Annotated in this window: 56 protein-coding genes, 1 tRNA gene and 1 riboswitch (2 of these 58 cut by a window edge); of the genes, 21 read left to right on the top strand and 36 right to left on the bottom strand. The window is 64.3% G+C overall.

Features of this window, described 5'->3' with window-relative positions:
- Nucleotides 1–70: transfer RNA gene (locus EQG66_RS07115), tRNA-Met, on the bottom strand; it reaches 7 nt to the left of the window's first position.
- A gap of 298 nt (nt 71–368) precedes the next feature.
- Between EQG66_RS07115 and EQG66_RS07110 the strand changes: the two genes are divergently transcribed.
- Genes EQG66_RS07110 through EQG66_RS07090 form a run of 5 tightly spaced genes read left to right on the top strand, consistent with a single transcriptional unit; the run spans nt 369 to nt 5,599 of the window.
- Nucleotides 369–2,153, top strand: a complete 1,785-nt coding sequence (locus tag EQG66_RS07110) for a DEAD/DEAH box helicase (protein WP_129403898.1) — start codon at nt 369–371, stop codon at nt 2,151–2,153.
- 3 nt (nt 2,154–2,156) lie between these two features.
- A complete protein-coding gene (locus EQG66_RS07105; protein ID WP_129403897.1) occupies nt 2,157–2,606 on the top strand; it encodes a YaiI/YqxD family protein in 450 nt (149 codons plus the stop codon).
- Nucleotides 2,607–2,616: 10 nt separating this feature from the next.
- Complete coding sequence (locus tag EQG66_RS07100; protein WP_129403896.1) at nt 2,617–2,796, top strand: hypothetical protein; 180 nt, start codon at nt 2,617–2,619, stop codon at nt 2,794–2,796.
- A complete protein-coding gene (locus EQG66_RS07095) occupies nt 2,796–4,424 on the top strand; it encodes an NAD(P)/FAD-dependent oxidoreductase (protein ID WP_129403895.1) in 1,629 nt (542 codons plus the stop codon). Before EQG66_RS07100 ends, EQG66_RS07095 begins: the two co-directional genes overlap by 1 nt.
- A complete protein-coding gene (locus tag EQG66_RS07090; RefSeq protein ID WP_129403894.1) occupies nt 4,421–5,599 on the top strand; it encodes a BaiN/RdsA family NAD(P)/FAD-dependent oxidoreductase in 1,179 nt (392 codons plus the stop codon). The genes EQG66_RS07095 and EQG66_RS07090 overlap by 4 nt, the downstream gene beginning before the upstream one ends.
- 3 nt (nt 5,600–5,602) lie before the next feature.
- Here the strand turns inward: EQG66_RS07090 and EQG66_RS07085 are convergent, their stop codons facing one another.
- Nucleotides 5,603–6,331 (bottom strand): ribonuclease T2 family protein, encoded by a 729-nt coding sequence (locus tag EQG66_RS07085; protein ID WP_129403893.1) that lies wholly within the window; start codon nt 6,329–6,331, stop codon nt 5,603–5,605.
- The gene (gene nadC, locus EQG66_RS07080; protein WP_129403892.1) at nt 6,318–7,178 is read right to left on the bottom strand and encodes a carboxylating nicotinate-nucleotide diphosphorylase; all 861 of its coding nucleotides are present in this window, start codon (nt 7,176–7,178) and stop codon (nt 6,318–6,320) included. Before nadC ends, EQG66_RS07085 begins: the two co-directional genes overlap by 14 nt.
- 64 nt (nt 7,179–7,242) lie before the next feature.
- On the opposite strand from nadC, the gene EQG66_RS07075 reads away from it, so the two are divergent.
- A complete protein-coding gene (locus EQG66_RS07075) occupies nt 7,243–7,518 on the top strand; it encodes a BrnT family toxin (RefSeq protein WP_129403891.1) in 276 nt (91 codons plus the stop codon).
- A complete protein-coding gene (locus EQG66_RS07070; protein WP_245987924.1) occupies nt 7,484–7,768 on the top strand; it encodes a helix-turn-helix domain-containing protein in 285 nt (94 codons plus the stop codon). The genes EQG66_RS07075 and EQG66_RS07070 overlap by 35 nt, the downstream gene beginning before the upstream one ends.
- 2 nt (nt 7,769–7,770) lie before the next feature.
- On the opposite strand, the gene nadA is transcribed toward EQG66_RS07070, so the two are convergent.
- Nucleotides 7,771–8,760: a quinolinate synthase NadA gene (gene nadA, locus EQG66_RS07065; protein ID WP_129403889.1), complete on the bottom strand. Its 990-nt coding sequence runs from the start codon at nt 8,758–8,760 to the stop codon at nt 7,771–7,773.
- Nucleotides 8,761–8,834: 74 nt separating this feature from the next.
- Between nadA and EQG66_RS07060 the strand changes: the two genes are divergently transcribed.
- Entirely contained in the window at nt 8,835–9,527 is a 693-nt protein-coding gene (locus EQG66_RS07060) for a ferritin-like domain-containing protein (RefSeq protein ID WP_129403888.1), read from the top strand.
- Here EQG66_RS07060 and EQG66_RS07055 read toward each other — a convergent pair.
- Nucleotides 9,521–10,315, bottom strand: a complete 795-nt coding sequence (locus tag EQG66_RS07055; RefSeq protein WP_129403887.1) for a DUF4230 domain-containing protein — start codon at nt 10,313–10,315, stop codon at nt 9,521–9,523. The genes EQG66_RS07060 and EQG66_RS07055 overlap by 7 nt on opposite strands.
- Nucleotides 10,312–11,202 carry an MBL fold metallo-hydrolase gene (locus EQG66_RS07050; RefSeq protein WP_129403886.1) on the bottom strand — a complete coding sequence of 297 codons (891 nt, stop codon included), beginning with the start codon at nt 11,200–11,202 and terminating at the stop codon, nt 10,312–10,314. The genes EQG66_RS07055 and EQG66_RS07050 overlap by 4 nt, the downstream gene beginning before the upstream one ends.
- 334 nt (nt 11,203–11,536) lie before the next feature.
- Here EQG66_RS07050 and EQG66_RS07045 point away from each other — a divergent pair, with 334 nt between their 5' ends.
- Together EQG66_RS07045 and EQG66_RS07040 are read left to right on the top strand one after the other, a co-directional pair.
- Entirely contained in the window at nt 11,537–11,878 is a 342-nt protein-coding gene (locus tag EQG66_RS07045) for an ArsR/SmtB family transcription factor (RefSeq protein WP_129403885.1), read from the top strand.
- Nucleotides 11,875–12,372 (top strand): SRPBCC domain-containing protein, encoded by a 498-nt coding sequence (locus EQG66_RS07040; protein WP_129403884.1) that lies wholly within the window; start codon nt 11,875–11,877, stop codon nt 12,370–12,372. Before EQG66_RS07045 ends, EQG66_RS07040 begins: the two co-directional genes overlap by 4 nt.
- A gap of 11 nt (nt 12,373–12,383) precedes the next feature.
- On the opposite strand, the gene grxD is transcribed toward EQG66_RS07040, so the two are convergent.
- The 7 genes from grxD to EQG66_RS07005 form a co-directional block, all read right to left on the bottom strand.
- A complete protein-coding gene (gene grxD / locus EQG66_RS07035) occupies nt 12,384–12,713 on the bottom strand; it encodes a Grx4 family monothiol glutaredoxin (RefSeq protein ID WP_129403883.1) in 330 nt (109 codons plus the stop codon).
- 33 nt (nt 12,714–12,746) lie between these two features.
- A complete protein-coding gene (locus tag EQG66_RS07030; protein WP_129403882.1) occupies nt 12,747–12,983 on the bottom strand; it encodes a BolA/IbaG family iron-sulfur metabolism protein in 237 nt (78 codons plus the stop codon).
- Nucleotides 12,984–12,993: 10 nt separating this feature from the next.
- Entirely contained in the window at nt 12,994–13,320 is a 327-nt protein-coding gene (locus EQG66_RS07025) for a DUF1476 domain-containing protein (RefSeq protein ID WP_129403881.1), read from the bottom strand.
- 56 nt (nt 13,321–13,376) lie between these two features.
- Nucleotides 13,377–13,970, bottom strand: a complete 594-nt coding sequence (gene leuD, locus EQG66_RS07020; RefSeq protein WP_129403880.1) for a 3-isopropylmalate dehydratase small subunit — start codon at nt 13,968–13,970, stop codon at nt 13,377–13,379.
- Between the two features lie 115 nt (nt 13,971–14,085).
- A complete protein-coding gene (gene leuC, locus EQG66_RS07015) occupies nt 14,086–15,525 on the bottom strand; it encodes a 3-isopropylmalate dehydratase large subunit (RefSeq protein WP_129403879.1) in 1,440 nt (479 codons plus the stop codon).
- A gap of 37 nt (nt 15,526–15,562) precedes the next feature.
- Nucleotides 15,563–16,660 carry a bifunctional DNA-binding transcriptional regulator/O6-methylguanine-DNA methyltransferase Ada gene (gene ada, locus EQG66_RS07010; RefSeq protein ID WP_425470229.1) on the bottom strand — a complete coding sequence of 366 codons (1,098 nt, stop codon included), beginning with the start codon at nt 16,658–16,660 and terminating at the stop codon, nt 15,563–15,565.
- A complete protein-coding gene (locus tag EQG66_RS07005) occupies nt 16,620–17,090 on the bottom strand; it encodes a DUF1203 domain-containing protein (RefSeq protein WP_129403878.1) in 471 nt (156 codons plus the stop codon). The genes ada and EQG66_RS07005 overlap by 41 nt, the downstream gene beginning before the upstream one ends.
- A gap of 125 nt (nt 17,091–17,215) precedes the next feature.
- Here EQG66_RS07005 and EQG66_RS07000 point away from each other — a divergent pair, with 125 nt between their 5' ends.
- From EQG66_RS07000 to EQG66_RS06950, 11 genes are all read left to right on the top strand, one after another.
- Nucleotides 17,216–18,790: a S1C family serine protease gene (locus EQG66_RS07000; protein ID WP_129403877.1), complete on the top strand. Its 1,575-nt coding sequence runs from the start codon at nt 17,216–17,218 to the stop codon at nt 18,788–18,790.
- Between the two features lie 124 nt (nt 18,791–18,914).
- Nucleotides 18,915–19,469: a F0F1 ATP synthase subunit delta gene (locus EQG66_RS06995; protein WP_129403876.1), complete on the top strand. Its 555-nt coding sequence runs from the start codon at nt 18,915–18,917 to the stop codon at nt 19,467–19,469.
- A 2-nt stretch (nt 19,470–19,471) separates the two neighbouring features.
- Nucleotides 19,472–21,001, top strand: coding sequence for a F0F1 ATP synthase subunit alpha (atpA, locus tag EQG66_RS06990; RefSeq protein ID WP_129403875.1), 1,530 nt, complete (start codon nt 19,472–19,474; stop codon nt 20,999–21,001).
- 80 nt (nt 21,002–21,081) lie between these two features.
- Nucleotides 21,082–21,951, top strand: coding sequence for a F0F1 ATP synthase subunit gamma (locus tag EQG66_RS06985; RefSeq protein WP_129403874.1), 870 nt, complete (start codon nt 21,082–21,084; stop codon nt 21,949–21,951).
- A 26-nt stretch (nt 21,952–21,977) separates the two neighbouring features.
- Nucleotides 21,978–23,447, top strand: a complete 1,470-nt coding sequence (gene atpD / locus EQG66_RS06980) for a F0F1 ATP synthase subunit beta (protein WP_129403873.1) — start codon at nt 21,978–21,980, stop codon at nt 23,445–23,447.
- Nucleotides 23,448–23,450: 3 nt separating this feature from the next.
- Complete coding sequence (locus tag EQG66_RS06975) at nt 23,451–24,017, top strand: hypothetical protein (protein WP_129403872.1); 567 nt, start codon at nt 23,451–23,453, stop codon at nt 24,015–24,017.
- Between the two features lies 1 nt (nt 24,018).
- On the top strand, nt 24,019–24,273 hold the full coding sequence (locus tag EQG66_RS06970; RefSeq protein ID WP_129403871.1) for an ATP synthase F1 subunit epsilon: 255 nt from the start codon (nt 24,019–24,021) through the stop codon (nt 24,271–24,273).
- Between the two features lie 67 nt (nt 24,274–24,340).
- Complete coding sequence (locus EQG66_RS06965; RefSeq protein ID WP_129403870.1) at nt 24,341–25,840, top strand: hypothetical protein; 1,500 nt, start codon at nt 24,341–24,343, stop codon at nt 25,838–25,840.
- Nucleotides 25,841–25,926: 86 nt separating this feature from the next.
- Nucleotides 25,927–27,474: a TadA family conjugal transfer-associated ATPase gene (locus EQG66_RS06960; RefSeq protein ID WP_129403869.1), complete on the top strand. Its 1,548-nt coding sequence runs from the start codon at nt 25,927–25,929 to the stop codon at nt 27,472–27,474.
- A gap of 103 nt (nt 27,475–27,577) precedes the next feature.
- Entirely contained in the window at nt 27,578–28,369 is a 792-nt protein-coding gene (locus tag EQG66_RS06955; protein WP_425470228.1) for a class I SAM-dependent methyltransferase, read from the top strand.
- Between the two features lie 70 nt (nt 28,370–28,439).
- The gene (locus EQG66_RS06950) at nt 28,440–29,363 is read left to right on the top strand and encodes a DMT family transporter (protein WP_129403867.1); all 924 of its coding nucleotides are present in this window, start codon (nt 28,440–28,442) and stop codon (nt 29,361–29,363) included.
- Nucleotides 29,364–29,372: 9 nt separating this feature from the next.
- Here EQG66_RS06950 and EQG66_RS06945 read toward each other — a convergent pair whose 3' ends face one another.
- The 23 genes from EQG66_RS06945 to rsmH all read right to left on the bottom strand — a co-directional run.
- A complete protein-coding gene (locus tag EQG66_RS06945) occupies nt 29,373–29,843 on the bottom strand; it encodes a methyltransferase family protein (protein WP_129403866.1) in 471 nt (156 codons plus the stop codon).
- 34 nt (nt 29,844–29,877) lie between these two features.
- Entirely contained in the window at nt 29,878–31,458 is a 1,581-nt protein-coding gene (gene gcvPB, locus EQG66_RS06940; protein ID WP_129403865.1) for an aminomethyl-transferring glycine dehydrogenase subunit GcvPB, read from the bottom strand.
- A complete protein-coding gene (gcvPA, locus tag EQG66_RS06935) occupies nt 31,455–32,813 on the bottom strand; it encodes an aminomethyl-transferring glycine dehydrogenase subunit GcvPA (RefSeq protein WP_129403864.1) in 1,359 nt (452 codons plus the stop codon). Before gcvPA ends, gcvPB begins: the two co-directional genes overlap by 4 nt.
- Before the next feature lie 3 nt (nt 32,814–32,816).
- Nucleotides 32,817–33,584, bottom strand: a complete 768-nt coding sequence (locus tag EQG66_RS06930; RefSeq protein WP_129403863.1) for a class I SAM-dependent methyltransferase — start codon at nt 33,582–33,584, stop codon at nt 32,817–32,819.
- A gap of 15 nt (nt 33,585–33,599) precedes the next feature.
- Entirely contained in the window at nt 33,600–33,971 is a 372-nt protein-coding gene (gcvH, locus tag EQG66_RS06925; RefSeq protein WP_129403862.1) for a glycine cleavage system protein GcvH, read from the bottom strand.
- Nucleotides 33,972–33,989: 18 nt separating this feature from the next.
- The gene (gene gcvT, locus EQG66_RS06920) at nt 33,990–35,123 is read right to left on the bottom strand and encodes a glycine cleavage system aminomethyltransferase GcvT (RefSeq protein ID WP_129403861.1); all 1,134 of its coding nucleotides are present in this window, start codon (nt 35,121–35,123) and stop codon (nt 33,990–33,992) included.
- A 172-nt stretch (nt 35,124–35,295) separates the two neighbouring features.
- Nucleotides 35,296–35,395: riboswitch (glycine riboswitch) on the bottom strand.
- A gap of 56 nt (nt 35,396–35,451) precedes the next feature.
- A complete protein-coding gene (locus tag EQG66_RS06915) occupies nt 35,452–36,615 on the bottom strand; it encodes a deoxyguanosinetriphosphate triphosphohydrolase (RefSeq protein WP_129403971.1) in 1,164 nt (387 codons plus the stop codon).
- Nucleotides 36,616–36,619: 4 nt separating this feature from the next.
- Entirely contained in the window at nt 36,620–38,209 is a 1,590-nt protein-coding gene (locus EQG66_RS06910; RefSeq protein ID WP_245987923.1) for an SPOR domain-containing protein, read from the bottom strand.
- 52 nt (nt 38,210–38,261) lie between these two features.
- A complete protein-coding gene (gene ftsZ / locus EQG66_RS06905; protein WP_129403860.1) occupies nt 38,262–39,749 on the bottom strand; it encodes a cell division protein FtsZ in 1,488 nt (495 codons plus the stop codon).
- Between the two features lie 154 nt (nt 39,750–39,903).
- The gene (gene ftsA / locus EQG66_RS06900; RefSeq protein ID WP_129403859.1) at nt 39,904–41,169 is read right to left on the bottom strand and encodes a cell division protein FtsA; all 1,266 of its coding nucleotides are present in this window, start codon (nt 41,167–41,169) and stop codon (nt 39,904–39,906) included.
- A gap of 5 nt (nt 41,170–41,174) precedes the next feature.
- Nucleotides 41,175–42,170 carry a cell division protein FtsQ/DivIB gene (locus tag EQG66_RS06895; RefSeq protein ID WP_129403858.1) on the bottom strand — a complete coding sequence of 332 codons (996 nt, stop codon included), beginning with the start codon at nt 42,168–42,170 and terminating at the stop codon, nt 41,175–41,177.
- Nucleotides 42,167–43,096 carry a D-alanine--D-alanine ligase gene (locus tag EQG66_RS06890; RefSeq protein WP_129403857.1) on the bottom strand — a complete coding sequence of 310 codons (930 nt, stop codon included), beginning with the start codon at nt 43,094–43,096 and terminating at the stop codon, nt 42,167–42,169. The genes EQG66_RS06895 and EQG66_RS06890 overlap by 4 nt, the downstream gene beginning before the upstream one ends.
- Nucleotides 43,093–44,055 carry a UDP-N-acetylmuramate dehydrogenase gene (gene murB / locus EQG66_RS06885; protein ID WP_129403856.1) on the bottom strand — a complete coding sequence of 321 codons (963 nt, stop codon included), beginning with the start codon at nt 44,053–44,055 and terminating at the stop codon, nt 43,093–43,095. Before murB ends, EQG66_RS06890 begins: the two co-directional genes overlap by 4 nt.
- A 142-nt stretch (nt 44,056–44,197) precedes the next feature.
- On the bottom strand, nt 44,198–45,631 hold the full coding sequence (gene murC / locus EQG66_RS06880) for a UDP-N-acetylmuramate--L-alanine ligase (protein ID WP_129403855.1): 1,434 nt from the start codon (nt 45,629–45,631) through the stop codon (nt 44,198–44,200).
- Nucleotides 45,628–46,803: an undecaprenyldiphospho-muramoylpentapeptide beta-N-acetylglucosaminyltransferase gene (gene murG, locus EQG66_RS06875; RefSeq protein WP_129403854.1), complete on the bottom strand. Its 1,176-nt coding sequence runs from the start codon at nt 46,801–46,803 to the stop codon at nt 45,628–45,630. Before murG ends, murC begins: the two co-directional genes overlap by 4 nt.
- Nucleotides 46,800–48,032: an FtsW/RodA/SpoVE family cell cycle protein gene (locus EQG66_RS06870; RefSeq protein ID WP_425470227.1), complete on the bottom strand. Its 1,233-nt coding sequence runs from the start codon at nt 48,030–48,032 to the stop codon at nt 46,800–46,802. The genes murG and EQG66_RS06870 overlap by 4 nt, the downstream gene beginning before the upstream one ends.
- On the bottom strand, nt 48,025–49,425 hold the full coding sequence (gene murD / locus EQG66_RS06865) for a UDP-N-acetylmuramoyl-L-alanine--D-glutamate ligase (RefSeq protein WP_129403853.1): 1,401 nt from the start codon (nt 49,423–49,425) through the stop codon (nt 48,025–48,027). Before murD ends, EQG66_RS06870 begins: the two co-directional genes overlap by 8 nt.
- A 9-nt stretch (nt 49,426–49,434) precedes the next feature.
- Nucleotides 49,435–50,505, bottom strand: a complete 1,071-nt coding sequence (mraY, locus tag EQG66_RS06860) for a phospho-N-acetylmuramoyl-pentapeptide-transferase (RefSeq protein WP_129403852.1) — start codon at nt 50,503–50,505, stop codon at nt 49,435–49,437.
- A gap of 4 nt (nt 50,506–50,509) precedes the next feature.
- The gene (locus EQG66_RS06855) at nt 50,510–51,892 is read right to left on the bottom strand and encodes a UDP-N-acetylmuramoyl-tripeptide--D-alanyl-D-alanine ligase (protein WP_129403851.1); all 1,383 of its coding nucleotides are present in this window, start codon (nt 51,890–51,892) and stop codon (nt 50,510–50,512) included.
- Nucleotides 51,889–53,316, bottom strand: coding sequence for a UDP-N-acetylmuramoyl-L-alanyl-D-glutamate--2,6-diaminopimelate ligase (locus tag EQG66_RS06850; RefSeq protein ID WP_129403850.1), 1,428 nt, complete (start codon nt 53,314–53,316; stop codon nt 51,889–51,891). Before EQG66_RS06850 ends, EQG66_RS06855 begins: the two co-directional genes overlap by 4 nt.
- Nucleotides 53,316–55,019, bottom strand: a complete 1,704-nt coding sequence (locus EQG66_RS06845; protein WP_129403849.1) for a peptidoglycan D,D-transpeptidase FtsI family protein — start codon at nt 55,017–55,019, stop codon at nt 53,316–53,318. Before EQG66_RS06845 ends, EQG66_RS06850 begins: the two co-directional genes overlap by 1 nt.
- Nucleotides 55,019–55,657 (bottom strand): colicin transporter, encoded by a 639-nt coding sequence (locus tag EQG66_RS06840; protein ID WP_129403848.1) that lies wholly within the window; start codon nt 55,655–55,657, stop codon nt 55,019–55,021. Before EQG66_RS06840 ends, EQG66_RS06845 begins: the two co-directional genes overlap by 1 nt.
- Nucleotides 55,654–55,830, bottom strand: the 3' portion of a protein-coding gene (gene rsmH / locus EQG66_RS06835; protein ID WP_129403847.1) for a 16S rRNA (cytosine(1402)-N(4))-methyltransferase RsmH. Its footprint extends 810 nt past the window's final position; 177 of the gene's 987 nt are visible here — the last part of the coding sequence; its start codon lies beyond the right edge, outside the window; its stop codon occupies nt 55,654–55,656. Before rsmH ends, EQG66_RS06840 begins: the two co-directional genes overlap by 4 nt.

The following is a 55,830-nucleotide window of genomic DNA, read 5'->3' as shown; positions in this document are numbered from 1 at the left end:
GGAGGAGGGACTTGAACCCCCGACACGCGGATTATGATTCCGCTGCTCTAACCAGCTGAGCTACTCCGCCCCGTTGTCGGCAATGCCCTGACAGGGCGCCTCAATCACGGCTCCGGCAGCGGTCCGTCGCCGGAAGGTGCGGGCGCTATACGCAGCCTTTGCGGCAGGGTCAACCACGCAAAATCACCTCACTGCACGCTCCGTCACACCCTCAGTCACACCCTCCGGCGCAATGCGCCCCCCGCAGGCGGGCAAAGGGCCATTGCGGTATGCCGCATAAGCGCCTATCAGCCGCGCTGACAGGCAATGATGCCTCAAGATAAAGCCTTGGCCGCCCGGCGGCATGGCTTCCCGATAGTTGTGAGACAATGACGTTCCAGAATATTCCCGCGCTTCTTGCCGAGGCGCTTAGCCAACGCGGCTATGCCGCGCCGACATCCGTGCAGTCCGCCGTGATCGAGCCGGAAGCGGAGGCGCGCGATCTTATTGTCTCGGCGCGCACCGGCTCCGGCAAGACGGTTGCTTTCGGCCTCGCCATCGCGGGCGATCTGCTGAACGAGCAGGGGCTGGTGCAGCGCGCTGGCGGGCCGCTCGCGCTCATAATCGCGCCCACGCGTGAGCTGGCGATGCAGGTGAGCCGCGAGCTGATGTGGCTTTACGCCAGCACCGGCGCGCGCGTCACGGCCTGTGTCGGCGGCATGAACCCGTCCTTGGAGCGCAAGGCGCTGAGGCAGGGTGCGGATATCGTCGTGGGCACGCCCGGCCGCCTGCGCGACCATCTGGAACGGGGCGACCTAAACCTATCCGCACTCGTCGCCGTGGTGCTGGATGAGGCGGACGAAATGCTCGACATGGGCTTTCGCGAAGACTTGGAGGAGCTGCTGGACGCGATGCCAGAGCAGCGCCGCACCTTGCTGTTTTCCGCAACCATGCCCAAGCCGATTGTCGCGCTCGCCCGCCGCTATCAGAAAGACGCGCTGCGCATCGCCACCGGCGAGGAGGATCGCGGCCACAGCGATATCGAATATCAGGCGATGGCGATCGCGCCGTCTGAAATCGAGAATGTCGTCGTCAATGTGCTGCGCTATCACGAGGCGGAGACGGCGATCCTGTTTTGCGCCACGCGCGACAAGGTGCGCCATCTGCATGCAAGCCTGATCGAGCGCGGCTTTGCGGCGGTCGCGCTGTCGGGCGAGCATAGCCAGAGCGAACGCAACCAGGCGTTGCAGGCATTGAGGGAGCGGCGCGCGCGGGTGTGCGTCGCCACCGATGTCGCGGCGCGCGGGATCGATCTGCCTAGCCTCAGCCTCGTCGTGCATGTCGAGACGCCGCGCGATGCCGAGGCGCTGCAACACCGCTCTGGCCGCACCGGGCGCGCGGGGCGCAAGGGCATAGCGGTGCTGCTGGTGCCCTACCCCCAGCGCCGCCGGGTGGAAAGCATGCTGCGTGGCGCGCGCATCGCCGCGGAATGGATGCCGGTGCCCTCTGCCGCCGATATTCGCGAGGCGGACAGCGCCCGCCTGCTCGAAAAGCTGCTCGCGCCTGTCGAGTTCGATGAAGACGACCGCGCATTGGCGCAGCAGGTGCTGGCCCAGCGGAGCCCTGAGGATATTGCCGCCGCGCTGGTGCATGTGCATCGCGCCGCCCTTCCCCAGCCGGAGGAACTGCTCGCCGCCGACGCCGCGCCCGGCCCCCGCGCCCCACGCGCCGGGTTCGAGGGTAGCGCCTGGTTCAAGATGAACGCGGGACGCAGGCACAATGCCGATCCGCGCTGGGTGCTGCCGCTGCTGTGTCGGCGCGGGCATGTGAGCCGGGGCGAGATCGGCGCGATCCGCATCACCACGCACGAGACGCTATTTGAAGTGCAGGCGGCGGTGGCCGCGCGTTTCCTTGCAGCCGTCAAACGCACAGCGGGTGACGAGGATGACGGCATGGAGATTGTCGCTGTAGAAGGCCAGCCGCGCGATACCGCGAAGCGCAATCGCCGCGATGACGACCGAAGCGGTGCGCCGCCGCGTGGTGCAAAGCCTCCCTATCAGGCAAAGCCATTCAAACCCGCCCGCCCCGGTGCTGGCACTGGCGCGCGTGAAGCCCCAGCGCACGCCCGGCCTTCTGGCAAGAAAAAGTTCGGCAAAAAGCCGCCCCGCCCCTGAGCCATGCATATCCTCGTCGATGCCGATGCCTGCCCGGTCAAGGAGGAGATCTACAAGGTCGCCTTCCGGCATGAGGTGCGCGTCACTATCGTCAGCAACAGCCCGATCCGTATTCCCGCCCACCCGCTTATCGAGCGCGTGGTGGTATCAGACGGGTTCGACGCGGCGGACGACTGGATTGCCGAACGGGCGGACGCGCGCTCTGTCTGCATCACAGCAGACATATTGCTGGCCGACAGGTGCCTGAAGGCAGGCGCAAGGGTGCTGGCGCCCAATGGCAAGCCGTTCACGACATCATCCATCGGCGGCGCAATCGCGACGCGGGCGATCATGGCCGATCTGCGCGCTGGTGGAGATATCGTCGGCGGCCCCGCCCCGTTCAGCAAGACCGACCGCTCGCGCTTCCTCTCCGCGCTCGATGAGGCGCTGGTGCGACTGCGGCGGATCGGCTAGAGCGCCGTTCATGGCCGAAAAGTTCGAACGACATCGCCAGCCCTGGACCTCTGCCGAGATCCAGAAGCTGCATACGCTGGCGAAAAAGGGCATGGCCTTGAAAGCCATTGCCAAGGCGCTGACCCGCAGCGAGGAGTCGGTGAAGGAACGCGCGCGCACCGATGGGCTGACAATCGCAAAGCTGCGCTGATGATCCGTCTTTCCGGCCTGTCCCTGCCCCTTGATCACGCGCCTGATGCGCTGGCACCCGCGATCTGCGCGCGCCTCGGCATCGCGCGAGAGGCATTGCGCGGGTTCAAGGTTTTCAAGCGCGGCAACGATGCGCGCAAGCGCACCGCGATCCTGCTCGTTTATACGCTCGACATCGAACTGGACGCACAGACAGAGGCAGAGCTGCTGGCGCGGCTGGCGGGTGACAAGGATGTGCGCCCCACGCCCGATATGGCCTATACCTTCCCCACCCGTGCGCCAGAGGGGTGGAACGCCCTGCGCCCGGTCGTCATCGGCGCCGGGCCATGCGGCCTGTTCGCCGGGCTGATCCTTGCGCAGATGGGCTTCCGCCCGATCATCCTCGATCGCGGCAAGGTGGTGCGCGAACGCACCAAGGACACTTGGGGCCTATGGCGCCGCGCAGAGCTGAACCCCGACAGCAATGTGCAATTTGGCGAGGGCGGCGCGGGCACCTTCTCCGACGGCAAGCTCTACTGCCGCGTCAAGGATCCGCGCTTCCTCGGTCGCAAGGTGCTGGAGGAGTTCGTCAAGGCAGGCGCGCCGGATGACATCCTCTGGGAGGCGCACCCCCATATCGGCACCTTCCGCCTCGTGACGATGGTCGAGAGCATGCGCCGCACGATCGAGGAACTGGGCGGAGAATATCGCTGGCAGACGCGGGTGGACGATCTCGCGCTCGATCCCCTGCCCGATGGCCGCAAACGCCTGCGCGGGCTGCATCTGGCGGACGGCAGCTTCATCGAGGCCGATCATGTCGTCCTCGCCGTGGGCCACAGTGCGCGCCCCACCTTCGAGATGCTGCACGCGCGCGGCGTCCATATCGAGGCCAAGCCCTTCTCCATCGGCGTGCGCATCGAGCATCCACAAAGCTGGATCGACACAGCGCGCTTCGGCAATTGCGCAGGCCATCCGGATCTGGGGGCTGCGGCCTATAGCCTCTCCCACCACTGCGCGAATGGCCGCACGGTTTACAGCTTTTGCATGTGCCCCGGTGGGCGGGTGGTGGCGGCCACATCCGAGGAAGGCCGCGTCGTCACCAACGGCATGAGCCAGTATAGCCGCGCGGAGTTCAACGCCAATTCCGGGCTGGTGGTGGGCATAGACCCTGCGCGGGATTATCCCGATGGGCCGCTCGCGGGGATCGCGTTTCAGCGGCACTGGGAGTCGCTTGCCTTTGAAGCAGGCGGCGGCACCTATTCCGCACCGGGGCAGCGCGTGGGCGATTTCCTGAACCAGCGCCCCTCCACCGCGCTGGGCGAAGTCACCCCCTCCTACAAGCCCGGCGTGACAATGACGGATCTTTCCCGCTGCCTGCCCGCCTTCGCGGTGGAGGCGATGCGCGAGGCGCTGCCCGTCTTTGGCCGCCAGATCGCGCGCTATGACCACCCGGACGCGGTGATGACCGGCGTCGAAACACGCACCTCTTCGCCCGTGCGGATCACGCGCGGCAAGGATTTCCAGAGCCTCAACGCCGAACGGCTGTTCCCGGCGGGCGAAGGCGCGGGCTATGCCGGCGGCATCCTCTCCGCCGCGATCGACGGGATCAAGGTGGCCGAGGCGGTCGCAGCCAGCATGATGGCCGCGTGACTGATCCCGATTACGATGCCATCATCCTCGGCGCGGGTGCGGCGGGGATGATGTGCGCGATGACGGCTGGCGCTCGCGGCAAGCGCATCCTGCTGGTCGATCATGCCGATGCGCCGGGCAAGAAAATCCTGATTTCGGGCGGTGGGCGCTGCAACTTCACCAACATTCACACCGCGCCGGACCGCTATCTCTCCGCCAACCCGCATTTCGCAAAGTCCGCACTGGGACGCTATACTCCGCAGGATTTCATTGCCCTGGTCGAACGCCACGGCATCGCCTGGCATGAAAAGACGCTGGGCCAACTCTTCTGCGACGGCTCTGCGCGCCAAATCGTTGATATGCTGGCAAGCGAATGTGCGGGCGCGGGTGTGACGATAGCGCTCGGCCACCCGGTCGCTGACATCGCCCATGCCGACGGGCGCTTCCGCGTCACGATCAACGGCCGGGAACATAGTGCCCCCGCGCTCGTGCTGGCGACAGGTGGCCCCTCCATCCCCAAAATGGGCGCGACCGGCTTTGCCTATGACGTCGCCCGCCGCTTCGGCCTCGGCATTGTCCAGCCCCGGCCTGCGCTGGTCCCGTTCACGCTGGGCGCCGAAGACGCGCTCTTCACTGAGCTATCGGGCGTCTCCGCACCCGTCGAGGTGCGCTGGAACAAGGTGCGCTTTCGCGAGGCGGCGCTGTTCACCCATCGCGGCCTCTCCGGCCCGGCGATGCTGCAAATCTCCTCCTACTGGCAGCATCGCACGCCGATCTCGGTCAATTTCCTGCCTGACACGCCGCCCGACTGGCTGTTAGCCGAAAAGCGCGCCCGCCCGCGCACCCCGTTGCGCCGTGTGCTGGCAGAGCATCTGCCCGACAGGCTGGCTCAGGCGCTGCTGGAGCGGATCGGCACTGGCGGCGAACTCGGCTCCTCAAGCGACAAGGCGCTGCGCGCCGCCCATGCGCGCCTCTCAGACTGGCCGTTCACCCCCAGCGGCACCGAAGGCTATGCCAAGGCGGAAGTGACGGCGGGTGGCATCTCCACCGCCGCGCTGTCTTCCCAGAGCATGATGGCAAAGGCGGTGCCCGGCCTCTATACCATTGGCGAGGCGGTGGACGTTACCGGCTGGCTCGGCGGCTATAACTTCCAGTGGGCATGGGCGAGCGGCCACGCGGCGGGCACGGCCCTCTAGCCGCTAATATCCGCTCCTGACACGGATGCGCGCATTGGGCGAAACGCCAGCCTTTCCAGCCGCGCAACGGGTGGAACGAAAGCCGGTATCGAGGCAGATCCACACCTCATCCAGCAAGCCATAGTCGCTCGCCTGCACCCGGATCATGTCGATCGTCATCCCCGGATTCTTGCGCGCGATGGCTCCAGCGATCTGCCCGGCCGTCACGCGATATTGCGCGGCGAAATAGCCCATGTCCGGCAGGCGCAGCGCCTGATAGGCTTTGCGGGCGCGGGTGAAATACGCGTCCGGGCTGCGCGCCATGCAGGTGCCGTGCTTGGCCCACTGATGCTGCATCAACCGTACCGAGGGCATCATGCAGAAATTGGCGGCGATCGTCGCGCGGCTCACCGGCGCGGCAGGCGCGCAATATTGCGGCCAGCCGCCGCTGCGCCCGTCCTTCGCCACGCCATCGGGCCACAGGCCATGCAGCACAAAGCCGAAGCGGCCATTGCGCAGGTCGCACTGCATGTCTCCCTTGGGCGCGCGGGCGCAATATTGCGGCGTCCAGCTCAGCGCCAGCGTATAGCCGCCCACCTCCATGCGCCGCACTTCATCCGGGCGGGGCGTGGTGCCCGCGCGCGGCGGGTTGATCCGCTCCGGCAGGGTGCAGGATTGTGCCTGAGCGTGCGCTGCCAAGGGCGCCACCGCCAGCACTAGGCCGACGACCAGCGCCGCCTTACTCCGCCGCAAAGTCCAGCCCGATGTCGGCGGCAGGCGCGCTCTGCGTCAGCCGCCCGACGCTGATATAGGTGACGCCGGTTTCTGCGATCGCGCGGATCGTCTCCAGCTTCACACCGCCGCTCGCCTCAGTCGGCGCGCGCCCACCCACCAAAGTCACCGCGCCGCGCAGTGTCGGCGGGTCCATATTGTCGAGCAGCAGATGCGTCGCGCCAGCCGCCAGTGCCGGTTCAATCTGGTCGATCCGGTCGACTTCCACGATGATGCGCTCAATCCCGGCGCTTGCCGCGCGGCGCACCGCCTCGCCGATGCCGCCCGCCACCGCGACATGATTGTCCTTGATCATCGCCGCGTCATAGAGGCCCATACGGTGGTTAGTCGCGCCGCCTTGCCGCGTCGCATATTTCTCCAGCACGCGCAGGCCCGGAATGGTCTTGCGCGTATCGAGCAGCGTGGCTGAAGTGCCCGCGATCCTGTCCACATAAGCGCGCGTCATCGTCGCGATGCCGGTGAGGTGCTGAACGGTATTCAGCGCAGACCGCTCGGCAGTCAGCAGCGCCCGCGCATTGCCCGACAGCCGCATCAGGTCCGTGCCCGCCGGCACCCGCTCCCCCTCGCCCACCAGTATCTCGATCTCGACGGCCGGATCGAGCGCACGGAAAAACGCCTCGGCCAGCGGCAGGCCAGCGACCGTTACCGCGTCGCGGCTGTCCATCACGCCCGAAAAGCGCGCATCCGCCGGGATCACGCTCTCGCTGGTGACGTCCCGCCCACCTGCGCCCAAAGGCCCGCCGAGGTCTTCGGCCAGAGTGGAAGCGATGAAGGCAGGAAGATCGAAATGGGGGAGGGAGAAGGTCATGCCCCCTCACCTAGCGGATTCTGTTTTCATTGCAATGACTGTGTGAATCACATATAGTCCATAGATGGAGATCGAGTTTGATGCGGATAAGGACGCAGCCAACCTCTTCAAACACAAACTACCGCTCGCATTTGGCAGGCGGGTGTTTGATGATGCGGACCATCTCGTGGTGCCTACGATCCGAATAGGCGACGAGGAAGAACGCTACAAGGCAATCGGCACAGTCGACGGCAAGTTATATACCGCGATCCATGTCTGGCGTGGCGATACCATCCGCATGATCTCAGTCAGAAGGAGCAATGCGCGTGAACAAAGAGACTATGATAGCGACCCCCGCTGATCCCAATGACTCTGAAGACAGGGACGTCAGCGTCGCCGCGCTGGAGCGTGGCCTTATGGGCCGACGCGTCCGCAAGCTGCGCAACCGGCTTGGGCTGAGCCAGGAGGAATTTGGCCGCACGTTCGGCATCCCCGCCGTCAGCATCCGCCAGTATGAAATCGGGCGCTATATGCCCCCGCCCGCCGTGCGCGCCTATCTCAAGGTGATCGAGGCAGAGCCGGAGATGGTGAAGCGGGTGATTGCGAGCTAGGCCTACCGCGCCCCCAGATCCCCCTGCCCGATCGTCCCCGCCGCCATTTCCAGCATCCGGTCAAGGCTCTTCTTCGCCTGCACGCGCAGCTCCTCGTCCATCTCGATCCGCGGGGTCAGATCACGCAGGCAGAGATAGATTTTCTCCAGCGTATTCAGCGCCATATAGGGGCAGATATTGCAGTTGCAGTTGCCGTCCGCGCCCGGCGCGCCGATGAAGGTCTTCTCCGGCATCGCCTTTTGCATCTGGTGGATGATGTGCGGCTCGGTCGCGACGATCAGCGTGTCGCCCGGCATGGTCTTGGAAAACTCCAATATGCCGCTGGTCGACCCGACATAATCGGCATGATCCAAGATATAGGCCGGGCATTCCGGGTGCGCGGCGACGGGCGCAGTGGGGTGCTGAGCCTTGAGCTTCAGCAACTCCGTCTCGCTGAACGCCTCGTGCACGATGCACACGCCCGGCCAGAGCAGCATGTCCCGCCCCAGCTTGCGCGTGAGGTATCCGCCGAGATGCCGGTCCGGCCCGAAGATGATCTTCTGTTCAGGCGGTATCTGGCTCAGGATTTTCTCCGCGCTACTGCTGGTGACAATGATGTCGGACAGCGCCTTCACCTCGGTCGAACAGTTGATATAGGTAAGCGCGATATGATCCGGGTGCTCCGCACGAAACGCGGCGAACTTGTCCGGCGGGCAGCTGTCCTCAAGCGAACAGCCGGCGTCCATGTCCGGCAGCACCACGATCTTGTCTGGCGCGAGGATTTTCGCCGTCTCCGCCATGAAGCGCACACCGGAAAAAACGATCACGTCCGCGTCCGTCGCCGCCGCCTTTTTCGACAGCTCCAGCGAGTCGCCCACGAAATCCGCCAGATCCTGAATTTCCGGCTTCTGGTAATAATGCGCCAGGATCACCGCGTTGCGCTCTTTCTTCAGCCGGTTGATCTCGGCCAGAAGATCCAGCCCAGCAAGGGATTCAACGGGTTGCGCCGTCATTTATGATGATCCTTCCGTGTTTGCAGCTGGCTCAATATGTTTGACGCCATCCGCACCGCATGAGAGTATTCTGTATGATTGCAGCCTTACGCCGCCGCTACCTCGACATATTGGGGTCTATCTATATTTTCAACGAGCATCGCGGATATTCCAGTCTTGATCGCGTTTTAGAAGCCGTGCGCCGCCGCCACCCTGAGGCCACCGCGTTCATCGCCGCCGTGGAAAAGCACCGGGCGGACGAGGAAAAGCATTATCATATGTTCCGCCGCTATTTCGAGCATCTGGGCTATATGCCCTACGCGGCGGACAAGACCTGCGCGCATATCGACAAGATGATCCGCCTGACCTTCGGCTGCGACATCGATGCGCTGGATACCGACGCAGTGGTGGCGAGCGAGGCCATGTTCAACCGGCTGTGCCGCGTCATCATCCTCACCGAAAAGCGCGGCATGTGGCAGGTGGACAAGCTGCTCAACATGGGCGTGATCCGGCGCGAGCGCGCGCTCTATCAGCTTTTCAAGGTAGTGGAGCGCGATGAGCCGAGCCACTGGATGCCCTATGACGCGTGGCTGAGGGCACATGGTGGCTGGCAGCCAACGCTGGGCGAGCGGCTGGCCGATGCGTTTGTGCACAAAAGCCTGATCCTGTGGAAACTGCCGCTGCTGTTCCTCAATCCGTGGCTGAAACGCCGGACGGACTGGCAGCATGAGCATGATTCGATACCATTAAAGGGGCAACCAGCCAGCCAAGCATTCGCGCTTCAGTGACCGCCTGGGGCACCGCCGCCCTCTTCCTCGTCTTCATCGGCTGGCTCATCGGCAAAGCGGACGACGACTTTTGCTTTCTTGACGCCCTCGACCAGCAGAGGCATCGCGAAGGCGCGTTCCACCATTTGCCGCGCCGTCTCACGCGCCTGGCCCAGTGCCGAGTCTTCCCGCGCTTGTTCGAGCAGCGAACCGAGCGCGCCACGACGCACGGCGTCCTCTGGCGCAGCCCCGCCGATCTGGCGGATATTCGCAGCGTCTATCTCCGGCTCGGCGATGGTCAGCGCGGGGAGCATTACCTTAAGCGCCTGCGCTTCCTCATCCCAGACTACATCCTTGTTGCGCAACGCCTTGAAATCCAGCTCATAGCGGACCGTGGCGGGGACGATGGCATATTTCCCGCCCGGCCCGGCCGCAGGGGCAGAGTGCGCGCCCTCGGCCTCCTCATCGGCATGGGCCGCAGCGGGCGCAGGCGTGTGGGGCGCGGCCACCTCCTTGTGCGGGGTGTCCTTATGCGTAGCTGCGGCGTCAGGCGCGTGGGGTGCTGCTTCTGTCTTTGGCGTGGCAGGCTCAGGCGCCTCTGCTGCATCGGGCGCGGCCACCGCTACCACCCGCCCGGTATAGACCACAGCCTTGCCCTGCTTTTGCAAAGCCTCCAGCACCGTTGCGGTGACGGATTTGATCGCGGCTTCCTGCCGGGCCTTGTCAGACCGAAAGAAATAGAACGCCCCGCCAAACGCCGCGCCGAACATCACCAGCCCGATGATGATGGGTACAATCAGCTTTTTCATTGGTGCGCCACCCTCCACACGTCGTCCAGCACATGCTGTGCCAGCCCGCGCTGCTCAAGGTCAAGCAGATGTGCAAGCACGGAACGTTCGGCGGCGGAGTGAAGACGTTTATCGACGCCCTTGTACATCTCCGGCACCATATCGCCGATGCTGCGGCCCAGCCCCTCGCCGCTCTCCAGATGGCGCAAAATCTGCCCCTCACGGTGCTTGCGATGGCCCATCATCCCGCGCACCAGCCGTTGCGGGCTTTCCACCGCCTCGCCATGCGCGGGATAATAAATCGCGTCGTCCCGCTCCAGCAGCTTCTGCATCGAGCGCATATAGTCCGCCATGTCGCCATCCGGCGGCGAGACGACGCTGGTGGACCAGCCCATCACATGATCGCCGGTGAACAGCGCCCCTTCCTCGCGCAGGGCATAGCAGAGATGGTTGGAGGTGTGCCCCGGTGTCGCCACTGCCACAATCGTCCAGCCATCGCCGGAAAGGATTGCGCCATCGGCCAGCGCCTCATCCGGCCTATAGTCCGCATCGAACGCTGCGTCGGCGCGCGGGCCGTCATCCTCCAGCGTCAACGGCGCACAGCCGATAATCGGCGCCTTCATCCGCTCGGCCAGCAGCGCGGCCGCCGGGCTATGATCGCGGTGGGTATGGGTGCAGACGATAGCCCGCACCGGCCGCCCGGCAATAGTGGCGATCAGCGCATCGAGATGCGCGTCGTCCGCCGGGCCGGGGTCGATAATCGCGACATCCTCACGGCCTACGACATAGCTCTGCGTGCCGGTATAGGTGAAGGGCGAGGGATTGGGCGCCAGCACCCGCGCCACCAGCGGCGAGAGGCGCATCGCCTCTCCGGTAGGCAGGGATGCCATGTCAAAAGGTGGTGTCATACCTTCTCATGTGCGCATCAGCAGCCCGGACGCAAGCGGTTCGATATCAAAAGCGCTGATAACACCCAAATTTGTCGGTTTTTTTTACAATGTCGGATGGGGTGAAAATCTCATTAACCACTGCAACCGGCCTTTACCCGTCCTTCTGTCCATCTGGCACGCGCCGTGCTTATAAGAAAGGCACTACCTACCTTGACCCACAGGGGGATGTTAGCAGGCCCAGTCTCCGCCGCGCATCCCCCACCCGGTCTCCTCCAGGATCACAGCTACAATAGTTAGCCGGTTGGCAAACTAATTTGCTTGCGCCCAGAGCGGCAGCGCGATAGTTAGCCATATGGCTAAGCATGATCCCACCCTCTCCCGGCTGTTTCACGCCCTCGCCGATGACACCCGCCGCGGTGCACTCACCCGTCTCGCCAAAGCACCCGCGCCAGTAACGGAGCTGGCCGAACCTACCGGCCTCAAGCTGCCCACGGTCATGCGGCATCTCGCGGTGCTGGAAGAGGCAGGGCTGATCACCAGCTTCAAGGACGGGCGTACCCGCACCTGTGCCCTCGTGCCGGAAGCACTGGAGCCTGTGCGGAGCTGGATCGAAGAGCAGCGCGCCCAATGGGAAGCGCGGCTCGACAGGCTCGATGCGTTTGTGATGCAAATTATGAAGGACGATGAACAATGACCGACCCCAAAAATGAAGCCAGCACTACCCCACCGCTCGACCCCGATGTTGCCGCGCGTACCATGGTGCTGCACCGGGTGATCAACGCGCCGCGTTCAGCCGTATGGGGCGCCTGGATAAACCCGGAAACATTGCCTTCATGGTGGGGGCCGGACGGCTTTTCCTGCCGCACGCAGCGCATCGACCTGCGCACTGGTGGAGAATGGGTGTTCGATATGATCGCCCCCGACGGCACCGTCTTTCCCAACCACCATCTCTACACCGAGGTCCGGCCTGAGGAGCATATTGCCTACACATTACTATGGGGAGAAAACGGACCGGAACATGCCCACGCATCTGTGGTGTTGGAGGAACTGGATGACAGCACGACCAGAGTGACGCTGGCGATGACCTTTACAACCGCCGCCGAATGGCAAGAGGCGAAAGGCTTCGGAGCAGAGGCGCTGGGCCTGCAAACGCTCGGCAAACTAGCGCGGTTCGTCGGAGCGGAGTAAGCGGCCGCAGATCAACCCGCGTTAGAAAGACCGCTATCGGCGAACATTTGTTGCAGCTCTCCCGCCTCGTACATTTCCATCATGATGTCGCTGCCGCCCACGAACTCGCCCTTCACATAAAGCTGGGGGATTGTCGGCCAGTCGGAAAAGCTCTTGATGCCCTGGCGCACTTCCTGATCCTGCAACACGTCAACGCTCTCGAACTCGACATTGAGATGATTGAGAATGGCGACGGCGCGGCTGGAAAATCCGCATTGCGGAAACAAGGGCGTACCCTTCATGAACAGCACGACATCATGGCTGCCCACAATCTGCGCGATGCGGCTATCTACGTCATTCATGATCGGTTCCTCGGTTTGCTGGCGGCTTATATCTTATGAGTTGGGGACGGCGGTGGTCAGTTGCAAGGCATGGAGCACACCGCCCATCCTGCCGCCGAGCGCGTTATAAACAGCCTGATGCTGCTTCACCCGGCTTAGCCCACGGAAGCTCTCCGCCTCCACCCGCGCGGCATAATGATCGCCATCGCCGCGCAGATCGGTGATCTCGATCCTCGCATCGGGGATGCCTGCGCGGATCAGCGCCTCAATCTCGTCGGCGGCCATTGCCATGATACGCGCCTTAAGCCTGCGGTTCGATGAACATGCGCCGCGCGATGACTTCCTGCTCTTCCAAAGCTGTACGCACGGTCGGCTCGTCAATCTCGACACCGGCGCTGGTCAGATCGCCCACCAGCTTGCGGATCACGTCCTCGTCGCCCGCTTCCTCAAAGTCGGCCTGTACCACGGCCTTGGCATAGGCATCGGTCTCGGCGGCCGTCAGGCCCATCTTCGCGCCCGCCCATTCGCCCAGCAGCCGGTTGCGGCGCGCGATGATGCGAAACTGGAGTTCCTCGTCATGCGCGAATTTGGCTTCGAATGCGCGTTCACGGTCGTTGAAATCGGTCATATTGCCTGCCTGCAGTGTGAGTGAATCTAAACCTATAGATAGGAGCGCCCGCCCCCTCAGACAAGCGCCGGAGCCAGCCAGGGCTGATCGTCCGCCCGCGCCTGTTCGAACGCGCCGATGCTGTCGGTCCGCGCCAGTGTGAGGCCGATCTCGTCCAGCCCACCGAGCAGGCAGGTTTTGCGAAACGGATCGACTTCGAAGGTGAAGCGGTCCTGAAACGGCGTGGTGACGGTCTGGCTTTCGAGATCGATATGGATGGGATCGGTCTTCGCCACCTCCATCAGCCGGTCTATCGCGTCTTGCGGCAGCGCGACCGTCAAAATGCCATTCTTGAAGGCATTGCCGGAGAAAATGTCCGAGAAGCTTGGCGCGATCACGACCCTGACGCCCATGTCGATGAGCGCCCAGGCCGCATGTTCGCGGCTCGATCCGCAGCCGAAATTGTCGCCCGCGATCAGGATCGGGCTGCCCTTATAGGTGGGGTCATCGAACACATTGCCCGGCTCGGCCCGCAGCGCCTCGAACGCGCCCTGCCCCAGCCCGGCGCGGGTGATGCCCTTCAGCCACTTGGCGGCGATAATCATGTCTGTGTCGACATTCTTTACACCCAGCGGATAGGCGCGGCCTTCGACGGTGTTGATCGGCTCCATCAGCGCGCCCCCTCGACCTGCGCGGGGGGAACATGCGCGTCTTCCGCCCGGCCGATGGTCGCCGCCATCACCGCGCTGACGAGTGCGCCGAGCGCCAGTACCCAGAACGCGCGCTTCATGCCATCACTCCTGTCAGTTCTCTCACATCGGTCAGATGCCCCGTCACCGCCGCCGCCGCCGCCATTGCGGGGGAAACGAGGTGGGTGCGTGCGCCCGGCCCCTGCCGCCCCATGAAATTGCGGTTGGATGTGGAGGCGCAGCGCTCACCCGCTGGCACCTTGTCCGGGTTCATCGCGAGACACATGGAGCAGCCCGGCTCGCGCCACTCGAACCCAGCCTCGATGAAGATGCGGTCCAGCCCCTCGGCCTCGGCCTGCCGCTTCACCAGCCCGGAGCCGGGCACGATCAGCGCCTGTTTGATACCCGGAGCCACTTTGCGCCCCTTGGCTATTGCGGCTGCGGCGCGCAGATCCTCGATCCGGCTGTTGGTGCAACTGCCGATGAAGACATGCTGCACCGAAACATCCTCCATCCGCTGACCGGCAGTGAGGCCCATATAGTCCAGCGCCTTTTCCGCCGCCGCGCGTTTGGACGGATCGGTAAAACTCTCCGGCGCAGGCACCACGCCGCTGATCGGCACGACATCCTCAGGGCTTGTGCCCCATGTGACGGTCGGCGCGATGTCTGCGGCATCGATGCGCACCGTCTTGTCAAACCGCGCGCCTTCGTCGGTCACAAGACTCTTCCAATACGCAACGGCGGCGTCCCAGTCTGCGCCCTTGGGCGCCATCGGGCGGCCCTTCAAATAGGCAAAGGTCTTGTCATCGGGCGCAAAGAGGCCAGCGCGCGCGCCTCCCTCGATCGACATGTTGGAGACCGTCAACCGCCCTTCGATCGACATCTCCTCGAACACAGTGCCGCGATACTCGATCACATGGCCGGTGCCGCCCGCCGTGCCGATCACACCGATCACATGCAGGATCACGTCCTTGGGCGTGACGCCGGGGCCAAGCTGACCCTCGACGCGAATCTCCATCGTCTTGCTGGGCTTCAGCAACAGCGTCTGCGTCGCCAGCACATGCTCGACCTCGCTGGTGCCGATGCCGAACGCCAAGGCACCCAGCGCGCCGTGCGCCGCCGTGTGGCTGTCTCCGCAGACAAGCGTCGTGCCCGGCAGCGTGAAGCCCTGCTCCGGCCCGACGACATGGACGATGCCCTGCTCCGCATCGGTCGCGCCGATATATTTGACGCCAAACTCCGGCGCGTTCCGCTCCAGCGCCGCAAGCTGCTGCGCGCTTTCCGGGTCCGCAATCGGCAAGCGCTTGCCCGCCGCATCGACCCGCGCTGTGGTGGGCAGGTTATGATCCGGCACGGCGAGCGTCAGATCCGGCCGACGCACCCTGCGGCCCGCCATGCGCAGCCCCTCGAACGCCTGCGGGCTGGTCACTTCATGAACGAGATGCCGGTCGATATAGATGAGGCAGGTGCCGTCCGCCTGCCGCTCGACAATATGGGCGTCCCAGATTTTCTCATACAAGGTGCGTGGCTGTGTCATGCCATGCCCCCTAGCGGCATATAAGCGCTGAATCAATTCAGCCTTTGGGCTTGCCCGCATGTTGTGTGGGCTGGAGTACTCCCTCACGCGCCAGCAGCGCGCGCTTCCGTTCCAGCCCATAGGCATAGCCGCCCAGCCCGCCATCGCTGCGCAATACTCTGTGGCAGGGAACAAGCACGGCAAGCGCATTGTCGCCACAGGCCGTTCCCGTCGCGCGCACCGCTTGCGGGCGGCCTATCGATGCGGCGATTTGGGCATAGCTGCGCGTCTCGCCAGCGGGGATCGCGCGCAACGCCTGCCACACCGCCTGCTGAAACGCGGTGCCGCGCGCGTCTGTGGGCAGGTCGGCCTGCGCACGGGCGGGATCATCGACCATCGCCACCACCGCCTGCACCAGCGCGGCAAAGGAAGCGTCGGGCGGCAGTATCTCGGCGTGGGGGAACCGGGCACGCAGATCCGCCTCCGTCTCATCAAATGCAATGCGGCACAGCCCCTTGTCGGTCGCGGCAACCAGCAGCGGGCCGAGCGAACTTGCCGCCACGCTCGCGCGGATGCGCTCACCCGCGCCGCCATTTCTCCATGCCCTTGGTGTCATGCCCATCCTCCCCTTCGCCTCGGCGTAAAAGCGGCTGGGCGCGGCATAGCCCGCGTCATAGGCCGCATCGGTGATGCGCCCGGCGCCGTCTCCCTCCAGCGCTGCCTCTGCCCGTCTCGCCCGCACCGCCCGCGCATAAGCAGCGGGAGAAACGCCTGTCCTCTGTTTGAAAATACGCTGAAAATGGTGCGCAGCATAGCCGACCGCCTCCGCCAGCGCGGAAAGGGACACTCGCTCCTCAGCGCTTTCCAACAGCGCCAGCGCCCGCTCGACCGCTCGTGTATCCCGCGCCGCTTCGTCGGGCCTGCACCGCAGGCAAGGCCGATATCCTGCCGCCCGCGCGGGCTCGCCACCGGCGAAGAACGCCACATTCTCGCGCCGAGGCCGGCGCGCCGGGCAGCTCGGCTTGCAGTAAATGCCAGTGGAGCGCACGGCAAAGACGAAGTGCCCATCTTGCGCGCGGTCGCGAACGCTAATCGCTAGATAGGCACCTTCCTCATCAATCATCATAACGATCAATTCGCGCTGAATAGCAGCCATGTGCCGCATTGTGAGCGTGGATATAGGCAATGTCCGGGTCCGCCAACAGTGCCCGAATTTTTATGTCCGCCTCCCCCGGCAATGCGAGAGACGCGGCGTGGAGCATACCCTCCCCGGTGAAACCTCTCAGTGCAATCGGCCTGCCGACAAAGACTGGCGGGGTGGTATCGATATAGGGAGACGTATCTGCCGCTGTCTCATTGACATAGATGGCATATGCTGACCGATACGGCGTTGCCACGTCATGACTGACATGATGGAGTAAAATCAGGGTATCTCCCAGCTTCGCGTCCTGAAGGGATATCCGACATGGAAAGCCAGGCCCCGTTGCACGCACCCTTTTCGCGTTTATCTGGGCCAAGGCATCATCGGTCATCACAAACAGATCGACAAAATCCGCTTTGGATAATCCTGAAACTTTATACGCCATTCACGCCTCCTACTCGTTGTGCGCATAGGGGTTAGACCCATATATCTGGATGATGCTTCCCGTTTCTTGCGTTCAAAGCAGGAATCGCTTTCCCTCGTTCGCGCGCCGTCATACATATCCTGCCAATGAAACGCCTGCTTCGCCGCCTCCTGATCATTATCAGCCTCCTTGCTTTCCCTGCGGCACCCATCAGCGCAGAGCAGCAGGATGTCGCCGTCGCGGTGCGGTCGGTGGTGCGCGTGGTCATCATCGCTACCAACGGCGATCAGGCCTATTTCGTCGGCCACGGCAGCGGCGTCGCCGTCGCACCGGACAAGGTGCTGACCAACGCGCATGTGGTGGAAATCCTGCGCAGCGAAAAAAACCTTACAGTCGGCGTCGTCCCCACCGAGGGCAAGCGCGGCTATGGCGGCAAGCTGATAGCTTATTCTACCGGCAATGACCTCGCGTTGATCGAAGTGAAAGACGCGCGCCTGCCGGTCGCCACGTTCTTTGCCGGCGGCGTGATGGATGGCCAGCATGTCACCGCCGTCGGCTATCCGGCGACGGTAGACAGGGCGCAGGGGCTTGACCTCAATGAGATGGTCCAGCCGCTCGAACCGGTAAAGACCGGCGGCGCAGTCTCGACCGGGCGCTCCAGCCAGGCGTTCGATACGATCCTCCACACAGCGCCGATTGCGGCCGGCAACAGCGGCGGGCCGCTGGTCGATGATTGCGGGCGGGTGCTGGGCCTGAACAGCATGGGCTCGGTCGCGGAAAGCGCGGCGGACGCTGAATTCGGCTTTGCCGTATCGAATCGCGAAATCGCCTCGTTCCTCCGTCAGGCGGGCGTGCAGTTCCGCCGCACCCCCGTCCCCTGCCGCAGCATGGCGGAGCTGGAAGTGCTGGAAGCGAAGATGCAGGCCGACGCCTTGCTCAAGCAGCAACAGCAGGAACAGCAGGCGGCAATGGCGGAGCAGAAGGCGCTCTCCGCCGCGCGCGAGCAGGCCTCTCAGGATATCGTCTCGGCGCGCGAGAACATGATGGCGCTTTCGGGCGTGTTGCTGGTGCTAGGCGGCCTCGCCTTTGGCGGTGCGATGATGTTCAACGCAGAGCACAAGCCTCGCCAGCGCAAATGGGCGATGATCGGCGGCGGAGTGCTGATCGTGGCGGCGGTGGCGGTGTTCCTGCTCCGCCCGTCCTTCTCCGGCATAGCAGACAAGGTGGCCGACGCCCTGCCCGCCGAGAACGCCACCTTCCCAGTCACCGTGCCGGCCTATGACGCAAACGGAGAGAATATCTGCCGCATCGACGAAGCGCGCAGCCGCATCATCTTTTCCGATACGCAGGACTCCAGCATCGCTTGGACGCCGGAGGGCTGCGCCGATGGTGCGCGCCAGTTCGTGCAGGCCGACAAGAGCTGGAACCGCCTCTCGCTCCACGACGACCAGAGCATCTCCGTTGCCAGTTTCGATCCGGCTGACGGATCATATAAGGTAGAACGCTTTCTGCCCAACGCCACAACGATGGAGCAGGCACGCAAGATCGAGGCTAAGCTGGCGGCGAAGGGATGCACGGCGGATCCAGCCACCCTGAGCCGGATACAACAGGCGCACGGCCAGATCCGCGCTCTCCTGCCCGCCCAGCCCAACGAGCGGCTGGTCTATCAGTGCACACGCAAGCCATCAGACGGCCCGTCTGAAACCTCACCGCAAAACTAATCTCCTCCACCATCTTGCAACAGCGAAAGACCCCTGCTAACCGGCGCCCACGTTTGAGGGGCTGGCGCTATGCGCTTTTCCCTGTTCCCGAACGCGGCATATCGAACTGGAGGACATCAGGCGCGTGGAGAATTCCGGCGGCATTCAGGCTAGCTTAAGCGGGCGTTACGCGCTGGCGCTGTTCGAACTGGCCCGTGACAATAACCAGCTCGATTCGGTTGCGGAGAGCCTTGCAACGCTGAAAAAGGCGCTGGGCGAATCGGCTGAACTGCGCTCCCTCACCATCAGCCCGGTCATCGGCCGCGAGGCAGCCACCAAGGCCGTTGCCGCCGTGGGCGAAGCGATGGGCCTTGATCCGCTGACCCGCAAATTCCTCGGCGTGATGGCGCAGGGCCGCCGCCTCTCCCAGCTCGGCGCCGCGATCCGCGCGTTTGAAACGTTGCTCTCCAACCACAAGGGCGAGAGTCGCGCCGAAGTCACCTCCGCCCATCCGCTCGCCAAGACCCAGGTCACGGCGCTGGAAAAGGCGCTGAAGGCCCGCGTCGGCCGCGATGTCGCGGTTGACCTGAAGGTCGATCCCTCGGTCCTCGGTGGGCTGGTCGTCAAGATCGGCAGCCAGATGATCGATTCCTCCATCCGCACTCGTTTGAATAGTCTCGCCCAGGCGATGAAAGGCTGAACATGGACATTAACGCCGCAGAAATTTCCAAGGTCATCAAGGACCAGATCGCCAATTTCGGCACCGAAGCACAGGTGAGCGAAGTCGGCTCCGTGCTCAGCGTCGGTGACGGTATTGCCCGCATCCATGGTCTGGACAATGTGCAGGCGGGCGAGATGGTCCAGTTCGCCAACGGCGTGCAGGGCATGGCGCTCAACCTTGAAGCGGACAATGTCGGCGTCGTGATCTTCGGCTCTGACGCCGAAATCAAGGAAGGCGATGTCGTCAAGCGCACCGGCACCATCGTGGACGTGCCCGTCGGCAAGGGCTTGCTCGGCCGCGTGGTCGATGGCCTCGGCAACCCGATTGACGGCAAAGGCCCGATCGTCGCCGAGGCGCGCATGCGCGTGGAAAAGAAGGCGCCGGGCATCATCCCCCGCCAGTCCGTTTCAGAGCCGGTGCAGACCGGCCTCAAGGCGATTGACGCGCTCGTGCCCGTCGGTCGCGGCCAGCGCGAGCTGATCATCGGCGACCGTCAGACTGGCAAGACCGCCGTCGCCATCGACACCTTCATCAACCAGAAGGGCGTCAACGCGGGCGATGATGAGAGCAAGAAGCTCTACTGCATCTATGTCGCCGTCGGCCAGAAGCGCTCGACCGTGGCGCAGATCGTCCGCCAGCTCGAAGAGAATGGCGCGATGGAATATTCCATCGTCATCGCCGCGACCGCTTCGGAGCCCGCCCCGCTTCAGTATCTCGCGCCCTATACCGGCGTGACGATGGGCGAATATTTCCGCGACAACGGCATGCACGCCGTGATCGTGTATGACGACCTTTCCAAGCAGGCGGTCGCCTATCGCCAGATGTCGCTGCTGCTGCGTCGTCCTCCGGGCCGCGAAGCCTATCCGGGCGACGTGTTCTATTTGCACAGCCGCCTGCTGGAGCGCGCGGCGAAGATGAGCGACGCAAACGGTGGCGGCTCGCTCACCGCGCTGCCGATCATCGAGACGCAGGCGGGCGACGTGTCGGCCTATATCCCGACCAACGTGATCTCGATCACCGACGGCCAGATCTTCCTCGAAACCAACCTCTTCTATCAGGGCATCCGTCCGGCGATCAACGTCGGCCTCTCGGTGTCGCGCGTCGGCTCCGCCGCGCAGACCAAGGCGATGAAGAAGGTGTCCGGGTCCATCAAGCTGGAGCTGGCGCAGTATCGCGAAATGGCCGCGTTCGCCCAGTTCGGTTCGGACCTTGACGCCTCCACGCAAAAGCTGCTCAATCGCGGTGCGCGCCTCACTGAGCTGCTGAAGCAGCCCCAGTTCTCGCCGCTGCCGTTTGAGGAGCAGACCGCGTCGATCTTCGCGGGCACCAACGGCTATCTCGATGGCATCGCGGTGGGTGACGTGACGCGCTATGAGGCCGCGATGCTCGCCTATCTGCGCAGCGATCATGCCGACGTGCTCAAGAGCATCCGCGACAGCAAGGATCTGGGCGACGAGCCGAAGGCGAAGCTGAAGGCCGCGCTCGACAGCTTTGGCAAGACGTTTGCTTAACATCATCTTGTGCTCCTGCGCAGGCAGGAGCCCAGGGCCACTGGGTTCCTGCTTTCGCAGGAACACAAAAAGGGACTTGAATGGCTAGTCTGAAGGAACTCAAGGGCCGGATCGGGTCGGTCAAATCGACCCAGAAGATCACCAAGGCCAAGCAGATGGTCGCTGCGGCCAAGCTGCGCAAGGCGCAGGCCGCCGCCGAGGCCGCGCGCCCCTATGCAGAGCGCCTCGGCGCGGTGATGGCGAGCCTCGCGGGCAAGGTTTCGGGCGATGGCGCGCCCAAGCTGCTCGCCGGAACCGGATCGGACCAGCGCCACCTGCTCGTCGTCGTCAATACCGACAAAGGTCTGTGCGGCGGCTTGAACTCCAACATCGTCAAGGCAGCCAAGCTCAAGGCGGCAGAGCTGATCGGCGCGGGCAAAGACGTTCAGTTCTACCTCGTCGGCAAAAAGGGCCGCGCGCCGCTGCGCCGGGAGCACCCCAGCCGCGTCGGTGAAGGCTTTGATACCAGCGCCGTGCGTACCCCCGGTTTCACCGAAGCGGGCGAAATCGCGGCGGAACTGGTTGCGATGTATGAGGCGGGCAAGTTTGATGTCGCCCACCTGATCTTCCCGATCTTCAAGTCCGCCCTCGCGCAAGACCCGACCGTCACCCAGCTCATCCCCGTCCCCGCCCCTGCCGCTGCGTCGGCCAATGGCGCGGTGGTGGAATATGAGCCGGGCGAGGAGGAAATCCTTGAGCAGCTCCTGCCCCGCTATGTGAAGACGCAGCTTTTCGGCGCGCTTCTGGAGCGCGAGGCATCCGAGCAAGGCGCGTCAATGACCGCGATGGACAACGCCACGCGCAACGCGGGCGACCTCATCAACCGCCTCACCATCGAATATAACCGCAGCCGTCAGGCTGCAATCACCACCGAACTCGTCGAAATCATCTCTGGCGCAGAAGCGCTTTAAGAACAGCAGGCAAGGAAGCAGCAGACATGGCCCGTAAGCCCACCTCCGCCAAGACAAGCACCAACAATGTTGGCCGCATCAGCCAGGTCATCGGCGCCGTCGTCGACGTGACCTTCCCCGATGCGCTCCCCGCGATTTTGAACGCGCTGGAGACCAGCAACAACGGCCAGAAACTCGTCCTTGAGGTCGCCCAGCACCTCGGCGAGAACACCGTCCGCACCATCGCGATGGACTCGACCGACGGCTTGACGCGCGGTCAGGAAGTGACCGACACCGGCGCGCAGATCTCCGTTCCCGTCGGCCCCGAAACTCTCGGCCGCATCCTCAACGTCATCGGCGAACCGATCGACGAGCGTGGCCCGGTCGTCACCAAGGCGCGCGCGCCGATCCATGCAGAGGCGCCGCTGTTCGTTGATCAGTCGACCGAAACCTCCATTCTCGTCACCGGCATCAAGGTGATCGATCTGCTCGCCCCATATGCGAAGGGAGGCAAGATCGGCCTGTTCGGCGGCGCGGGCGTCGGAAAGACCGTGCTCATTCAGGAGCTGATCAACAACATCGCCAAGGGCCACGGCGGCACCTCGGTGTTCGCGGGCGTGGGCGAGCGCACCCGCGAGGGTAACGACCTCTATCACGAATTCCTCGACGCGGGCGTTATCGCCAAGGACGCTGACGGCAACGCCACCAGCGAAGGCTCCAAGGTTGCCCTCGTGTTCGGCCAGATGAACGAGCCGCCGGGCGCCCGCGCACGCGTTGCGCTCTCCGGCCTCACCATGGCCGAATATTTCCGCGATCAGGAAGGGCAGGACGTGCTCTTCTTCGTCGACAACATCTTCCGCTTCACCCAGGCGGGCTCGGAAGTGTCGGCGCTGCTGGGCCGTATTCCTTCCGCGGTGGGCTATCAGCCGACGCTCGCGACCGACATGGGCGCGCTGCAGGAGCGTATCACCTCCACCACCAAGGGTTCGATCACCTCGGTGCAGGCGATCTACGTGCCTGCGGACGACCTTACCGACCCGGCGCCAGCCGCATCCTTCGCGCACTTGGACGCCACCACGGTGCTTAACCGCGCGATCTCGGAGCTGGGCATCTATCCGGCGGTCGATCCGCTCGACTCCACCTCGCGCGTGCTGACCGCCGCTGTTGTGGGTCAGGAGCACTACGAGACCGCGCGCCGCGTTCAGGAAACGCTTCAGAAGTACAAGTCGCTGCAGGATATCATCGCCATTCTCGGCATGGACGAGCTGTCGGAAGAGGACAAGCTCACCGTCGCCCGCGCCCGCAAGATCCAGCGCTTCCTCAGCCAGCCGTTCCACGTCGCAGAGGTCTTCACCGGCATCCCCGGCAAGTTCGTGCAGATCGAGGACACCGTGAAGAGCTTCAAGGCAGTCGTCGATGGCGAATATGACCACCTGCCCGAAGCCGCGTTCTACATGGTTGGCGGCATCGACGAAGCCATCGAAAAGGGCAAGAAGCTGGCTGCTGAGGCGGCGTAAGCGATGAGGCTGTTCGCCTCTCTAACGTTTGTGATTTGGAGCTGGTGTACGTCTTTGGCTCAAGCAGAGACAGGACAGCTTCAAACAGCGATGTCGGACGGCGTCCATGCCTGCCAGAAATGGATTCTCGACCCGAAATCTTGGGCAGAAGACAATCAGTCATTTGCCTATAAAATTGGTCTCGGTGATAAACTTATAGCAATTGGCGGACTACCTATCGGTGTTCTCCCGACTGAGTTGATGTCCCAAGCAACCAATTTTTGGCGGCTGAACGGCGGTAACGGGAATGGGATATTCGTCGTTGCCTCTAATATTAATCCTGTTTGCAATGTTGCCGGGGGCGGACCATCCGATCTTCAACCTGCTGCTGAATCGATTGTGTCCGACTTCAAACAAGGCAAAGAATGGAAAGAGGTGGACGTCAAGTCTGAGGCAGATATGACGTCCAGCAATTTCGTTAATAAAGCTGATAATAATGCTGAAATGGTCATCTCGCGAGCGACAAAAGCTGGTGGTCGAACTGATAGGGTCCAATTTCTAACAACTGTGTTTTATAAGATTAGGAAATAACATGGCACTGCATTTCGAACTCGTAACCCCTGAAAAGCTTGTCCGCTCGGCGGATGTATATCAGGTTGTCGTGCCCGGCGCGGAAGGCGACTTCGGCGTGCTGGAAGGCCATGCGCCCTTCATGTCCACCGTGCGCGATGGCGATATCCTCGTGTTCGAGAGCGCCACCAGCGCGCCCGAAGCGATCCCCGTCGTCGGCGGCTTTGCCGAGGTCAATGAAAACGGCCTCACCGTGCTGGCGGAGAAAGCGGGCTGAGTGCCTGCATGGCCCCGGTCTACCGCCGCTAACGACAATTAAGCACTTTCTGCGCTAAGCGGACGGCATGAACAGACGCCCGCTCAATATCCAGATCCCCACAAGCTGGCTCATCGGCCTGCTGACCGGCTATCTGGGGCTTATCCAGCTCCTGCTCTGGCGCTTTCTCGATATCATGCCGCTCTGGGCCTATGCGGCGGCGGGCGCGGTGATCCTTTTGCTCTGCATCATGCTCTCCCGCCAGGCAGCGCACGCCCAATGGCCGCGCGGCCCAAGCCTCAAGACTCTGCTGACATGCCTCGGCATTGCGCTGGCGCTGCTCATCCTCGGCGGCGAGGGGCGGCTGCTTTATGCCAATGTCGACTGGCAGGTGCGAGACGCCGTGTTGCGCGATATGGCGATAAACCCGTGGCCGTTTGTCTACACCGCGCGCGATCTGCCCGATGTCCTGCGCGGGCCGATCGGCATGTATTTCGTGCCTGCGCTCGCGTGGAAGGCATTGGGGCCAACAGCGGCAGACATCGCGCTGCTGATCCAGAACGCCAGCCTTCTTGGCATCATCATGGCGCTTGCTGCCCCGTTGTTCCCGCATCGTCGCGCGCGGCGCATTACCCTTGCGGTCTTCCTTACATTCAGCGGGCTGGACATCGTCGGCCAGCTGCTTGCGCACCGCATGCTGGCAGAGCATCTGGAGTTCTGGACCAACCTGCTCCAATATTCCTCCACCATCACGCTGATCTTCTGGGTGCCGCATCATGCGCTGATCGGGTGGATGGGCGCGGTGCTGTTCCTGCTCCACCGCGCGGGCCGGATTTCGCTGGGTCAGTTCCTCGTGCCGCTGCCCTTCGCGGCGCTCTGGTCCCCGCTGGCGCTGATGGGTCTCGCGCCATTCGCGCTGATGGCGGGGCTTAGCGCGCTGCGGCCATGGGCCATCCGCTGGACCGACGCCGCCTTCCCCGCGCTCGCCAGCCTTATCGCGATCCCGGCGCTGCTGTATCTCGGCTCGGCCAATCATGAGGTGGGCGCGCGTCTGTTCCCGATAGATCCGATCATGTGGCTGCTGTTTCAGCTCATCGAGGTGCTGCCCTATCTGGTGCCGGTGGTGGCGATAGCGTTCGCGGATCGGCGGGACCGCGTTCTTGTAGCAATGGTAGCCGCCTGCCTGTTGCTGATGCCGCTGGTGCAGATCGGTTGGTCGGTCGATTTCGCGATGCGCGCCTCGATCCCGCCGCTTACGCTGCTGATGCTGATGGTCGCGCGTGTCCTGATCGACACCAGCGAAGGCCGGCGCGAGGCCCGCAAATGGCTGATAGCGATGCTGCTGATCGGCAGCGCCACCGGCACCTTCGAAATCGCCCGCGCGTTTCGCTATCCCGCCGCTCCATGGGGGCAATGCAGCTTTTTCAAGGCATGGGAAGCGAATTTCGGGGATTATCCCAAGGGCACCTACCTCGCTCCGCTGGCCGAAATGCCCAGTCTCATCCGCCCCAGCGCCCCCTATCCCGTCCCGGCGCAGGAGCCGGCGCGTTGCTGGCCGAACGACTGGCGCCGCCCCTCCGGCCTGTAAAGCCTGCTAAATCCCGGAAATTAGCATTTTGGCAAAGTTTCACGGCTATCGTGCTTGCGTAGGACTTTGGGCGAAACAGGCAGATAATGAGCGCATTCGGACGAAAAAACGGCCCAGGAGCCATGCGGCCCGCCTTTGGCGTGGCAAAGCCCATGCATGTGGTCACGCCGCAATCCGCCGGTGGCGGGGAGAGCCCGGCGATCCCGGCTGACCCTATGGGCGGCGCACAGTTCCCGCCGCTGGACCCCACCGCCCTGCCCGCGCTCGATGGCGAGGAACTCTCGCCCCAGCAAGCCAAAAACGCCGAGGCGATGGCTCGCCTTCAGGATCGCATGAACACCGATCACAGCGTTCAGGAAGGCCCGCAGGGGTTCGAGGCGTCTGTCCACAAGATCAAGGAGCAGGTGCTGCCCCGCCTGCTGGAGCGCGTGGACCCGGAAGCCGCCGCCACCCTCACCAAGGATGAACTGGCCGAGGAATTCCGCCCGATCATCATGGAAGTTCTGGCCGAGCTGAAGCTCACGCTCAACCGGCGCGAGCAGTTCGCGCTGGAGAAGGTGCTGGTCGACGAGTTGCTCGGCCTCGGCCCGTTGGAAGAGCTGATTCAAGACCCGGATATTTCGGATATCATGGTCAACGGCCCGCTCCAGACCTACATCGAAAAGAAGGGCAAGCTTCAGATCGCGCCGATCCAGTTTCGCGATGAGGAGCATCTGTTCCAGATCGCGCAACGCATCGTCAACAAGGTTGGCCGCCGCGTTGACCAGACGACACCGCTGGCGGACGCCCGCCTGCCCGATGGCTCGCGCGTCAACGTGATCGTGCCGCCATTGAGCTTGCGCGGCACCGCCATCTCTATCCGTAAATTCTCCGCCAAGCCGATCACGCTCGATAATCTCGCCGAATGGGGCGCGATGAGCCAGAAGATGTGCACCGCCCTCAAGATCGCGGGCGCCTGCCGCTTCAACATCGTCATTTCCGGCGGCACCGGTTCGGGTAAGACGACGATGCTCAACGCCCTCTCAAAGATGATCGACCCCGGCGAGCGTGTGTTGACGATCGAGGACGCGGCCGAACTCCGCCTGCAACAGCCGCACTGGCTCCCGCTTGAAACTCGCCCCGCAAACCTTGAGGGGCAAGGCGCCATCACCATCGGCGATCTCGTCAAGAACGCGCTGCGTATGCGGCCGGATCGCATCATCCTCGGCGAAATTCGCGGCGCGGAGTGTTTCGATCTCCTCGCCGCCATGAACACCGGCCATGATGGCTCCATGTGTACGCTTCACTCCAACTCACCCCGCGAGTGCCTGGGCCGTATGGAGAACATGATCCTGATGGGCGACATCAAGATCCCCAAGGAAGCGATCTCAAAGCAGATCGCCGACTCGGTCGACCTCATCGTGCAGGTGAAGCGCCTGCGCGATGGCTCCCGCCGCGTCACCAACGTCACCGAAGTCATCGGAATGGAGGGCGAGGTGATCGTGACGCAGGAGCTGTTCAAGTTCGAATATATTTCCGAGGATGCCAACGGCAAAATCATCGGCGAATATCGCTCCATGGGCCTGCGCCCCTATACGCTGGAAAAGGCGCGCGGCTTTGGCTTCGATCAGGCGATGCTCGACGCCTGCCTCTAATCGGCTGCCAACGGCTCATCCCGTAATCTCACGACAGTGCATTGCGCTGGCCGCGGAGGGCATATAGTCTCTGGCAACACCCCCAACTGCCGGAGAGTAATTCATGCCGCGCCTTTCAAGATGCCTTGCTTTTGCGGCCATGCTCCCGCTCGCATTTTCGGGCGCGCCCGTTTCGGCGCAACATCACGCCGCGCACGCGGACCCTGCCATCGCCGCTGCCGTCGCATCCCCTGCCCGCACGCCGGAGAACCTCGCGCGCGACCAATATCGCCATCCGGCTAAGACGCTCAGCTTCTTCGGCGTGAAGCCCACCGACACCGTGCTGGAATTCAACCCCGGCGGCGGCTGGTATACCGAAATTCTCGCGCCGCTTGTTGCCGGCCATGGCCACTATATCGGCGCGCAGGCGCCCGGCGCGGGGCTGGACAAGCTCAAAGCCCGGTTCACCGGCGCGCATATCCGCTTTGTCGACTGGCCGGTGGGTGAGGCGATAGCGGCGGGCAGCGTCGATACCATCCTCACCTTCCGCAATGTCCATAACCTTGTGATGAAGGATGCCGCACCGGCGGCGTTCGCCACCTTCTTCAAGCTGCTCAAGCCGGGCGGCACTCTGGGCGTGGTAGATCACCGCCTGCCTGAGTCTCGCGACGCCGCGATGGAAAAGACCAGCGGCTATCTGAAGATCTCGACCGTGCGCAAGCTGGCAGAGGAGGCGGGCTTCGTGCTGGAGGCTCAGTCAGAGATCAACGCCAACCCCAAGGACAGCGCCGATTGGGAAAAGGGCGTGTGGACCCTGCCGCCCACGCTGACGAACGGCGCGGCCGACCGCGACAAGTATCTCGCCATAGGGGAAAGCGACCGCATGACGCTGCGCTTCCGCAAGCCGAAGGGCTGACCAAAGCCGCGCCTCGCTGTAGTGGCGCTAAGGCCATTGCACTGACGCCCGATCACGTTAATGCAGGCCTATGCCTCCATCCGCCATGCCGCATCGCGAAACGCGCCCGATTTATGCCGTGACGCTGCGACTGCTGGCTATGCTGGCCGGCGCGATCATGTTCGCATCTGTGAAGTGGCTGAGCGAACATGGCGTCCACATTGTTGAAACGCTGTTTTTCAGGCAACTCTTTGGCATCCCCATCGCGCTGGCAGGAGTCATGCTGGGACCGGGACTGGGTGCGCTCAAAACGCGAAATTTCAGCGGTCATGTTAGCCGCGCCACGCTCGGTTCGCTGGGCATGGTGCTGAATTTTGGTGGATACATATTGTTGCCGCTGGCTGAGGCGACGACCATCGGCTTTACGATGCCAATCTTCGCAACCTTGCTCTCCGTCCTGTTCCTCGGAGAGAGGCCGGGGGTGCATCGATGGGCGGCGGTGATTATCGGCTTCATGGGCGTAGTGGTGATCGTCGGTCCGGGGCATCATACAGGGGTAACTTCACTGGGCATCGCAGTGGCGGCAAGCGCGGCCATCGTCACGGCCTGCGTATCGCTTTTGCTGCGGCAGTTGAGCCACACCGAGGAATCGTCCGTCATCGTCTTCTATTTCACTTTGCTGCCCTTGCCGTTCCTGGGCTTGGCGATGCTATGGTTCGGCCAGGCGCACGACACCGCAACATGGGGCATGCTCCTGGTGCTGGGGCTAGTCGGCGGACTTGCGCAGCTTTTGATGACCAGTTCGTTGCGCTGGGGCCCGGTATCGCTGGTGTTGCCGATGGATTATTCCGCCCTGCTGTGGTCTACCCTGCTTGGCTGGCTGATCTGGCAGGCCTGGCCCGGCCCATCAACATGGGTAGGCGCGGCGATCATCGCGGGCAGCAGCCTTTACATCCTGTGGCGGGAACGGGTGAACCACCGGCAATCGATCGACCGGGAAATCTCGGTCCCGTAAGCCCGGCGATCAGAACCAGCGGCGCACCCGCAGCTTGTAATCGCGATAAGCCTCGCCGAACTTGGCTTCGAGATACCGCTCCTCTCGCGCGATGACCTGTGTCTGGATGACGATGATCACGACCGGCAGAAACAACCACGCCCCCACGCTCTCGAAGGCAAATGCCAGTCCGGCATAAAGCAGCGCCATGCCCAGATACATGGGGTTGCGCGTAAAGCGATACACGCCGCTGTCCACCAGCGCGGTTGCGGTCTTCCACGGCTTTACATCAGTCCCCGCCCGCCTGAACAGCCCGCTCGCCGCCAGCAGCAGCCCCGCGCCGGGCACGATGAGCGCAATGACAAGAACGCCGCGCGTCAAAGGAGGGAGGCTTAATAGCTGACCGATCAGCCTGTCCGCCGCCAGCCCGATCAGCAGGAAGCCCAAATACACAAACGGCGGCGGAAATGTGACATGCGCGCTGTCGTCGTCGGCTTTCATCGGTTTGCTCCCCACCTGTCAGGCGGGGCGCAGCTTATTCCGCAGCCGCCGGTTCGGCAAGCCCGCCGACTTCTTCCCACACCAGCTTCGGTTTACGCGCGGCGAGCGTCTCGTCCAGCCGCCTGCGCGGCGCGAACCATGGCGCGCCTTTGAGCGCCTCGTCGCCCGCCTTCGCCCGCTCCGCCACAGACCGCAGCGCCATGATGAACTGGTCAAGCGCCGCCTTGCTCTCGGTCTCGGTCGGCTCGATCAGCATCGCGCCATGCACCACCAGCGGGAAATACATCGTCATCGGGTGATAGCCCTCGTCGATCAGCCCCTTGGCGACATCGAGCGTCGAAAAGCCCTCGGCCAGCCCTTTGTCAGAGAACAACGCCTCGTGCATGCATGGGCCAGTGCCGCCGAACGGCGCATCGAGCACATCCTCAAGACTGCGCAGGATATAGTTGGCATTGAGCACCGCATCCTCCGCCACCTGCCGCAGGCCATCCGCGCCGTGGGAGAGGATATAGGCGAGCGCGCGGGTGAACATGCCCATCTGGCCGTGGAACGCGACCATGCGGCCGAAATTCTGGCCATGATCCGCGCCTGCCGTTTCCTCCTCGACGAGGTGGAATACGCCATCAGCATCTTTCTCGACAATCGGCAACGGCGCAAACGGCGCCAGCGCCTCGCTCAGCACCACCGGCCCGCTGCCCGGCCCGCCCCCGCCATGCGGTGTTGAGAAGGTCTTGTGCAGGTTGATGTGCATCGCATCTATACCAAGGTCGCCGGGGCGCACCCTGCCAACGATCGCGTTGAAATTCGCGCCATCGCAATAAACCAGTGCGCCCGCCGCATGCACCGCGTCTGCGATGCGCTTCATGTCGCGCTCGAACAGGCCGCAGGTGTTAGGGTTGGTGATCATCACCGCCGCGACATCAGGGCCGAGGCGCGCCTCCAATGCCGCCAGATCGACCCGCCCCTCTAGCGTCGCCGGAATATCCTCCACCGCATAGCCGCAGAAGGCCGCCGTCGCCGGATTGGTGCCATGCGCGCTTTCCGGCACAAGGATGACGGAGCGCGCATCGCCCCGCGCCTCCAGCGCCGCGCGGATGGCAAGCAGCCCGCACAGCTCGCCATGCGCGCCCGCCTTGGGGCTCATCGCCACCGCCGCCATGCCGGTGAGGGTCTTGAGCCACTCGCCCAGTTCATGAACCACCGCCAGCGCGCCCTGCACCGCCGATTGCGGGGCCAAAGGATGCAGATCGGCAAAGCCAGGCATCCGCGCCACCTTTTCATTGAGGCGCGGATTGTGCTTCATCGTGCAACTGCCCAGCGGGAACAGGCCCAGGTCAATCGCATAGTTCTGGCGCGAGAGGCGGGTATAATGCCGCACCGTCTCCTGCTCCGAAAGGCCCGGAAGGCCGATCGGCGTCGCGCGCTCCATACCACCGAGGCGGTTCGGCGCGGCGGGTGCCTCAGCCAGATCGACCCCGGTGCGTTCCATGCCGCCGATCTCGAAGATCAGCGGCTCCTCCAGCATCAATGCCCGGTTGCCGGTTGCGGTCGGCGAGGCAAGCACTGCGCCCGATACGGCTATTTCGGGCTTCCATCCGCTCTGGTTTATGGTCATGCCAGCACCTCCTTCAAACCCGCGCATAAGGCATCGACATCCTCGTCCGTCGTCGTCTCCGTCACCGCGACGACGAGGCCATTGGCAAGCGCCTGCTCACCGGGGAACAGCCTTCCGAGCGACACGCCCGCCAATATCCCCCGGTCCGCCAGCGTGCGTACCGCTTCGCGCGCATCGCCGGGAAGGATCACCGTGAACTCATTGAAAAAGCTGTCGTTCAAAACCCTCACGCCCGGCACCGCGGCCAGCTTGTCTGCCGCCCGCACCGCCAGCGCATGATTGAGGGCAGCCAGCTCGCGCAGCCCCTTCTCTCCCAGCAAGGTCATGTGGATGCTGAACGCCAGCGCACAAAGCCCTGAATTCGTGCAGATATTCGATGTCGCCTTTTCGCGCCTTATATGCTGCTCGCGCGTGGAGAGAGTCAGCACGAAACCGCGCTTGCCCTCCGCATCCACCGTCTCGCCGCACAGGCGGCCCGGCATCTGGCGCACATATTTCTGCTTGCAACCAAAGAGGCCGAGATACGGCCCACCGAACTGCAGGCCAACGCCCAGCGACTGCCCCTCGCCCACCACGATGTCTGCGCCCATCTCGCCGGGCGAGCGTATGGCGCCCAGCGCCACCGGCTCCGTCACCACCACGACTAGCAGCGCGCCCTGCGCCCGCGCCGCCGCCCCGATCTCTTCCAAATCGGGCAGGCGGCCCAAAATGTCGGGATATTGCACCACGACGCAGCTCGTCTCTCCGTCGATCCTCGCGATCAGGCCGGCATTGTCGGGCTTGGGCTGAATCGAGGGCAGCGAGTCCGCGATGGTATAGTCCGTCACCTTGGACATGGTCTTCACGACCTGCGCATAATGGGGATGCAGCGCGCCTGAAAGCGCGGCCTTCTTGCGCTTGGTGATGCGCGCCGCCATCGCCACCGCCTCCCAGCACGCGGTCGAGCCGTCATACATGCTGGCATTCGCGACATCGCAGCCGAGCAGGCGCGCAACCTGAGTCTGAAACTCGAACAGCATCTGGAGCGTGCCCTGCGCGATCTCCGGCTGATAGGGCGTGTAGGCGGTAAGGAACTCGCCGCGCTGGATCAGATGATCGACCGAGGCGGGGATATGATGCCGATAAGCCCCCGCGCCGAGAAAGAACGGGCCATCCCCCGCCGCCATATTCTGCCTAGCTAAAGCAGCCATATGCCGCTCCACCGCCAGCTCGCTCGCATGATCGGGCAGGCCCGCGATCTTGGCAGAGAGTTGCGCTTCGGCAGGCACATCAACGAACAGATCGTCGATGCTTGCCGCGCCTATCGTGTCCAGCATAGCCCGCCGGTCTGTGTCTGTCAGGGGAAGATAACGCATAAGTTACGGTTTCCTCATTGAAAATCTCAGGCGCACATAGTCCGCGCGCCACACGCCGTCTTCGTCCCGCATCGCGGCAGGCAGGCGCGCGGCGGCGGCATCGAACAGTGCCTCACGCTCCGCTTCGGGCACGCCGACGACATCGCAATAACCGTTGCGAAAGGTGCGGAACCAGCCTTGCGGTCCGGCGGGCAGCGGCGTCGGCCGGTCGATCAGCTGCGCATCGATGTCTACGAAACCGGCCGCGCCATAAATCGCGCCGAATTCTTCGGGCGAAGGATACCATTGCTGGTCCCCGGCTGGCAGCGTAAAGCCGCGCGCCTCCAACTCGGCATTGAGCGCGGCGCGCATCGCGCGGACATTGCCCGCGCCACCCATTTCACCCACGAAACGCCCCCCGGATTTGAGCGCGCGAAACACGCCAGCCGCCACCGCCGCGCCATCGAGCATCCAGTGCAACGCCGCGTTGGAAAAAACGGCATCGAACGCATTGACGAAGCTCAATTTTTCGCCGTCAGCCACCGCCGCATCCAGCCCACGCTCGCGCGCCGCTGTCACCATATCCGCCGAGGCATCCACCGCTGTAACGATCGCGCCCGCGTCCACCAGCGCCTGCGTCAGCGTGCCGTCGCCGCAGCCCAGATCGAGGATATGCTCGCCCGGCCTGGCATCGAGCAGTGCCACCACAGGCAGACCAAGCGCGGGCACAAACGCACCATTGCGGCCATAATCGGCGGCGTTCCACTGGCTCGACTGGTTGGGCGCGTTCATTTCTAGACGCTCAGCTCACAGCCCGTCGACATATTTGGCGTAGGCGGCCTCATCCATGAGGGACTCCAGCTCGCTGGCATCGGTGAGGCGCAGCTTGAAGAACCAGCCGTCCTCCTCCGCGTCGGAGTTGACCAGCGCGGGTTCGCCCTCCAGCGCGGCATTGGCCTCGATCACCTCACCGGAAACGGGCGCATAGACATCGGACGCCGCCTTGACGGATTCGACCACTGCTGCGTCGTCGCCCTTGTCGAACGTCGCGCCCTCTGCTGGCAGCTCGACAAAAACGATATCGCCCAGTTGCTCCTGCGCATAATCGGTGATGCCAACCGTGGCGATCTCGCCCTCGACATCGACCCACTCATGATCTTCGGTGAAATAACGGCTCATAGGTGAGGCTCCTTTCTGTCAGGACGGTTGGCGATGATAGTGATGCGGCACGAACGGCATGGGCGCGACCCGCGCTGCGAGGCGCTTGCCCCGCACTTCGATCTCCAAGGCAGTGCCAGTCGCCGCATAAGCAGCATCGACCCAGCCCATCGCGATCGGCACGCCGAGGCTTGGCGAATGGCCACCGGATGTGACGGTGCCGACCTTTGTGCTTCCGGCATAAATCTCCGCCCCTTCGCGCGCGGGCAGCTTGCCCTCGATGCCGAGGCCGACGCGCTTCACCGGCGCGCCTTGGGCCAGCTCGCGCGCCACGCGCGCATGGCCGATATAGCCGCCCGCCTCGCGGCGCTTCTTCAGGATCGCAAAGCCCAGATCCGCGCCGATCACGCTGATCTCTGGCGAAAGATCATGCCCATAGAGCGGCAGGCCAGCTTCCAAGCGCAGAGAGTCCCGCGCGCCAAGGCCTATAGGCTTCACCTCTGCCTGAGCGCACAGCGCATCGGCAAAGGCTTCCGCCGCTTCCGCCGGCAGGCTGATCTCGAACCCATCCTCGCCGGTATAGCCGGAGCGGCTGACCCACAGATCATGTCCCTGCCACGCAAAGCCGGCGCACTGCATGAAGAACAAGCCTTCCACGCTCGGCACGAGCCGCGAAAGCGCCACCACCGCCTCAGGTCCCTGAAGCGCCAGCAGCGCATGCTCATCCATCAGGTTCATCGTAACGTCATCGGGCAGATGCTCGATCAGCCAGCCGATGTCATCATATTTGGTCGCGCCGTTCACCACCATATAGATGTCATCAGGGCGGCGGGAGACCATCAGGTCATCCAATATGCCGCCTTCCTCATCCAGCAGCAGCGAATAGCGCTGACGCCCCAGGGCGAGGCTAGCGATGCTGGCGGGGATAATCGCCTCCAGTGCCGCATCCAGCCCCTCCCCGGTGAAGCTCAGCTGCCCCATATGGCTGACATCGAACAGCCCGGCATGTGTGCGCGTCCACAGATGCTCGGCCATGATGCCTTCATACTGGATCGGCATCATATAGCCCGCGAACTCGACCATCCGCGCGCCGCGTGCACGGTGCCAGCCGTCGAGCACCAGCTCCTGCGGCGGTAGTTCTTCCTCGATTTCCGTATCCGGCTCGGCACTCATATTCTGGTTCCCTGACTCGTGTGCAGCCACGCGCGGCGCGCCAACAAGCGCGCCTGCCCGGCTACCCCCTCTGTCACGGAACCTGAGAGTTTTGACCGCATGATGCCCGGCTGGACACAGGCGGCTTACCCCTTCGGTGGGGCGGTGATCCGCCCGCTTTCCAGAGTGCCTCGTTCAGGATGCGGTCCTGTGGCCTGAGAGTTTCCGGGGCGGTTGCTCCTTCGGCGGCCTCGCCCGGTTGCCCGGCCTCAGCGCTCTCCCGCATCCTGCCCGCACCGAATCCTCGGCGCGGAGACAGGCAGAGCCTTGGCCTTAACGACGGCGGCTGTCAATCAGTGGTGGAGAGCTTCCCCAATATTACTTCATATTGCCGCTCGGCATAGCGGTCGGTCATGCCCGCAATATAGTCGCCTATGTGGCGGCTGCGCTGGGGTTCATCCTCCGCAGTCCCGCCCTGCCACGCCGCGCCCATCAACGCCGGGTCTGCCTGATACGCCGCAAACAGGCTGGCAACGATCGTTCGCGCCCGCTCTGCCTCGGCAAGTTGCGATTCGTGGAGGTAGAGATTGTCATACATGAAGCGGGAGAGCGCCCTTTCCTGCTCCACCAGTGCTTGGGAAAAGCCGACCAGCCGTCTGCCGCACGCGCGCACATCGGCGACGCTCTCCACACCCGCCTTAGTGATATTCGCCCGGCTCGTCTCGATCACGTCATTGACCATCCGGCCGATCTGGTCGCGGATAAGCTCGCGCATCAGCCGCACCTCCGGCACATCGGGATAGCGCGCCCGCACGGCGTCCCACCCCTCGCGCACCAGAGGCACCGCGCAAATCTGATCGAGGCTCAGCATCCCGGCGCGCAGGCCATCGTCGATATCGTGATTGTCATAGGCGATGTCGTCCGCCACCGCCGCGACCTGCGCCTCAAGGCTCGGCCAGCTGCGCAAATCCAGCGGATAGAGCGCATCCAGCTCCGCCATAGCCCATGTCGGATCGGTGATGGGGCCGTTATGCTTCGCCAGCCCCTCCAGCATGTCCCAGCTCAGATTGAGGCCGGGGAAGCGCGGATAGGGGCTTTCGAGCAGCATCAGCACACGCAGGCAGTGCGCGTTATGATCGAACCCGCCAGCCTGCGCCATTGCTTCCTCCAGCGCATGTTCGCCCGCATGGCCGAAGGGTGGATGGCCGATATCGTGCGCAAGGCACAGCGCCTCGGTCAGGTCCTCGTTCAGTCCCAGCGCGCGCGCAATCGTGCGGCCGATTTGCGCGACCTCAAGGCTGTGGGTGAGGCGCACGCGATAATGATCGCCATCGGGCGCCATGAACACCTGCGTCTTGTGGCGCAGACGGCGAAAGGCGATCGAGTGGATGATCCGGTCCCGGTCGCGCTGGAAAACATCGCGCGGGCCGCGTCGTTCGCCGCCCGGCTCGGCATGGAGCCTCCCCCGGCTGCGCTCCGGCAGACACGCATAGGGCGCGAGGTGCGCAACCATCGGCTCAGTTTCCGCCGAGAGCTTCCAGCTCCTCGCCCGCGTCAGACCGCCAGACGAACGCATCGCTACCCGCCTTCTTCAGGTCTGCCTCCACCGCCTTGGCGCGCTCCAGGCTCTTGAACGGCCCGACGACGAGCCTGTTGGTCGCGCCCCATGCGGCGGAGAAGCCATCCTGCTTGGCGAGCACATCATGCTCTTTCTTCATCCGCTTCAGCGTGAAGGCGAGCGCACTCTTGTTGCGCCCGGTGCCGATCTGCACCCAATAACGCGCCGGATTGGCGGCGAGGCGCTTTTTCTCCGCATCCGCCTTCGCCTTCGCTTCGGCCTCCGCCTTTTTCTTGGCGGCGGCTTCCTGCGCCTTCTTCTTTGCAGCCTTGAGCGAGGCGACGTCAGACAGGTCTACCGCCGCCACTCTGGGCGCTAGCTCCGACTGCGGAATTTCGATCTCGGCCATGATGTCCGCAAGGCTGCGGCTGGATATGCCGGGTGACGGCGCCGGTCGAGCGGGCGGTGGCGGCGGGGCGGAAGCGACTTGTGCCGGCGCTTGTGAAGGAACCGGCGCGGGCGGCCCCTGAACCGCCCGCTGAGCAGGGGCGCTCGCGGGAAGTTGCGCCACCGATGCGCCGCCCTGAGGTGCAGGAGCCGTAGCAGCGGCAGGCTTCGCCGTGGCGGCGGGCGTCGCCGCAGGCGTCACCGGCGCCGGCTTGGCGGCCGTGACGGTTGGCGCGGGCTTGGGCGCAGGAGGCAAAGGCGCGGGGGTGGATACAGGCGCACTTGCGGCAGGCCGCGTCGATGCCACCTGCACATTCACCAGCCCCGGCGGAAAACGCCCCAGATGCACCGCCGCCGCGCGCTGCGCCGGGCTGAGCGCGGTCATCCGTTCCAGATAGGGCTTGATCGCGGTGGCGAGCTGGGCCGGCATCACCTGCCCGGCAATCTTCACCGCCTCCGCCGTCCGCCCGTTCATGGCGAGGATGAAGGCCTTGTCGCGCCACGCCGCACGGTCGCTTTTATACAGCAACGGCTGCAGCGTCTTGTCGGCGAGGTCGACCTGGCCCGAAATTCCATAGGACACCGCCTGCCGCCGGATCACCTTCGCGTCATCGGGGTTGAGGCGCAGCGCGGCGGCATAATCGGCCTGAGCTCCCGCCTGATTGGCGGCAAGATCGCGCGCCAGCCCCCGGTCAGCCAGCAGGCCGAAATCGCTGTATCCAAGATTGCCCGCCAGCTCCATCAGCCTCAGGCCATCGCCGATCTGATCGAGCTGGAGCATCGCCCGCCCCAGCCCGGCCTTCACCCGGCCATTGTCCGCCGTGATATCATCGGCTCGGCCGAAAAACCCTATGGCAGAGCGCGGATCTTCCAGTTCCAGCGATGCCTCTCCCGCCTTGATCAGCGCATCGAAATCACGCGGACTGGCGGCCAGACGCGTCATCGCGGTGGCGAGCGCGGTGCCTGCGTCTGTGGGCTTCAGTTGCAACTGCGACGAAGGCGCGGCCACCATCTGCGCCTGTGCACAGGGCACAAGCGCCATGGCCCAGAGCAGCCCGGCGGCAACCGTGGGCAATGATCGCATATAACTAGACTGCGTCATGGAATATCCCAGCGAGAGCTTGGTGGCGCCGCCCCCCAAAGCGGCAGCTATATTATTGATTACCCTGACGATTGAGGAACTGCGGGAACTTCGTCACCGGCGGGCCGCCATCGTCATCATCATCGTCATCGCTGCTCGATCCACGGCCCAGCCCGCGCGAGAGGCCAGACATACGCTCAAACAACGTGCCGCCTGCGGGCTTGGCCGCCGGGGCGGGGATAGGCGCCGGAGCAGCCTCCTCAACGGTCGCTGTCGGCTGAACACTGGACTCTGCGCCCAGCAGCAGCTCGTCATTCCCTTCAATATCGTCAAACCGCGCAACAGGGGTTGATTGCGACAGTGGCGGAATCGGCATCGGCTCTATGACCTCGGCCTCCACCTCCTCGATGATCTCGGCGCCCGCAAGGTCCATCGCCTCTACTTCGGCGGCGGCGGGCGCTGTCTCTTGCGGCGCATCAAACATGCGGGGTGCGTCAACAGCCTCAGGCGCGGCTGCTGCCACCGGCGCAGCTGCGGACGCAGTGGCCTGCGGGCGGCTGGCAAAGCTGAACGGCTGGGCGGCCGGAGCAGAGCCTTCGCTCTCGATGCCGGTCGCGACGACGGACACGCGGATCTTGCCGTTGAGGCTATCGTTGAACGCCGAACCCCAGATGATGTTGGCGTCCGGGTCCACCAGCTCGCGGATATGGTTCGCCGCTTCGTCGACTTCCATCAGGCGCATGTCCTCGCCGCCGGTGATAGAAACGATGACGCCCTTCGCGCCCTTCATCGATACGCCGTCGAGCAGCGGGTTGGCGATCGCCTTCTCGGCGGCGGCCAGCGCGCGTCCGTCGCCCTCGGCCTCGCCGGTGCCCATCATCGCCTTGCCCATCTCGCCCATCACAGAGCGCACGTCGGCAAAGTCGAGGTTGATGAGGCCGGGCATGACCATCAGGTCGGTGATGCCGCGCACGCCCTGCTGCAGCACCTCGTCCGCCATCAGGAACGCTTCCTTGAAGGTGGTGTTCGGGTTGGCGACCAGGAACAGATTCTGGTTCGGGATGACAATCAGCGTATCGACGTGCTTTTGCAGCTCCTCGATCCCCGCCTCAGCAGAGCGGGCGCGGCGCGTCCCTTCAAACGTGAACGGCTTGGTGACGACGCCGACGGTGAGGATGCCCTTTTCCCGCGCCGTCTTGGCGATGACCGGGGCAGCGCCGGTGCCGGTGCCGCCGCCCATGCCCGCCGCGATGAACACCATGTGCGCCCCTTCCAGCGCCTGCTCGACCGAGGTCATGGTTTCTTCAGCCGCCGCACGGCCGATCTCAGGGCGGGAGCCAGCGCCCAGCCCCTCGGTGATGCGCGGGCCGAGCTGAATACGGCGCTCTGCGGGCGAGGCGTTCAATGCCTGCGCATCCGTATTGGCGACGATGAAATCGACCCCCTCGACTTGCGCCGCGATCATGTTGGCGATGGCGTTGCCCCCTGCCCCACCGACGCCGATCACGCTGATCCGCGGCTTGAGTTCATCCACGAGCGGAGGTCCGATTTCGATGCTCATATTTTTGCTCCCTGGGACATTTCCCAACCCTCAACCTTCAAACCACACCCCCCGCGACGCAGCGGAGCTTTTCGCACCATGCACGAGATGGAGGCGCAATTCACCCCTTTTTTAACCAATTTTTACCTCTTGCCATCCGCTTTGGCCGCCAGGATCAGTAATTCGTCTTCATGGCATGCATAAGCCGTTGCCACAGGCCGCCTTTTGCGCCGCCCGGCCCCTTGCTTCCCCCTGCGCTGCCCGGCCCGCCGATATCGAGCGGCTTGACATGACCATAGAGCGCCAGCCCCACCAAAGTTGCAAACGCTGGCCCGCCATGCGCCTCCGGCAGCGCCACAAGGCCACGCGGGCGGCCTATCCGCACGGTCCGCCCCAGCGCGCCCTGCGCATAATCGGCAATGCCCTTCATTTCCGCGCCGCCGCCGGTCAGCACCACCTGCCGCCCGGCCGGCGCGCCAAAGCCCAGCTCCGTCAGCGCCTCGTTGACGCGGGAGAGGATCTGATCGAGCCGTGCGCATATCACCGACACCAGCGCCGCCCGCGTGATCTTGCCGCCGTCAGACCGCTCTCCCTCCGCGACATTGGGAACGATCTCGATCATCTCCCTGAAATCGCGCGGGTTCTGCATCGCGGAGCCATAAAAGCATTTCACCCGTTCCGCCTGGCTGCGGCGGATGCCGAAGGCGGAAGCAATGTCATCCGTAATGTCAGACGCGCCCATCGGGATGCTGTACATGCCAAGCAATACCCCACCCGCATAGACCGAAACATTCGTGACGCCCGCCCCCATCTCCACCAGCGCGACGCCTAGGTCGCGCTCCTCTTCGCTCAGGCAGGCCATGCCGGTCGCGACCGGAGCAGCGATGATCGCGTTGACATGAAGATAGGCGCCACGCACACAGGCCTCCATGTTCGCGAGCGGGGCGCCATCGGCCATCACCACATGGATATCGACACCAAGCCTGTCCGCGTGCATGCCTTCCGGCTTGCGCACGCCTTCATTGCCATTGATCGTATAGCAGGCAGGCTGGGCGTGCAGCACCACCTTGCCACGGGGGTCGATATTGTCACGTCCCAGCTCAAGCAAAGCCTCTATATCTGCCTGCTCGACCCGATACCCGGCCAGCGCAATTTCGGCTGAGACGACATCGCTCACCTGATTGCCGCCGGAAAAGCCGACCCACACATCTTCGATATTGCTGCCCGCTACGCGTTCGGCCTGTTCCACCGTCTCGCGGATCGCCATTTCGGTGCGTTCCATATCGGCTATAAACCCGCGCCGCACCCCCCGGCTCTCGCGCTGTCCGGTGCCAAGCACCTCCAGCTCGCCCGCGTCATTCACTCCGGCGATCAGCGCGGAAATCTTCCACGATCCGATATCGACCACGGTAATGAGGCTACGCTTGCCCTGTGCGGCCATCCCGATCAGCCCTCGTCCCGGCTGGCCAGCGCCTGCGGCAGTGCGGCTTCGGGCTTTTCAGCCTCCGCCGCCACGGGTTTCTCCGGGGATGCGGCATTATCCGTCGGGACGGCAGGCGCGGGGCGGCCTTCGGGCATCCGCATTACCATCCGCGAAGGATCGCGCAGGTCGAAGCGGATAACCCCACGCCCCAGCAGATGATTGACGCCATCAAGCCGCGCGAAATTGACCAGCGCCGCGGCCGCCTGGCTCTCGCCTTCGGGCAGAGCCAGCGTCTCGCCAGAGGCGAAGCGCAAATCCCAGCGCCGGTTGCCAACCCATGTTGCCCCCGCCAACAGCGATTTGAGCGCAGGCGCCGCCTCCATCAGCTTCGCCAGCCGCTCCGCCTGTCGGTTGGCCGCCTCTCCTACCAGCAAAGGCAGATCGGGCATGGCATCTGCCGAGACAGCCTCCAGCACCGCCCCGCTCTCATCGATCAGCGCCAGCTTGCCCTGATGCTGCCACACGGCGGCGGGCGTGCGCTCGACGATATCAACCACCAGCGTATCGGGCAGGCGGCGGGAGACACGCGCGTCGCTCACCCATGGCAGGCGCACGATCTCGGCGCGCACCGCCGCCAGATCGACATTCACCATCGAGCGGTCGACCTGCCCCAGCGCGATGTCATACACCGATTTGGCGTCCATGCGCTTCGTGCCGTGCACCTCGACCTTCGCCACCTCATAGCCATTATGCGCCGCCACCTCGGCCAGCTCCATCCGCGCCATGCCCGGCAGTCCGAAAAAGCTCCCCACACCCCAGAGCGCAGCCAGCGCCAGCGCCACGATGCCCCATGTCATACCGCGCTGCATCGCTTCGGCGCTGATCGGCAGGCGCGCGACCGAACGGCCAAGCGCGGTCTTGCCCGCAGCCTTCTTCACCTGCCGCGCGGCGCGGGGTGCGTCCTTCACCGACAGCCGGTTGGAAGTGCCGCCCCGGCGGATGCGCTCGCCCTTGGTCATGGAGCCAATGCCTCCTCTATGATCCGTTCGACCAGCTCGGCATAGTCGATGCCCAGCTTCGCCGCCTGTTCGGGAACAAGGCTCAAGGCCGTCATGCCCGGCTGGGTGTTGACCTCCAGCAGATACAGCCCCTCGATCCCCTGTTCGTCATCCCAGCGGAAATCCGAGCGCGATGTGCCCTTGCAACCCAGCAATCGGTGCGCCTTGAGCGCGATATCCTTGCATGCCTGCGCGATATCCGCCGGAATATCGGCAGGGCAGACATGCTCGGTCATGCCATCGGTATATTTGGCGTCGAAATCGTAAAAGCCCGACTTGGGGCATAGCTCCGTCACCAGCAGCGCCTCATCGGCCAGCACAGCGGTGGTCAGCTCCCGCCCACGGATATAAGGTTCGGCCAGCAACTCTTTGAAATGTTTCCACGGCCCTTCGCTGTCCCGGCTGATCGGATTGCCGAAATTGCTCTCCGCCGTCACAATGGCCACCCCTACCGAGCTGCCCTCATTGACGGGCTTCAGCACATAGGGGCGGGGCAGCGGATCGCCCGCATACAGGCTCTCGCTCTCGATGATATGGCCGCCGGGCATGGGAACGCCATGCGGCACCAAAGCCTGCTTGGTGAGCTGCTTGTCGATGGCGATGACGGAAGTGGCAAGGCCTGAGTGCGTATACTTGAGACCCATCAGGTCCATCATGCCCTGCACCGTGCCATCCTCGCCCGGCACGCCATGCAGCGCATTGAACACCACATCGGGCGCGGTTTCAGCCAGCCGCTGCGCGACATCGCAGGCCATGTCGATGCGGGTGACGCGGTGGCCGCGGGATTCAAGCGCCTTCGCCACACCCTCGCCGCTGGAGAGCGAGACAGACCGCTCCGCCGACCAGCCGCCCATCAAAACGGCGACATGCCATGGCCCGCGACTCATGCCTCCCCTCCCGCTTGCGGGAGGGGCCGGGGGTGGGCTTCGGCGGCGACTGGATTGCCGACACGCTGTATTTCCCACTGCAACTCGACGCCGCTTTTCGCCTTCACCCGCCGCCGCACTTCCTCGCCCAGCGCCTCGATGTCCGCCGAGGTCGCGTCGCCGGTGTTGATGAGGAAATTGGTGTGCTTCTCGCTCACCTGTGCGCCGCCTTGTCTGAGCCCCCGGCACCCCGCCTCATCGACAAGCTGCCAAGCCTTGTGGCCGGGCGGGTTCTTGAACGTGGAGCCGCCCGTCTTGCTGCGCAGCGGCTGGCTCGCCTCCCGCTCCGCCGCGATCCGGTCCATCTCCGCCTGGATCGCCGCCGGTTCTCCCGCCTCGCCCCGAAACAGCGCCGAAACGACGATTGCGCCCTCCGGCAGCTCCGAATGACGATAGCTGTAATGCAGCTCGGCATTGCTCAGCTTCACCTGCTCGCCGGAGCGCAGCACCACGTCCGCCTCGACAAGAATGTCCTTCACCTCGCGGCCATAGGCCCCGCCGTTCATGCGCACGAACCCGCCGACCGTGCCGGGAATCGAGCGCAGAAACTCAAGCCCCGCGATGCCCGCATCCCGCGCGGAGGAGGACACCGCAATGCCGCTCGCCCCGCCGCCACAGCGCAGGGTGAGCGGGTCCGCCAGCTCCACCTTGCCGCACGCCTTGCCCAGCCGCACCACCACGCCCGGCACCCCGCCATCGCGCACGATGAGGTTGCTGCCCAGCCCCAGCGCCATCACCGGAATCGCAAGGTCAAGCTGCCCAATAAAAGCCCGCAGATCGGCCACATCCTCCGGCTCGAACAGCCATTGCGCCTGCCCGCCCGATTTGAACCACACCAAGGGCGCCAAGGCCGCATCGGCGGTCAGCCTGCCGCGCACAGTGGGAAGCGTTTGATCTAAAGCGAGTGCAAAACTGTTCATCGGCTCGATGCGCCATATTCAAGATCAACGTCATCCTGAACTTGTTTCAGGATCCATCCATCCCCACAGAACCGGGCAAGAGGCGGCGAAATGGATGCTGAACCGAGTTCAGCATGACGGATGGAATATGGACCGACGAACGTCATGCCGCCTGCGTCTCCAGCTCTTGCGCCACCGCCGCCGCCAGCCCCGCCGCCCATTTGGTGATATCGCCCGCGCCGAGGCAGACGATCATGTCGTCCGCCTGGCAATCGCCCGCGATCACCTGCGCGAGTGCGTCGGCACCCGCCACCTCGCTCGCCGCACGATGCCCTCGCCGCTTCAGACCCGCCACCAGCGCCGCGCTATCCACGCCGTCAATCGGCTGCTCGCCCGCCGCATAGACCGGCGCGGCATAGACAATATCCGCATCGTTGAATGCCTGTTGAAACTCATCCATCAGGTCGCGCAGGCGCGTGAAGCGGTGCGGCTGCACCACGGCGATAACACGGCCCTTCGCCCCTTCGCGCGCGGCGGCCAGCACCGCCTTGATCTCGACCGGGTGGTGGCCGTAGTCATCGATCACGGTCGCCATGCCGCCGCCCGCAACCGCGATCTCGCCCACCTTGGTGAAGCGCCGCTTGACCCCGCCGAACTTGGCAAAGCCGGTGCGGATCGTCTCGTCGGATATCCCCATATGCAGCGCGACGCCGATAGCGGCCATCGCGTTCAGCACATTGTGCCTTCCGGGCATCGGCAGCTCAATCCCCTCGATGCGGCGCACAGAGCCATCGCGCGCGCGCACCTGCACATCAAAGCGGTTGCCGCCTGGCACGGGTTGAACATGCTCACCGCGAATGTCGGCCTGAGCAGAAAAGCCATAGGTCACGATCCGCCGGTCCTGCACGCGCGGCAAAATCGCCTGCACCTCAGGGTGATCGAGGCACAGCATCGCCGCGCCATAGAAGGGCACATTCTCGACAAACTCGACGAACGCGTCCTTCACCCTTTCGAAATCGCCATAATGATCGAGATGTTCGGGGTCGATGTTCGTCACCACCGCGATGGTGCCGTCAAGGCGCAGGAAGCTGCCGTCGCTCTCATCCGCCTCCACCACCATCCACTCAGAAGAGCCGAGCCGCGCGTTGGAGCCATAGGCGTTGATGATGCCGCCGTTGATGACCGTGGGGTCCACCCCGCCCGCATCGAGCAGCGCCGCGATCATGCTGGTCGTCGTCGTCTTGCCATGTGTGCCCGCCACCGCGACGGTGGATTTAAGGCGCATCAGCTCCGCCAGCATCTCGGCGCGGCGGATCACCGGCACGCGCTTTTCCAGAGCCAGCTCCACCTCCGGGTTGCCGCGCTTGATCGCGGTCGAGGTGACGACCACCGCCGCATCGCCCAGATTCTCGGCCTTGTGGCCGATCATCACCTTGATGCCCTTTTTGCGCAGGCCTTCGATCACATAGCCCTCGGCAACGTCAGAGCCCTGCACGCTATAGCCGAGATTGTGCATCACCTCGGCAATGCCGGACATGCCGATGCCGCCGATGCCGATGAAGTGGATCGTGCCGATGTCGGTCGCAACACCCCTCATGCCGCCGCCCCGCCAAGGTTGAGCGCGGAGGGCGAGGCAATGCGGGGTTTCACGGGCAACGGGTCATTCATCAGCGGAGCACTTCCTATCGATTCCAACAGATCGGCCATATCGCGCGCGGCGTCTGGCCGGCCACAATTCCATGCGCGACGTGCAGCATTTTGCAGCGCGCCCGGCTCCATCGCCATCTTCTGCATCTGCTTGGCGAGTTCGACCGGCGTGAAATGCGCCTGCGGGATCGAGCGCGCGCCGCCCGCCTCCACCAGCTCGCGCACATTGGCGGTCTGGTGGTCATCCATTGCACTGGGCAGCGGGATCAGGATCGCGGGCCGCCCGGCGACGGTCAGCTCCGCCAGCGTCGACGCCCCCGCCCGCGCAATCACCAGATGCGCCCAGCTCAGCTTCTCCGGCATGTCCGTGATATAGGTTGCGAGGTCCGCCGGGATTTCCAGCTCGGCATAGGTGGCGCGCACGCGCTCTATATCCTCGGCGCGGCACTGCTGCGTCACCTGCAGGCGCCGCCGCAGCGAGATGGGCAGCATCGACAGCCCCTCAGGCACCACATCAGACAATATGCTCGCGCCCTGGCTGCCGCCGGTGACGAGCAGGCGGAACACGCTCTCGTCCGTCAGCGCGGGGAATTCCTCTCCCCGCAAGCTGAGCACCTCCTCGCGCACCGGATTGCCGACGAGGTGGACCTTGTGGTCGAACTTGTCCTTCAGCCGCTCCACATGCGGATAGGCGGTGGCGATGGCGTTGACCTTGCGGGCGAGCAGGCGGTTGACCCGGCCCAGCACGGCGTTCTGCTCATGCACGACCGTGGGGATGTCTTCCTTGATCGCGGCGAGCAGCGCGGGCAGCGCCGGATATCCGCCAAAGCCGCACACGACCATCGGCTGGAAGTTGTCATACATACGCCGCGCCATGTCGCGCCCGTCGCGGATGCCCTTCAAGCCCCTGATCCACCCCAGCGGCCCGCCCTGCATCCGCCCGGCAGGCAGCACATGCACCGCCGCCTTCTCGAATATGCCGGGGATCTTCGCGCCGCGCTCGTCCGTAACCAGCGCGACATGATGGCCGCGCGCCATCAGCTCTTCCGCCACGGCATGCGCGGGGATCATGTGCCCCCCGGTCCCGCCCGCAGCGAGAACGAAGTGACGGGTAATGCTCATCGGCCACTCCATTTAGATGCGCGGGGCTTGCCCTCCAGATACGGGTTCCGCCGGGTAAAGGCGAGCAACAGCCCCACGCCGATGCTCAGCGCCAGCATAGAGGAGCCGCCATAGCTGATAAAGGGGAGCGTCATGCCCTTTGAAGGAAAAATCTGGGCGTTGACGCCCATGTTGATGATCGCCTGCATGCCGAACTGGATCGTGAGGCCCGCCGCCGCCAGCAGGATGAACAGATTGTCCTCATCCAGCAGCTTCAGCAGCACCCGCATGATGATCGCTAGATAGACCAACGCCACCACGATGCAGGAGATCACGCCAAATTCCTCACCGATCACCGAAAAGATATAGTCCGTGTGCGCTTCGGGCAGGCGGAACTTGGCCTGCCCCAGCCCCGGCCCGACCCCGCCAAAGCCGCCATTGCTGATCGTGCGGTGCGCCAGCTCCACCTGATCCGGCCCGGTATCCTCCATGATGCCCAGCCCAAGAAAGTCGTTGATGCGCTGACGCCCGTTCTCGTAAAACACATAGACCGCGATCAGCCCGCCCAGCCCAACGCCCGCCAGCCCGCCGATCAGCCGCCAGCTCACCCCCGCCAGCAGCAGCAATACGCCCCAGCACACGCAAAAGATCACCGTCTGCCCGAAGTCCGGCTGGCGCATCAGCAGCAGCGCGATCACGCCGGTTATCGCCCCGGTGAGCGGCACCACCGGCAGGCTCGCATCCCGCTCGCGCAGGGACAGCAGCCACGCCATCGTCACCACAAAGGCGGGCTTGAGGAACTCCGACGGCTGAAACCGCATGCCGGGCAGCTCGATCCAGCGTTTCGCGCCATTGATGCTGGTGCCCAGCACCGGAACCAGCACCAGCGTGAGCAGGAAGAGGCTGCACAGCCCGATCGCCAGCCTGCGGGCCTGATCGCGCTGCATCATCGAGATGCCCAGCATCAGCGGCACACCCAGCCCCACCCAAAGGAGCTGCCGATAGAAATAGATCAGCGGATCAACGCTTATCTGGCTGGTCGAGCGGTCTATCGCCGCGACCGGAGACGCCGCCGCCACCGCCACCAGACCGATGGCGATCAGCACGACGATCAGCGAGAGCAGAACACGGTCGATCTCCCAGAACCACACGCCCAATGGCGTGCGCTCGCGCGGCACGGTGCGGCTGCGGAAATCGCGCACCATCTCGCCGGGGCGAGAGAACATGCGGCGCGGGCGCGTCTCACGCATCGGCTGCGGCCTCGCTCTCATCCAGCGCGGCGACGGCGGCGACAAAGGCCTCTCCGCGCGCCTCATAATCACGGAACTGATCGAAACTCGCGCAGGCGGGAGAGAGCAGCACGACATCGCCCGGCTCAGCCACCCGCGCGGCGCGGCGCACCGCGGCGGAGAGCATCTCCGAATCATCCACCGGCATGTGGGGGGAGAGCAGCTCGGCATATTTGTGCCCGGCCTCGCCGATGGTGTAGGCCGCCTTGATGTTGGGGTAATAAGGCACACATTCATCGAGATGATCGGTCTTGGCCAGCCCGCCGACGATCCAGTGGATGCGGGGTTTGCCGTCGATAGGCGGATAAGCACCGAGCGCGGGCGCGGTGGAGGCGGCGTTGGTCGCCTTGCTGTCATTCACCCACAGCACCCCATTGCGCTCCGCCACCCGCTGCATGCGGTGCGGGAGGGCGGCGTATGTTTTCAGCGCTTCGCTGATGACAGTTTCGGAAATTCCCAAGGCACTGCAAGCCAGAATCGCCGAGATGGCATTTTGGGCATTGTGTGGCCCTTGTAAAGCGGGCCAGTCCTTTTGAGTGCTCAGATGGTCGCGGGAAGCAGTCTGCCCGTGTTCGTCAAATGCCCCCCAAAGGTCATACGGGTCGTCGACGTTATCATCGTAATTGCCCCAAATACGAAAATCATGCCTTTCCGTCAGTTGGCGATACAAAGTTTTGCCGAGGTCTGTGTGCCAATTGAGAACCCCGATATGCGGCGGCTTCATCATATCGAACAACCGCAGTTTCGAAGCCATGTATCCCGCAAACCCGTCATACCGATCGAGATGATCCGGCGTGATGTTGAGCAACACGGCCACATCGCAATCGAGGCTGAACGTCAGGTCGATCTGATAGCTCGACAGCTCCAGCACATAGATGCCGCCCGCAGGCAACGGCTCCTGCCCCAAGATGGGAAGCCCGATATTGCCGCCCATCCGCGTCGGGATGCGTGCAGTCTCTATGATATGATGCACCAGCGCCGTGGTAGTCGATTTGCCGTTGGTCCCCGTAATCCCCACCACCCTGTGCGGCGGCAGAGTGGGCCGCGCCAACGCGAACAGCTCGATATCGCCGATCACCGGCACGCCAAAGCTGCGCGCATGCTCGGCAATCGGATGCTTGTTCAATGGCACACCGGGCGAAACGACAACGCCATCATAGCCTGTAAGGTCCACGCTCAGCGGATCGGCAATCTCCGCTTTGCCGGCCACCGTTTCGCGCGCGTCTTCGCGGCTGTCCCACGCCAGCACCCGCGCGCCGCTCGCGACCAGGCACTCGACCGTCGCGAGGCCAGACCTCGCCAGCCCCAGCACCGCATAGTGCTTGCCCGCAAAGACGGAAGAGACGATCCCCACTCGCCCCCCTTATCGCAGCTTCAGCGTGGCGAGGCCCGCCAGCGCCAGCACGAACGAGACGATCCAGAAGCGGATCACCACGGTCGTTTCGGGCCAGCCGAGCTGCTCGAAATGATGATGGATCGGCGCCATCTTGAACACGCGCTTGCCGGTGCGCTTGTAGAAAAACACCTGGATGATGACCGACAACGCCTCCACCACGAACAGCCCGCCGATAATGGCGAGCACGATCTCGTGATGGCTCACCACCGCGATGACGCCGATGGTGCCGCCCAGCGCGAGGCTGCCGGTGTCGCCCATGAACACGGCGGCGGGCGGCGCATTGAACCACAGGAACGCCAGCCCCGCGCCGATCATCGCGCCGGTCAATATCACCAGATCGCCCGCGCCCGGAACATGCGGGATGCCGAGATAGGCGGCGAAATCCGCGCGCCCGGCGAGATAGGTTATCGCCGTAAACGCCATGCAGGCGATGATCACCGGCATCGTTGCCAATCCATCCAGCCCGTCCGTGAGGTTAACCGCATTGCCGAACGATACGATCACGAACGCGGCAAAGACATAATAAAACAGGCCAAGATCGAGCGCAGGACCGTTCCAGAACGGGACATAGAGCGCCGTGCCATTATGCTGCACGATCAGCATCGCCGCAATCCCCGCAATGATGAACTCCGCCAGCAGCCGCAACCGGCCAGACAGCCCCTTGTGGCTGGCCTTCGTCACCTTGTCATAATCGTCGAGAAAGCCGATCGCGCCGAAACCCAGCGTCACGGCGATGCACGCCCAGACATAGGTGGAGCTGAGGTCCATCCACAACAGCACGGACACCATCATCGCCGTGAGGATCATCAGGCCGCCCATCGTCGGCGTGCCCTTTTTGGCGAGGTGGCTCTGCGGCCCGTCATCACGGATCGGCTGGCCCTTGCCCTGCCGCACCCTGAGCCAGCCGATGAAGCGCGGGCCGATGATAAGGCCTAGAAACAGCGCCGTCGCCACCGCCGCGCCCGCGCGAAAGCTCAAATAGCGGATTAGGTTCAAAACACCGGGAAAATCGAGCTGCGCCGCCAGCCAGTAAAGCATCTTCTTATCTTTCTCCGCCCGCCAGCGCCGCGACAAGCCGCGACAGGCCGACACTGTTGGAACCCTTGACAAGGATGGCATCGCCCGCGCGCATCATATCGCGCAGCGCCGCCGTCGCCTCGTCCGCATCGGCCACATGCGCCAAAGCGAGCTTGCCTTCAAGCCTGTGTTCGAGCGGGTTCATCTCTGCGCCCACCAATATGGCACATTCGACGCCCGCCTGCTCGATCGGCTCAGCCAGCCCTGCGTGGAGGCTCGCGCCCTGATCGCCCAGCTCCTTCATCGCGCCGAGCACCGCGATACGCCGCGCTGCCTGCTCGCGCCCCAGTTGCCGAAGCGTCGCCGCCATAGACAGCGGGTTGGCGTTATAGCTCTCGTCGATCAGCAGCGCGGTGCCGCCCTCCAGAGCGATCTCATGCCGTGCGCCCCGGCCCGGCAGGCCCGGCATTTCGGCCAGCGCGAGGCCCGCCGCCGCCAGATCTCCGCCGACAGCCTCCACCGCGGCCATGATAGCCAGCGAGTTCGCCACATTATGATCGCCCGGCGCCGCCACTGTGTAGCACAGCTCCACCCCCGGCAGTTGCGCCGCCACCAGCGTACCGCCGTTCACCGCCGGAACGGCTTCCGCCGCGCACACATCCGCACCCTGTTTCAGACCAAAGGTAACGACCCGCGCGCCATTGTCCTCCGCCGCCTTCACCAGCAGATCACGATGCGGGCTGTCATAAGGGACGATGGCAAAGCCGCCCGGCTCCAGCCCCTCGAAAATCTCGGCCTTGGCGCGGGCTATCGCCTCCTCCGTGTCGAAAAACTCGATATGCGCCGGGGCAATGGCGGTGACGATAGCGACATGCGGCCGCACCAGCCGTGTCAGCACCGCCAGCTCGCCCGCGTGGTTCATGCCCATCTCGAACACGCCAAAGGCCGTATCGCGCGGCATCCGCGCCAAGGACAACGGCACGCCGACATGATTGTTATAGCTTTTGACAGAGCGATGCACCCGCCCCCGCCTGCCCCGCTCCAGCGCGGCGAACAGCGCCTCCTTGGTGCTGGTCTTGCCGACCGAGCCGGTGACGCCGATCACCTTGCCCTTCATCCGCGCCCGCGCCGCCCGGCCCAGCGCGTTGAGCGCCTCTGTGGTATCGGCCACCAGCACATGCGGCGGCTCTATCGGCTGCGAAACGATCGCCCCCGCCGCGCCCGCATCATAGGCCTTGCCGAGGAAGGCGTGCCCGTCGGTCGCCTCGCCCTTCAAGGCGATGAACAGATCACCCGGCCCAACCTCGCGGCTGTCGAACGCGACGCCTGAGACATCGAAATCCGCCGAGGCCGTGCCTCCTGTCGCCTCTGCAATCTCCTGCGCGGTCCACAGCGGCGCGTGGCTCATTGCGCGCACTCCCGCGCCACCTCGACATCATCGAACGGCAGCACCCGCTCGCCGATGATCTGCCCCTGCTCATGCCCCTTGCCGGCGAGCAGCACGATGTCATCTGCTCCCGCCTGTGCGATGGCTGCGGCGATGGCATCACGGCGCCCGCCGATCTCTTGCGCCTGCGGAGCTCCCGCCATGATCGCGGCGCGGATGGCGGTCGGGTCTTCGGAGCGGGGATTGTCATCGGTCACGATCACATGATCGGCCATTTCGTGGGCCACCTTGCCCATCAACGGCCTTTTGCCCGCGTCCCTGTCTCCGCCCGCGCCGAACAGCACGATGAGGCAGCCCTTGGTATGCGGGCGCAGCGCCTCTATCGCCGCGCGCAGGCCATCGGGCGTATGGGCGTAATCGACATAGACCGGCGCGCCAGCCTTGGTCAGCACCGCGCGCTCCAGCCGCCCGCGCACCGGCTGAAGGCGGGAGAGATGCGGCATGATCTGCGCCCAGGGTGTGCCGGTTGCCAGCACCAGCCCTGCGGCAATCAGCACATTGGCGGCCTGATAGGCACCAATCAGCGGCAGCACGATTATGTGCTCCGCCCCGTCCGCCGCGATGACGAGCTTTTGCCCCAGCGCGGTCGGCTCGCGGCTGACGAGGCGCAAAGTCTCGCCCGCCTCGCCGACAGTGACCAGCCGAAGCCCGCGCGCCTTCGCCCGCGCGATGACATCTGCGGAGCGCTCGTCGTCGGTCCAGATCACCGCAGCGCCATTGTCCTCGATCACCTCGTCGAACAGGCGCATCTTGGCGGCGAAATAGGCATCCATCGTGCCATGATAATCGAGATGATCGCGCGACAGGTTGGTGAACGCACCCGCCTTCACCGGCAGCCCTTCGGTGCGATACTGCGCGAGGCCGTGGCTCGATGCCTCAAACGCGGCGTGGGTGATGCCCTCTTTCCTGAGGCCCGCCATGTTGGAGAGGAAGGTGACGATGTCGGGCGTGGTCAGCCCGGTGGAGACCTGATCGACCGAGGTGGTGACGCCCAGCGTGCCGATGGAGGCGGATGTGTGGCCCAGGGCGCGCCAGATCTGCCGCGTCAGCTCGACGCAGGATGTCTTGCCATTGGTTCCGGTAACTGCGACGCAAGTAACTGGAAACGGCGCATAAAATCGCGCCGCCATCTGCGCGAACAGCCTGCGCGGGTTTGCATCCGCTACGTGGAAAACGCCCTCTACTTGCGCCTCCGCCCGCGCCACCACCGCAACCGCCCCCGCCGCAATCGCCTGCGGAATAAAGTCCTCTCCGTTGACCCGCGCACCCTCGAACGCGCCAAAAACGCAACCGGGCGCGACCTTGCGATTGTCGATCGCAAAGCCGCTCACCTCCACTTCGGGCACATCTCCCGCCAGACCCTTGGCGAGCATATCGAGGCGCATCAGTCTTCTCCTGTGTCTTGGGACAGGAGCGGCATAAGTTCGGACATGTCAACATCGCGCCGCTGATCGGGCAGGATTCCCAGCATGGGGCCGATGCGCGTCACCACCTGCTTCACCACAGGCGCAGAGGTATAGGCCGCCGTGCGCACGCCGGGAAACTGGCTGCTGCCCTGCGGTTCGTCCATCATCGCGAGGATGACATATTGCGGATTGTCCATCGGAAAGGCGGCGGCGAAGGTGGTGATATTGGCGTGGCGCGCATAGCCGCCCGCAGAGGGTTTTTCCGCCGTGCCCGTCTTGCCGCCGATGCGATAGCCCGGCGCGTTCGCCGTCCGGCCCGTGCCATACATCACGATAAGGCGCAGCAGCTGGCGCATGCGCGCACTGGTGGCAGCCGAGAACACACGGCGGCCCTGCGGCACTGCATCTGCCTCCAGCTTGAGCAGCGTCGCCGGACGCCAGATGCCGCCATTGACCAGCGCGGCATAGGCGCTGGCGAGATGCAGCGGCGTAACGGCGATGCCATGGCCATAGGCCACCGTCATATTGGTGATGCGGCCCCACTCTGTCGGCCACAGCGTCGGAAAGCGTTCCTTCAGCTCTATGCTCGGCCTGCGGTCAAACTCCAGCGCGCGATAGAGCTTTTGCATCGGCCCCGCGCCCATCTCGTCGGCAATGCGCGCGGTGACGATGTTGGAGCTGTGGATCAGCGTCTCCGGCACATTGAGCCAGCGGCCCAGCGGGTGATCGTCTTTGATGCTGTATTTGCCGACCTGCAACGGCGCGGTGGCGTCATAGGGCTTGGCCATTGACGTGACGACGCCTGCGTCCATCGCCGCGGCGACCGAAAGCGGCTTGAAGGTGGAGCCAAGCTCATAGCGCGCCTGCACGACATTGTTGCGGCGCGAATCGGCGTCCTTACCCAGCTTGTTGGGATCGAACACGGGGAACGACGCCATCGCCACCACCTCGCCGGTGTTGGCGTTTAGCACGATGCCGGTCGCGCCCTTGGCCTTCTGATCGACCATGGCGGAATACAGCTCGCTCTCCAGTGCGCCCTGCACCCGCGCATCGACCGAGAGCACCAGCGGTTGCCCGCGCATCGAGGGATCGACCAGCCGGTCGTTGAACGCCGCTTCCGCCCCCATGCCGCCGGAATATATCTCGCCATCCTTCACCGGCGCAAAACCCAGAACATGCGCAGCAAGCGTGCTCTGCGGATAAATGCGCTCTTTCTCGCGCGGGAACTCGATGCCGATCTCGCCCAGCGCATTGACCGCCGCCACTTCCTCAGGCAGCGCACGGTGGCGCAGATAGGCCCAGCCCTTGCCGGTCAGCTTCGCGTAAAACTCTGCCTGCGGGGTATCCGGAAAAATCTCGTGCAGCTTGCGCGCCAGCTCGGCAGGATCGCTGATAAGCTTGTGAGGCCGCACCGAAATGGCATAGGCGTCCATCATCCGCGCCAGAGGCACGCCGTTGCGATCGACAATATCCGCGCGCGGAGGCAACCCGGCAGCCGAGATGTCCTGTCCGCCGCGCGCACCCGATACCGCGCCAATCCACATGAGCCGCACCACCAGCAACGCCGACACCGCAATCAGGATCAACAGCACCAGCATCAACCGCTGATGCGCCACCGCCGTCAGGTTCAGTCGCTCGCGCCGGATCGGGGGTCTTTCATGCCGGACGACGATTGTGGCCATCAGCGGATGCTCCGCCTGCCTTCAGACGCCGCCTTGCGACCCAGCTCACCCAATGTGTTGCTGTCCAGCAGCTGCGCGTCGAGCATCGCCATACGCTCTGCCTTGCGGGCAGGCGACTCCGCGCGGGCAGGCTTTGTCGCCTTTGCAAGCCGGGCGGGAGCAGCCTCAGCCTTGTCAGGCTTCGCTATCGTAACGGGCGCAGGCGCCTTGGGCTGGGCAACCGGCGCAGGGGCAACAGCGGGCGATTCCGCACCCTGTTCAAGCAGGGCCGCCTGCGCCCGGTCGCCGCTCTCGATCATGGCCACCAGCACCGGCTGCGGCGCATAATCGGGGCCATTGGGCTGCAGGCCATCGAGATGCGCAAGCTGGCGCTCATCAGACAGATAATTCTCCGCCCCCAGTGCGGTGTAATGAAAATCCTGGCTCGCCCAGCGTTCCAGCTGGCGCATGTTGGCGCGCGCGGCGAATTCCGTTTCCAGATAGCGGATGTCAGCGCGGGCGGCGGCGATCTGCGCGCGCACCCGCATCAGCTCGTTGCGCTCCGTCGCCACCTTCAGCGACACCAGATAGGCCGACAGCGCGCCAAAGGCCACGAACAGCACCCAGAACAGACTTTGCAGGCGCTTGAGAGCGATCATCCTATTGTCTCCTGAGGGGGGGCTGCATGGGGCGGGGTGCTGTCATCGCGGCGAACGGCGCTGCGCAGCGTGGCGGAGCGGGCGCGCGGGTTGCGGCGAATCTCCGCCTCAGACGGGCGCACAGCCTTGGCGGGTTTTGCAAAAGCGGCGGCTTGCGTGGTCTGAACCAGCGG

The organism is Sphingobium fluviale, assembly GCF_004122115.1.
Classification (GTDB): Bacteria; Pseudomonadota; Alphaproteobacteria; order Sphingomonadales; family Sphingomonadaceae; genus Sphingobium; species Sphingobium fluviale.
Note: the sequence above shows the minus strand (reverse complement) of the source record. Positions and strands in the feature narration are given on the sequence as shown.

Bases quoted from the DNA above. Each gene is read 5' to 3' on its own strand.
- EQG66_RS07110 (WP_129403898.1), top strand. From the start codon at position 369: ATGACGTTCCAGAATATTCCCGCGCTTCTTGCCGAGGCGCTTAGCCAA.
- EQG66_RS07105 (WP_129403897.1), top strand. From the start codon at position 2,157: ATGCATATCCTCGTCGATGCCGATGCCTGCCCGGTCAAGGAGGAGATC.
- EQG66_RS07100 (WP_129403896.1), top strand. From the start codon at position 2,617: ATGGCCGAAAAGTTCGAACGACATCGCCAGCCCTGGACCTCTGCCGAG.
- EQG66_RS07095 (WP_129403895.1), top strand. From the start codon at position 2,796: ATGATCCGTCTTTCCGGCCTGTCCCTGCCCCTTGATCACGCGCCTGAT.
- nadC (WP_129403892.1), bottom strand. From the start codon at position 7,178: ATGACCTTCTCCCTCCCCCATTTCGATCTTCCTGCCTTCATCGCTTCC.
- EQG66_RS07075 (WP_129403891.1), top strand. From the start codon at position 7,243: ATGGAGATCGAGTTTGATGCGGATAAGGACGCAGCCAACCTCTTCAAA.
- nadA (WP_129403889.1), bottom strand. From the start codon at position 8,760: ATGACGGCGCAACCCGTTGAATCCCTTGCTGGGCTGGATCTTCTGGCC.
- EQG66_RS07060 (WP_129403888.1), top strand. From the start codon at position 8,835: ATGATTGCAGCCTTACGCCGCCGCTACCTCGACATATTGGGGTCTATC.
- EQG66_RS07055 (WP_129403887.1), bottom strand. From the start codon at position 10,315: ATGAAAAAGCTGATTGTACCCATCATCATCGGGCTGGTGATGTTCGGC.
- EQG66_RS07050 (WP_129403886.1), bottom strand. From the start codon at position 11,202: ATGACACCACCTTTTGACATGGCATCCCTGCCTACCGGAGAGGCGATG.
- EQG66_RS07045 (WP_129403885.1), top strand. From the start codon at position 11,537: ATGGCTAAGCATGATCCCACCCTCTCCCGGCTGTTTCACGCCCTCGCC.
- EQG66_RS07040 (WP_129403884.1), top strand. From the start codon at position 11,875: ATGACCGACCCCAAAAATGAAGCCAGCACTACCCCACCGCTCGACCCC.
- grxD (WP_129403883.1), bottom strand. From the start codon at position 12,713: ATGAATGACGTAGATAGCCGCATCGCGCAGATTGTGGGCAGCCATGAT.
- EQG66_RS07030 (WP_129403882.1), bottom strand. From the start codon at position 12,983: ATGGCAATGGCCGCCGACGAGATTGAGGCGCTGATCCGCGCAGGCATC.
- EQG66_RS07025 (WP_129403881.1), bottom strand. From the start codon at position 13,320: ATGACCGATTTCAACGACCGTGAACGCGCATTCGAAGCCAAATTCGCG.
- leuD (WP_129403880.1), bottom strand. From the start codon at position 13,970: ATGGAGCCGATCAACACCGTCGAAGGCCGCGCCTATCCGCTGGGTGTA.
- leuC (WP_129403879.1), bottom strand. From the start codon at position 15,525: ATGACACAGCCACGCACCTTGTATGAGAAAATCTGGGACGCCCATATT.
- ada (WP_425470229.1), bottom strand. From the start codon at position 16,660: ATGGCTGCTATTCAGCGCGAATTGATCGTTATGATGATTGATGAGGAA.
- EQG66_RS07005 (WP_129403878.1), bottom strand. From the start codon at position 17,090: ATGGCGTATAAAGTTTCAGGATTATCCAAAGCGGATTTTGTCGATCTG.
- EQG66_RS07000 (WP_129403877.1), top strand. From the start codon at position 17,216: ATGAAACGCCTGCTTCGCCGCCTCCTGATCATTATCAGCCTCCTTGCT.
- atpA (WP_129403875.1), top strand. From the start codon at position 19,472: ATGGACATTAACGCCGCAGAAATTTCCAAGGTCATCAAGGACCAGATC.
- EQG66_RS06985 (WP_129403874.1), top strand. From the start codon at position 21,082: ATGGCTAGTCTGAAGGAACTCAAGGGCCGGATCGGGTCGGTCAAATCG.
- atpD (WP_129403873.1), top strand. From the start codon at position 21,978: ATGGCCCGTAAGCCCACCTCCGCCAAGACAAGCACCAACAATGTTGGC.
- EQG66_RS06975 (WP_129403872.1), top strand. From the start codon at position 23,451: ATGAGGCTGTTCGCCTCTCTAACGTTTGTGATTTGGAGCTGGTGTACG.
- EQG66_RS06970 (WP_129403871.1), top strand. From the start codon at position 24,019: ATGGCACTGCATTTCGAACTCGTAACCCCTGAAAAGCTTGTCCGCTCG.
- EQG66_RS06965 (WP_129403870.1), top strand. From the start codon at position 24,341: ATGAACAGACGCCCGCTCAATATCCAGATCCCCACAAGCTGGCTCATC.
- EQG66_RS06960 (WP_129403869.1), top strand. From the start codon at position 25,927: ATGAGCGCATTCGGACGAAAAAACGGCCCAGGAGCCATGCGGCCCGCC.
- EQG66_RS06955 (WP_425470228.1), top strand. From the start codon at position 27,578: ATGCCGCGCCTTTCAAGATGCCTTGCTTTTGCGGCCATGCTCCCGCTC.
- EQG66_RS06950 (WP_129403867.1), top strand. From the start codon at position 28,440: ATGCCTCCATCCGCCATGCCGCATCGCGAAACGCGCCCGATTTATGCC.
- EQG66_RS06945 (WP_129403866.1), bottom strand. From the start codon at position 29,843: ATGAAAGCCGACGACGACAGCGCGCATGTCACATTTCCGCCGCCGTTT.
- gcvPB (WP_129403865.1), bottom strand. From the start codon at position 31,458: ATGACCATAAACCAGAGCGGATGGAAGCCCGAAATAGCCGTATCGGGC.
- gcvPA (WP_129403864.1), bottom strand. From the start codon at position 32,813: ATGCGTTATCTTCCCCTGACAGACACAGACCGGCGGGCTATGCTGGAC.
- EQG66_RS06930 (WP_129403863.1), bottom strand. From the start codon at position 33,584: ATGAACGCGCCCAACCAGTCGAGCCAGTGGAACGCCGCCGATTATGGC.
- gcvH (WP_129403862.1), bottom strand. From the start codon at position 33,971: ATGAGCCGTTATTTCACCGAAGATCATGAGTGGGTCGATGTCGAGGGC.
- gcvT (WP_129403861.1), bottom strand. From the start codon at position 35,123: ATGAGTGCCGAGCCGGATACGGAAATCGAGGAAGAACTACCGCCGCAG.
- EQG66_RS06915 (WP_129403971.1), bottom strand. From the start codon at position 36,615: ATGGTTGCGCACCTCGCGCCCTATGCGTGTCTGCCGGAGCGCAGCCGG.
- EQG66_RS06910 (WP_245987923.1), bottom strand. From the start codon at position 38,209: ATGACGCAGTCTAGTTATATGCGATCATTGCCCACGGTTGCCGCCGGG.
- ftsZ (WP_129403860.1), bottom strand. From the start codon at position 39,749: ATGAGCATCGAAATCGGACCTCCGCTCGTGGATGAACTCAAGCCGCGG.
- ftsA (WP_129403859.1), bottom strand. From the start codon at position 41,169: ATGGCCGCACAGGGCAAGCGTAGCCTCATTACCGTGGTCGATATCGGA.
- EQG66_RS06895 (WP_129403858.1), bottom strand. From the start codon at position 42,170: ATGACCAAGGGCGAGCGCATCCGCCGGGGCGGCACTTCCAACCGGCTG.
- EQG66_RS06890 (WP_129403857.1), bottom strand. From the start codon at position 43,096: ATGAGTCGCGGGCCATGGCATGTCGCCGTTTTGATGGGCGGCTGGTCG.
- murB (WP_129403856.1), bottom strand. From the start codon at position 44,055: ATGAACAGTTTTGCACTCGCTTTAGATCAAACGCTTCCCACTGTGCGC.
- murC (WP_129403855.1), bottom strand. From the start codon at position 45,631: ATGAGGGGTGTTGCGACCGACATCGGCACGATCCACTTCATCGGCATC.
- murG (WP_129403854.1), bottom strand. From the start codon at position 46,803: ATGAGCATTACCCGTCACTTCGTTCTCGCTGCGGGCGGGACCGGGGGG.
- EQG66_RS06870 (WP_425470227.1), bottom strand. From the start codon at position 48,032: ATGCGTGAGACGCGCCCGCGCCGCATGTTCTCTCGCCCCGGCGAGATG.
- mraY (WP_129403852.1), bottom strand. From the start codon at position 50,505: ATGCTTTACTGGCTGGCGGCGCAGCTCGATTTTCCCGGTGTTTTGAAC.
- EQG66_RS06855 (WP_129403851.1), bottom strand. From the start codon at position 51,892: ATGAGCCACGCGCCGCTGTGGACCGCGCAGGAGATTGCAGAGGCGACA.
- EQG66_RS06850 (WP_129403850.1), bottom strand. From the start codon at position 53,316: ATGCGCCTCGATATGCTCGCCAAGGGTCTGGCGGGAGATGTGCCCGAA.
- EQG66_RS06845 (WP_129403849.1), bottom strand. From the start codon at position 55,019: ATGGCCACAATCGTCGTCCGGCATGAAAGACCCCCGATCCGGCGCGAG.
- EQG66_RS06840 (WP_129403848.1), bottom strand. From the start codon at position 55,657: ATGATCGCTCTCAAGCGCCTGCAAAGTCTGTTCTGGGTGCTGTTCGTG.